General features: G+C 49.1%; 47 protein-coding genes (1 of these 47 running past the window's edge). 27 read left to right on the top strand and 20 right to left on the bottom strand.

The window, feature by feature from the left end; genetic code table 11:
* Positions 1 to 170, top strand: partial view of an HNH endonuclease gene (locus P9L94_18065; GenBank protein MDP8245994.1) — the final stretch only. Its footprint begins 619 nt before the window's first position; 170 of the gene's 789 nt are visible here — the last part of the coding sequence; its start codon lies beyond the left edge, outside the window; the stop codon is at positions 168 to 170.
* Positions 171 to 769: 599 nt separating this feature from the next.
* The gene (locus P9L94_18060) at positions 770 to 2,980 is read left to right on the top strand and encodes a hypothetical protein (protein ID MDP8245993.1); all 2,211 of its coding nucleotides are present in this window, start codon (positions 770 to 772) and stop codon (positions 2,978 to 2,980) included.
* A gap of 137 nt (positions 2,981 to 3,117) precedes the next feature.
* Here P9L94_18060 and P9L94_18055 read toward each other — a convergent pair whose 3' ends face one another.
* Together P9L94_18055 and P9L94_18050 are read right to left on the bottom strand one after the other, a co-directional pair.
* Positions 3,118 to 4,485, bottom strand: coding sequence for a dipeptidase (locus tag P9L94_18055; protein MDP8245992.1), 1,368 nt, complete (start codon positions 4,483 to 4,485; stop codon positions 3,118 to 3,120).
* An 18-nt stretch (positions 4,486 to 4,503) separates the two neighbouring features.
* Positions 4,504 to 5,520, bottom strand: a complete 1,017-nt coding sequence (locus tag P9L94_18050) for an ABC transporter permease (GenBank protein MDP8245991.1) — start codon at positions 5,518 to 5,520, stop codon at positions 4,504 to 4,506.
* A 159-nt stretch (positions 5,521 to 5,679) separates the two neighbouring features.
* Here P9L94_18050 and mltG point away from each other — a divergent pair, with 159 nt between their 5' ends.
* Positions 5,680 to 6,738: an endolytic transglycosylase MltG gene (gene mltG, locus P9L94_18045; protein MDP8245990.1), complete on the top strand. Its 1,059-nt coding sequence runs from the start codon at positions 5,680 to 5,682 to the stop codon at positions 6,736 to 6,738.
* Positions 6,739 to 6,840: 102 nt separating this feature from the next.
* Positions 6,841 to 7,410, top strand: a complete 570-nt coding sequence (locus P9L94_18040) for a prepilin-type N-terminal cleavage/methylation domain-containing protein (GenBank protein MDP8245989.1) — start codon at positions 6,841 to 6,843, stop codon at positions 7,408 to 7,410.
* Positions 7,411 to 7,419: 9 nt separating this feature from the next.
* Here P9L94_18040 and rlmN read toward each other — a convergent pair whose 3' ends face one another.
* The gene (gene rlmN, locus P9L94_18035; GenBank protein ID MDP8245988.1) at positions 7,420 to 8,547 is read right to left on the bottom strand and encodes a 23S rRNA (adenine(2503)-C(2))-methyltransferase RlmN; all 1,128 of its coding nucleotides are present in this window, start codon (positions 8,545 to 8,547) and stop codon (positions 7,420 to 7,422) included.
* A gap of 129 nt (positions 8,548 to 8,676) precedes the next feature.
* On the opposite strand from rlmN, the gene epsC reads away from it, so the two are divergent.
* Genes epsC through galU form a run of 4 tightly spaced genes read left to right on the top strand, consistent with a single transcriptional unit; the run spans position 8,677 to position 11,786 of the window.
* Entirely contained in the window at positions 8,677 to 9,399 is a 723-nt protein-coding gene (gene epsC, locus P9L94_18030; protein MDP8245987.1) for a serine O-acetyltransferase EpsC, read from the top strand.
* On the top strand, positions 9,392 to 9,988 hold the full coding sequence (locus P9L94_18025; protein MDP8245986.1) for a hypothetical protein: 597 nt from the start codon (positions 9,392 to 9,394) through the stop codon (positions 9,986 to 9,988). The genes epsC and P9L94_18025 overlap by 8 nt, the downstream gene beginning before the upstream one ends.
* A gap of 24 nt (positions 9,989 to 10,012) precedes the next feature.
* A complete protein-coding gene (locus P9L94_18020; protein ID MDP8245985.1) occupies positions 10,013 to 10,777 on the top strand; it encodes an ATP-binding protein in 765 nt (254 codons plus the stop codon).
* A 40-nt stretch (positions 10,778 to 10,817) separates the two neighbouring features.
* Positions 10,818 to 11,786, top strand: a complete 969-nt coding sequence (gene galU, locus P9L94_18015) for a UTP--glucose-1-phosphate uridylyltransferase GalU (GenBank protein ID MDP8245984.1) — start codon at positions 10,818 to 10,820, stop codon at positions 11,784 to 11,786.
* A 55-nt stretch (positions 11,787 to 11,841) separates the two neighbouring features.
* On the opposite strand, the gene P9L94_18010 is transcribed toward galU, so the two are convergent.
* On the bottom strand, positions 11,842 to 13,569 hold the full coding sequence (locus P9L94_18010) for a hypothetical protein (GenBank protein MDP8245983.1): 1,728 nt from the start codon (positions 13,567 to 13,569) through the stop codon (positions 11,842 to 11,844).
* Between the two features lie 115 nt (positions 13,570 to 13,684).
* On the opposite strand from P9L94_18010, the gene P9L94_18005 reads away from it, so the two are divergent.
* From P9L94_18005 to P9L94_17965, 9 genes are all read left to right on the top strand, one after another.
* A complete protein-coding gene (locus P9L94_18005; protein ID MDP8245982.1) occupies positions 13,685 to 14,395 on the top strand; it encodes a glycosyltransferase family 2 protein in 711 nt (236 codons plus the stop codon).
* 13 nt (positions 14,396 to 14,408) lie between these two features.
* The gene (locus P9L94_18000; GenBank protein ID MDP8245981.1) at positions 14,409 to 16,235 is read left to right on the top strand and encodes a hypothetical protein; all 1,827 of its coding nucleotides are present in this window, start codon (positions 14,409 to 14,411) and stop codon (positions 16,233 to 16,235) included.
* A gap of 352 nt (positions 16,236 to 16,587) precedes the next feature.
* Complete coding sequence (locus P9L94_17995; protein MDP8245980.1) at positions 16,588 to 17,763, top strand: methyltransferase domain-containing protein; 1,176 nt, start codon at positions 16,588 to 16,590, stop codon at positions 17,761 to 17,763.
* 78 nt (positions 17,764 to 17,841) lie between these two features.
* Positions 17,842 to 18,609 carry a glycosyltransferase family 2 protein gene (locus tag P9L94_17990; protein MDP8245979.1) on the top strand — a complete coding sequence of 256 codons (768 nt, stop codon included), beginning with the start codon at positions 17,842 to 17,844 and terminating at the stop codon, positions 18,607 to 18,609.
* Positions 18,606 to 20,000: an FAD-dependent oxidoreductase gene (locus P9L94_17985; GenBank protein ID MDP8245978.1), complete on the top strand. Its 1,395-nt coding sequence runs from the start codon at positions 18,606 to 18,608 to the stop codon at positions 19,998 to 20,000. The genes P9L94_17990 and P9L94_17985 overlap by 4 nt, the downstream gene beginning before the upstream one ends.
* A 140-nt stretch (positions 20,001 to 20,140) precedes the next feature.
* On the top strand, positions 20,141 to 21,559 hold the full coding sequence (locus P9L94_17980) for a radical SAM protein (protein MDP8245977.1): 1,419 nt from the start codon (positions 20,141 to 20,143) through the stop codon (positions 21,557 to 21,559).
* Between the two features lie 23 nt (positions 21,560 to 21,582).
* Positions 21,583 to 23,031 carry a radical SAM protein gene (locus P9L94_17975; protein MDP8245976.1) on the top strand — a complete coding sequence of 483 codons (1,449 nt, stop codon included), beginning with the start codon at positions 21,583 to 21,585 and terminating at the stop codon, positions 23,029 to 23,031.
* A 328-nt stretch (positions 23,032 to 23,359) separates the two neighbouring features.
* Positions 23,360 to 24,682 carry a hypothetical protein gene (locus tag P9L94_17970; GenBank protein ID MDP8245975.1) on the top strand — a complete coding sequence of 441 codons (1,323 nt, stop codon included), beginning with the start codon at positions 23,360 to 23,362 and terminating at the stop codon, positions 24,680 to 24,682.
* A 48-nt stretch (positions 24,683 to 24,730) separates the two neighbouring features.
* Positions 24,731 to 25,930, top strand: coding sequence for a glycosyltransferase family 4 protein (locus P9L94_17965; protein MDP8245974.1), 1,200 nt, complete (start codon positions 24,731 to 24,733; stop codon positions 25,928 to 25,930).
* Here P9L94_17965 and P9L94_17960 read toward each other — a convergent pair.
* Both P9L94_17960 and P9L94_17955 read right to left on the bottom strand, forming a co-directional pair.
* Entirely contained in the window at positions 25,898 to 27,958 is a 2,061-nt protein-coding gene (locus tag P9L94_17960; GenBank protein MDP8245973.1) for a hypothetical protein, read from the bottom strand. The genes P9L94_17965 and P9L94_17960 overlap by 33 nt on opposite strands.
* A 35-nt stretch (positions 27,959 to 27,993) precedes the next feature.
* Entirely contained in the window at positions 27,994 to 29,751 is a 1,758-nt protein-coding gene (locus P9L94_17955) for an AAA family ATPase (GenBank protein ID MDP8245972.1), read from the bottom strand.
* Positions 29,752 to 29,849: 98 nt separating this feature from the next.
* Between P9L94_17955 and P9L94_17950 the strand changes: the two genes are divergently transcribed.
* A complete protein-coding gene (locus P9L94_17950; GenBank protein MDP8245971.1) occupies positions 29,850 to 30,704 on the top strand; it encodes a fumarylacetoacetate hydrolase family protein in 855 nt (284 codons plus the stop codon).
* Here P9L94_17950 and P9L94_17945 read toward each other — a convergent pair.
* Positions 30,701 to 31,741: a DMT family transporter gene (locus P9L94_17945; protein MDP8245970.1), complete on the bottom strand. Its 1,041-nt coding sequence runs from the start codon at positions 31,739 to 31,741 to the stop codon at positions 30,701 to 30,703. The genes P9L94_17950 and P9L94_17945 overlap by 4 nt on opposite strands.
* Before the next feature lie 136 nt (positions 31,742 to 31,877).
* Here P9L94_17945 and P9L94_17940 point away from each other — a divergent pair, with 136 nt between their 5' ends.
* The gene (locus P9L94_17940; protein ID MDP8245969.1) at positions 31,878 to 33,131 is read left to right on the top strand and encodes an exonuclease SbcCD subunit D; all 1,254 of its coding nucleotides are present in this window, start codon (positions 31,878 to 31,880) and stop codon (positions 33,129 to 33,131) included.
* Here P9L94_17940 and ftsY read toward each other — a convergent pair.
* Positions 33,118 to 34,251, bottom strand: coding sequence for a signal recognition particle-docking protein FtsY (ftsY, locus tag P9L94_17935; GenBank protein MDP8245968.1), 1,134 nt, complete (start codon positions 34,249 to 34,251; stop codon positions 33,118 to 33,120). The two genes, P9L94_17940 and ftsY, sit on opposite strands and share 14 nt — an antisense overlap.
* A gap of 200 nt (positions 34,252 to 34,451) precedes the next feature.
* On the opposite strand from ftsY, the gene P9L94_17930 reads away from it, so the two are divergent.
* Together P9L94_17930 and P9L94_17925 are read left to right on the top strand one after the other, a co-directional pair.
* Positions 34,452 to 35,627, top strand: coding sequence for a Gfo/Idh/MocA family oxidoreductase (locus P9L94_17930; GenBank protein ID MDP8245967.1), 1,176 nt, complete (start codon positions 34,452 to 34,454; stop codon positions 35,625 to 35,627).
* A 79-nt stretch (positions 35,628 to 35,706) separates the two neighbouring features.
* A complete protein-coding gene (locus tag P9L94_17925) occupies positions 35,707 to 36,510 on the top strand; it encodes a hypothetical protein (GenBank protein MDP8245966.1) in 804 nt (267 codons plus the stop codon).
* A gap of 78 nt (positions 36,511 to 36,588) precedes the next feature.
* Here the strand turns inward: P9L94_17925 and P9L94_17920 are convergent, their stop codons facing one another.
* From P9L94_17920 to P9L94_17905, 4 genes are all read right to left on the bottom strand, one after another.
* The gene (locus tag P9L94_17920; GenBank protein ID MDP8245965.1) at positions 36,589 to 37,605 is read right to left on the bottom strand and encodes an endo-1,4-beta-xylanase; all 1,017 of its coding nucleotides are present in this window, start codon (positions 37,603 to 37,605) and stop codon (positions 36,589 to 36,591) included.
* A gap of 238 nt (positions 37,606 to 37,843) precedes the next feature.
* A complete protein-coding gene (locus tag P9L94_17915; protein MDP8245964.1) occupies positions 37,844 to 38,158 on the bottom strand; it encodes a DUF971 domain-containing protein in 315 nt (104 codons plus the stop codon).
* A gap of 4 nt (positions 38,159 to 38,162) precedes the next feature.
* Entirely contained in the window at positions 38,163 to 39,179 is a 1,017-nt protein-coding gene (locus tag P9L94_17910; protein MDP8245963.1) for a TIGR01212 family radical SAM protein, read from the bottom strand.
* The gene (locus P9L94_17905; protein MDP8245962.1) at positions 39,172 to 40,782 is read right to left on the bottom strand and encodes a hypothetical protein; all 1,611 of its coding nucleotides are present in this window, start codon (positions 40,780 to 40,782) and stop codon (positions 39,172 to 39,174) included. Before P9L94_17905 ends, P9L94_17910 begins: the two co-directional genes overlap by 8 nt.
* Before the next feature lie 147 nt (positions 40,783 to 40,929).
* Between P9L94_17905 and P9L94_17900 the strand changes: the two genes are divergently transcribed.
* A complete protein-coding gene (locus P9L94_17900) occupies positions 40,930 to 42,060 on the top strand; it encodes an LptF/LptG family permease (protein ID MDP8245961.1) in 1,131 nt (376 codons plus the stop codon).
* Positions 42,060 to 43,178, top strand: a complete 1,119-nt coding sequence (locus P9L94_17895) for an LptF/LptG family permease (protein MDP8245960.1) — start codon at positions 42,060 to 42,062, stop codon at positions 43,176 to 43,178. Before P9L94_17900 ends, P9L94_17895 begins: the two co-directional genes overlap by 1 nt.
* A gap of 3 nt (positions 43,179 to 43,181) precedes the next feature.
* On the opposite strand, the gene P9L94_17890 is transcribed toward P9L94_17895, so the two are convergent.
* From P9L94_17890 to P9L94_17880, 3 genes are all read right to left on the bottom strand, one after another.
* Positions 43,182 to 44,591, bottom strand: a complete 1,410-nt coding sequence (locus P9L94_17890; GenBank protein ID MDP8245959.1) for a hypothetical protein — start codon at positions 44,589 to 44,591, stop codon at positions 43,182 to 43,184.
* Positions 44,592 to 44,785: 194 nt separating this feature from the next.
* On the bottom strand, positions 44,786 to 45,220 hold the full coding sequence (locus P9L94_17885; protein ID MDP8245958.1) for a hypothetical protein: 435 nt from the start codon (positions 45,218 to 45,220) through the stop codon (positions 44,786 to 44,788).
* Positions 45,210 to 46,187, bottom strand: coding sequence for a tetratricopeptide repeat protein (locus P9L94_17880; protein MDP8245957.1), 978 nt, complete (start codon positions 46,185 to 46,187; stop codon positions 45,210 to 45,212). The genes P9L94_17885 and P9L94_17880 overlap by 11 nt, the downstream gene beginning before the upstream one ends.
* Before the next feature lie 157 nt (positions 46,188 to 46,344).
* Between P9L94_17880 and P9L94_17875 the strand changes: the two genes are divergently transcribed.
* From P9L94_17875 to P9L94_17860, 4 genes are all read left to right on the top strand, one after another.
* Positions 46,345 to 46,980, top strand: coding sequence for a hypothetical protein (locus P9L94_17875; GenBank protein ID MDP8245956.1), 636 nt, complete (start codon positions 46,345 to 46,347; stop codon positions 46,978 to 46,980).
* Between the two features lie 45 nt (positions 46,981 to 47,025).
* A complete protein-coding gene (gene dtd, locus P9L94_17870) occupies positions 47,026 to 47,472 on the top strand; it encodes a D-aminoacyl-tRNA deacylase (GenBank protein MDP8245955.1) in 447 nt (148 codons plus the stop codon).
* A gap of 1,001 nt (positions 47,473 to 48,473) precedes the next feature.
* Positions 48,474 to 48,812, top strand: a complete 339-nt coding sequence (locus P9L94_17865; protein ID MDP8245954.1) for a PadR family transcriptional regulator — start codon at positions 48,474 to 48,476, stop codon at positions 48,810 to 48,812.
* 178 nt (positions 48,813 to 48,990) lie between these two features.
* Positions 48,991 to 50,529: a hypothetical protein gene (locus P9L94_17860; protein ID MDP8245953.1), complete on the top strand. Its 1,539-nt coding sequence runs from the start codon at positions 48,991 to 48,993 to the stop codon at positions 50,527 to 50,529.
* A gap of 14 nt (positions 50,530 to 50,543) precedes the next feature.
* On the opposite strand, the gene glnE is transcribed toward P9L94_17860, so the two are convergent.
* The 5 genes from glnE to P9L94_17835 all read right to left on the bottom strand — a co-directional run bounded on the left by glnE (position 50,544) and on the right by P9L94_17835 (position 57,511).
* The gene (gene glnE / locus P9L94_17855; GenBank protein MDP8245952.1) at positions 50,544 to 53,423 is read right to left on the bottom strand and encodes a bifunctional [glutamate--ammonia ligase]-adenylyl-L-tyrosine phosphorylase/[glutamate--ammonia-ligase] adenylyltransferase; all 2,880 of its coding nucleotides are present in this window, start codon (positions 53,421 to 53,423) and stop codon (positions 50,544 to 50,546) included.
* A gap of 23 nt (positions 53,424 to 53,446) precedes the next feature.
* Positions 53,447 to 54,514: a thiamine phosphate synthase gene (gene thiE, locus P9L94_17850; protein ID MDP8245951.1), complete on the bottom strand. Its 1,068-nt coding sequence runs from the start codon at positions 54,512 to 54,514 to the stop codon at positions 53,447 to 53,449.
* Entirely contained in the window at positions 54,514 to 55,302 is a 789-nt protein-coding gene (locus P9L94_17845; protein MDP8245950.1) for a thiazole synthase, read from the bottom strand. Before P9L94_17845 ends, thiE begins: the two co-directional genes overlap by 1 nt.
* A 21-nt stretch (positions 55,303 to 55,323) precedes the next feature.
* Complete coding sequence (gene thiS / locus P9L94_17840; protein ID MDP8245949.1) at positions 55,324 to 55,530, bottom strand: sulfur carrier protein ThiS; 207 nt, start codon at positions 55,528 to 55,530, stop codon at positions 55,324 to 55,326.
* Between the two features lie 73 nt (positions 55,531 to 55,603).
* Positions 55,604 to 57,511, bottom strand: coding sequence for a cation-translocating P-type ATPase (locus tag P9L94_17835; protein MDP8245948.1), 1,908 nt, complete (start codon positions 57,509 to 57,511; stop codon positions 55,604 to 55,606).
* Positions 57,512 to 57,671 lie beyond the last annotated feature (160 nt).

Raw genomic sequence — 57,671 nt, 5'->3', positions numbered from 1 at the left:
CGATTGGGGATGAATATATTATTGCCCACCATTTAAATCCAATTTCAATGGGTGAACAATTAACAACCTTGGATGACATAGCCTTGGTTTGCGCCAATTGTCATGCAATGGTTCATACAAAAAATCCACCGATTCCTATTGATGAATTGAGAAAAATACTAAAGAACTAAACTGCTTTCTTTGCAGTGTATCTTCTTAACCCACCAATTCTCAATCTCGAAAACATTGCTTGGTGGGCTGTTCGCCTTCGTCGAACGAGCCCACCCTACTGGGTCACAGTGACTACGTATGGTCCGTGTCATCGCGAGCGCAGCGAAGCGATCTCGCTTTTCGATTTGTGAGATTGCCGCGTCGGCCTTCGGCCTCCTCGCAATGACACTGACCTTGAATTTCAAGACAGTCGCTACCTCGGAATTCTCACAACGTTTCAAGTAGGGTGGCGTTGAGTGAAACGAAACCCACCAATGAAATTTTTTCAAATTTAATAATCAAAAGTAAACGGTGGAATTCATTTTATTCATTCCACCCTACATTAGGCTGGGGTGGCAAAGGCAAGAACGAGCATCGCCTACCGCACCTCCTGCATGGGGCGGACGGCAGGTGAGGGCAGTGGGAGGGCGAGGCTCCCGCCGAGCCGCGCAAATGAGATAACTGTTTGTAAAAATCTGGCTCACCAGGAGGTTCGCCCTCCCAATAATACCCCCTCACATCTTCATCCAGAATTTCTTTTGGGCTATAAATAAATCATCTTATACGTTGGAGAATTTGGATGAACAATTGCCGCCGCTTTATATCCATCGCATGTTTTATACTTACCATCACCTTTCAACTGTCCGCTTTCGCTGAGCGTGATTGGCTGGTCGAAGGCTTGAATGAACCCGTTACCATTGACGTGCTCGACTCAGGCAAAACCCTCAGCATCTCGAATGGCCTGATCGAACGCACGTTTCGTTTGCATCCCAATCTCGCGACCATCAGTTTTCGCCATCAAGTCACCGAAGACGAATTCGTGCGCGGCGTGAAGCCCGAAGCCCAAGTGGTCATCAACGGCGCGACCTACGAAATCGGCGGGCTCAAAGGCCAACCCAATTACGCCTATCTTGAGCAAGATTGGATCGACGATCTGACCGCCTCGCCCGATGCGTTTCAGTTCAAGGGATACTCCACCGGCGATTGCGTCCCGCCGCTCGAATGGAAACAAAAGCGATACGCAGGCGATACCAACTGGCCTGCCAAGGGCAAGCATTTGACGTTGAATTTTCAATCGCCAGAAAATCAGCTATCGCTGGCTGGCATCGAACTATCCGTCCATTATGAACTATATGAAGGCATCCCCGTTTTAAACAAATGGGTGGAGATTCAAAACAACACCGACGCCGACATCACCATCGACTCGCTCACGGTCGAAATTCTCGCCGTCGTCGAACGCATTAGCGAGGTCAACCTGGCGCGATCCACCAAGCCGCGCCAATTCCAGAACCATATTGACCCGAACGACCTGGCGTTAATCACAAACTCCCGCTTCCACGCGCAAAGCGATTACATGTTTTGCGGGATGAGTTACCTCTCCGCCGACCAAACCAATTACTGGGAACCCGATCCCGATTATGCAACTCAAGTTAATTACGACCGCACTTGGCCTCACTTATTTACTAGCCGTTATCCGTACGGCCCCGGCGCACACGTCGCGCCCGGCGAATCGTTCACCTCATTTCGCGTGATTGAATTGCTGCATGACAGCGACGACAAAGAGCGGCGCGGACTTGCCATCCGCAAGTTGCACCGCGTCCTCACGCCTTGGGTGACCGAGAACCCCATCATGCTGCACCTGCGCTATTCCGACTCGGAATCGATCCGCAACGCAGTCGATCAATGCGCTGAAACCGGGTTCGAAATGATCGTGCTAAGTTTCGGCAGCGGCATCAGTATGGAAAATATCGACCCTGAATACATCGCCCGCTTCAAAGCCGACTTTGATTATGCGCATAGCAAGGGTATCGAAATCGGCGCGTATTCGCTGCTTTCGTCGCGCAGCGCCGGGCCGGAACATGACGTGATTGACCCCAAGACAGGCAAACCCGGCGCCTACTTCGGCAACGCGCCTTGCCTGATGAGCGAATGGGGCGACCGCTATTTTCACAACCTGAAGACGTTTATTAAAGAAACAGGCTGCGACCTGTTAGAGCATGACGGCTCCTACCCCGGCGACCCCTGCGCGTCGACAGTGCATCCAGGCCACAAGGGTCTCGCCGATTCACAATGGGCGCAACACAAGCGCATAGTGGACTTCTATGAATGGTGCCGGGCGGAGGGCGTCTATTTGAACGTGCCTGATTTGTACGTCTTCAACGGTTCTAACAAAATCGCGATGGGCTACCGCGAAACAAACTGGAGCCTGCCGCGCGAACAGCAGGTCATCCACAGCCGCCAGCACATCTATGACGGGACCTTTCTCAAACCGCCCAGCATGGGTTGGATGTTCGTCCCGCTGGTGGAATATCACGGCGGCGGCGCAGCGGCGACTATTGAGCCGCTCAAAGACCACCTCGATACTTACGAAACGTTCTTGATGCAAAACTTCGGGGCTGGCGTACAGGCCTGTTATCGCGGCCCGCGCATCTATGACGCGCCGGAAACCAAAGAGATGGTTATTCGCAGTGTTCAGTTTTATAAGAAATACCGCGACATTCTTGATTCAGATATCATCCATTTACATCGCCCCGACGGACGCAACATCGACGGTATATTGCATGTGAATCCTGAATTGAAGAACAAGGGATTTGCGATGTTGTTTAACCCGACCACTGAAACTGTCAAGCGCACATACACCCTGCCGTTGTATTACGCAGGCATTGAGAGCAAAGCCAAAGTCAGTGAAAAAGAAGGGAAGTGGAAAACGTATTCACTGAATCAAAAACAAGAAATCGAAATTCCAATCGAGATCGAGCCGCGCGGCATGACTTGGTTTGTGATTCAATAGGCACAACTCATTGCTCATTCTTGATCCCCCCTAGCCCCCCTTAAAAAGGGGGGCTAGGGGGGATTCAGCAACACGCCAAATAATGTTTCAACATTCAATTTGATTGGTTATGAATCCACTCTACATTTTATGGCGCCTTACTTCGCTTCGCCGCAGAGATGCAGCAGCCACGCCGACGTCTTTATGCCTTTGATAAAATCATCCAGGCTGAATTTTTCGTTCGGGCCGTGCATGTTGTCGTCGGGCAATCCAAACCCAAGCAACAACACATGAACGCCAAGTTCTTCTGAAAGCGTCAATACAATCGGAATTGAACCGCCCTCGCGGATAAATACAGGCTCCGCGCCAAAACCGCGCTTGACTGCTTCTATCGCTTGATCCATAAAACGGGCGTCGCGCGGGACCATGACCGCGCCGCACCCACCGCCGTCTTTGAAGGTCACTTGAACCGAAGGCGGCGCGATTGATTTCACATAATCTACGAATTGTTGGTGAATTTTCTCCGGGTCTTGATTGGGAACCATGCGCATGGTGATCTTGGCGCCCGCCCAACTGGGAACAATCGTTTTGGAGCCTTCGCCCTGATAACCGCCGAAGATGCCGTTCACGTCTAATGTGGGGCGCGCCCAGCGTTGCTCATAGACATTGTAGCCTTGCTCGCCGGACGCCTCAGGAACTCCGATTGAATCGTTAAACGCTTTTGCGTCAAACGGCAATTTCGCGAACGCCTCGCGCTCCCAAGGTTCGAGTTCGAGCACGTCGTCGTAAAATCCAGGGATCGCAACTCGACCTGCCTGATCTTTTAATTTAGAAATAATGTCTGCAATCACGTTGCAGGGGTTCGCCACCGCACCACCATATACGCCTGAATGCAAATCCTGCTTCGGCCCGGTGACGCGAATTTCCTCGCCGACAATGCCGCGCAGCCCATACGTCACAGCGGGCATTCCAGGGCCGAATTGGCTGCTGTCGCTGATGACGCCGACGTCGCATTTAAGTTCATCTTTATTCTTAAGAATGAAGTCATACAAATTAGCGCTGTGAATTTCTTCTTCGCCTTCAATGAGGAAGGTAATGTTGACCGGCAATTCGCCGTTTGATTGAATCAGCGCTTCGACGGCTTTGATATGCGCAAAACATTGCCCCTTATTATCGGTCGCGCCGCGCGCATACAGATTGCCGTCGCGCACCTGCGGATCAAACGGCGGAGTCTGCCATAAATCAACCGGGTCTTCTGGCTGCACGTCATAATGGCCATAAATTAACACCGTGGGTTTTCCAGGCGCTTTATGATGCTTGCCTAAGACGACGGGGTTGCCAGCCGTCGGGCAGAGTCTGGTCTCGAACCCAATCGAATTCAGTTGAGACTCAACATACTGCGCTGCGCGTCCGCAATCGGCTTTGCGGGCGCTTTGCGCGCTTACGCTGGGAATCTTCACCCATTCAACCAGCTCATCCACAAACCGCTGGCGGTTCTGCTCAATATAATCAAGTATGGCTTGCATGAAATGTCTCCTGATGAATCACGAGGCGCCTTGTTGATAACGCTCACGAATACGGGGATCAAAAAAGGCTGCGATGAGATCAACCATCAGATTTGCCGCAACGAATATCACAGCGGAAAGCATGACCAACGTTTGCACTGACGGGATATCCCGCGCAAATACCGCTTGCACCAGAAAAGAGCCCAATCCCGGCCAAGAATAGACATGCTCGGTCAAAACCGCGCCGCCAAGCAACATGCCCAGTTGCAAGCCAAACACCGTCAAAATCGGCACAAAGCCCGCACGGAACGCATGGCGCCATATTTTGATGCGTCCGACGCCTTTGGATCGGGCGGTGCGAATAAAATCCTGTTCGAGAATTTCGATCAGCGTGGTGCGCGTCATTCGCGCAATTAATGCAGACGCGAGCAACCCGAGCGTCAATGAGGGTAAAAACAAATGTTGGAACGCTTGGAAAAATCCAGGAATATTCTTCGCCAACAGCGCGTCGATGGTATAAAGCCCTGTGATCGAAGAATCAATCGGCGACGGCCCACGCCCTGAGGTCGGGAACCAATACAGTTTGTAGGCAAAATAATAAATGAATTCCAACCCCAACCAGAAAATAGGAATCGAAACGCCAATCAGCGAAACAATAATCGCGCCCGTATCCGCCCAGCGGTGTTTGTACGCCGCAGCGAACGTCCCTAACGAAATGCCAATGAGTCCAGCGATAACCATCGAATAGAATGAAAGTTCTAACGTCGCGGGAAAGCGCTCGCGCACTTCCGTCAGGACGGGGCGCTCGGTCAACAGTGAGCGTCCCAAGTCAAATTGGGCCAGGCTCCAGACATAACGTCCAAATTGAACGGGCAGGGGATCGTTCAGCCCCAGTTCATTGCGAATGCGTTCCACTTGTTCCGGCGTCGCCCTCTCGCCCGCCAGCACAACGGCGGGATCGCCGGGAATCATCTGAAGCAATAAAAAAGTCAATACCAAGACGCCCAGCAAAATGGGTACAGCGCCCAACAACCTTCGTATGATATAATCAGTCATCTACATCTTTCCTCATTTGGATTGAGTACATCATATCGGTACACTGGTTGAGAATCCACGGAAATTGCGCATGATTATCTTCGCCGTTGGCTTTCAATCGTCTAGAATGCCATTCGGTAAGAAAATCGCACAAAATAAATGGCCTGGAGTTGTTGTACGATGAAGAAAAAAGTGATTTGGGGACTACTCATCGTCGTACTGATCGCCGTTGCTGCGGCGGGCATTATGATTTATCAAGAATATTCGGTATGGAATACGCCTTGGGGAACAGCAAGCGACCGCCACCTGATTGATATTCCAGAAGGGTGGAGCGCCCGCCAAATCGGAACGCTGCTTGAAGAAAAAGGCATCATTGATAACGTCACCGTGTTTTTAGTCATTGCCGACTTACGCGGCATCGGCGACTCGCTCAAAGCAGGCGAGTATGAATTCACCGGCGACCAGACGCCATACCAAGCGCTTGATCTACTCGCAACCGGTTGGAACTATCGCCGCTCGTTGGTGATTCCCGAAGGCTTTACTCAGCTCCAAATCGCTCAGCGTTGCGAAGAGATGGAAATTTGTACGGCGGAAGCGTTTATTGCAGAAAGCAACACCTCTCAAACATTTGCGATTGTTGTTGCGGCGCCGGATGGAACCAACGCAGCCAATGAAGGCGTATTTTTTCCTGATACCTATTTTCTGATTCGCAATACGCCGCCAATTAAAGTCGTCGAGCGCATGGTAAGAAAATTTGAAAAAGTGTTTAACCCTCTCTTTACAGCAGCGCAAAATGACCAGGAAAAATCGTATTGGTGGAAAGAAGCAAGTTTGGTCGCAAACGATTCTTCGCATTCTGTCATAATTTTGGCCTCTATCATTGAAAAAGAAGCCAAGAACGATGAAGACCGCGCTAAGATCGCAGCCGTTTTTGTCAACCGTCTCAGAAAAGGGATGCCGCTACAATCGGACAGCACAGTTCACTACTCCATCCAGGACTGGTCTCGCGCATTAACACTGACTGACTTAGAATTTGATTCGCCCTATAACACCTACCAGCGCAAAGGGCTGCCGCCAGCGGCAATCTGTAATCCCGGCGAAGCATCGCTACGAGCCGCAATGGAGCCTACTGATATCGACGCCTTATACTTCATCGCGATGAATAGCGGCGAAACCAAATTCACTGCGGATTACAACGAATTTCTGAAATGGAAGCGCGAATACAAAAACGGGCAATAGACGAAACATTTCTCGTTTCTTTTGACCTGATAACGGCGGCTTTATAAGCGCCGTTTTTTGTTTTATGAATCAATTTTCACCATTGGGATGGAGAGGTTTCAAATGATAAAAGGCAGAGCCACTCAAACAGGTTTTACGCTGATTGAATTATTGATCGTTGTCGCCATCATCGGAATTCTCGCAGCCATTGCCGTCCCCAATTTCATCAACGCGCAAGTACGCGCCAAAGCCGCGCGCAGCCAAAGCGATATGCGCAGCCTCTCGCTCGCGTTAGAAACCTATCGGCTCGACAATAATATGTATCCGCCGACTCCCAATACAGACGGCAGCCTTCGCTTTGCGCGGCTCGCCCGCTTGACCTCTCCCGTCGCGTATATGAGTTCCGTTCCACTTGATCCATTTCGGGACGGGATAGACCCATCAGGCGAAGGCGTATTTCAAATGGAAGACAGCGCGTATCCCTTATGGGATCCCGAATATGCAAATGCAGCCCGATTGAATGGCAATACATTTCGCTGGATTCCATCACAGAATAATAAAAAGGGCGGATTCGTCTTACATGGCGCAATGCCGGATACAGATTATGAAGCAGCGGAGGGAATGCCGTTACACCTATACGATCAAAGCAACGGCGTTATTAGCAGCGGCGATCATTATGTATTTGGAACATAAACGGGCCGCTTAGTTTTCTGTCTTTTCATAGCGCTGCCTGAGTTGTCCGCAGGCGGCGTCGATGTTGCGGCCCCGGCTGTATCGCACCGTAGCGTCAATGCCGCTCTTGCGTAATTGCCGACGGAAATTTTCGACTGTCTTCGCATTCGATGATTTAAAGGGAGAGCGGGGAACCGCATTAAACGGAATCAGATTGACATGTGAAAGCAAATCTTCACAGATTCCCTTGAGTCGAACGGCGTCTGCTGCGGCGTCATTCAGCCCTGAAATCATCAAATATTCAAACGTCAATCGCCTTTTTTGCACCCGTTGATAATGTACTAACGCATCCTTGAGTTGACTCAGCGAGTAACTCCTCGCCAATGGAATCAATTGCTCGCGGTCGGCGTCGCGGGTCGCATGTAATGACACCGCCAGTTTAACCTTCCATTCTTCTTGGGCCATCCGGTAAATCTCAGGCACAAGCCCGACGGTAGAAACGGTAATCCGGCGCGGAGAAAGGTTCAGCCCTTGTTCACAGGTGAGGATATCAATGGCCTTGCTGAGGTTGTCAAAATTATGCAGAGGCTCGCCTGATCCCATAAAAACGATGCGCGAAACGTCATATCCCTCACAGACGAACCCCATCACTTGTGAAACGATTTCACCCGGCGTCAGGTTGCGCTTGAGGCCGCTTTGCCCCGATGCACAAAATTTACAGGCGAATTGGCACCCGGCCTGCGTGGACAAACAGGCGGTGTACCCTTCAATTTTTTGCTTGTCTTGCTCGCGAACTTTCCCTGTTGTTTCATCGGTCTTCGCCCGTTCCGCAAAACGCGGCATACGGACAGTCTCCACCCGTTCGCCGTCGGGAAATTCGAGCAGCAGTTTGGTGGTTTCATCCGCCGAGTCGTTCTGTTGCGCCACGATGCGGGGCGTCTGCATATCAAGTTGCCGCGACAAGTTGACGCGCATCTCTTTTGATAAATCGGTCATATCCTCAAAAGTCGCGGCGCCGCGTTCATACAACCAACGCATGATCTGGTCGGCGTGAAATCGCTTATGGCCTTTGGCAACCAGGTACTCTTGTAAGTCCCGGCGGGTAAAATCCCACACAGACGGACAATTGGGTTTATTTTGAGAAATGATTTGGTTCATTGATTAGAGCCGAGTTGGACGTACGCCCGCTTCATGTTAAAATGATTTGATCGAGAAAATTATGGCGCCTCGTTTTGTTTGCGCCAACAACAGCATAATCGGTTTTCTAATTTGCGAGGAGCCTTTTGCATGATCTTCCGGGCAATTCATTCAGACTTTAAGGCTTGCATGGACAATGATCCCGCCGCCAGAGGGTTTTGGGGCGGAATGGAAGTCTTATTTACCTACGCGGGTTTTCATGCGCTGCTGTTGCATCGCATTGCGCATGTTCTTCATACAAATATCCACTTGCCGTTTCTTCCAAGAGTGATTTCTCAAGTGAACCGCTTTTTCACTGGTATTGAAATCCACCCCGGCGCGAAAATCGCCCACGGCGTTTTCATCGATCACGGCATGGGCGTCGTCATTGGCGAAACGGCTGAAATTGGCGAAGGCTGCGTTTTGTTCCAGGGCGTCACCTTGGGCGGGACAGGCAAAGAAACCGGCAAGCGCCACCCGACCCTTGACCAGAACGTCATGGTCAGCGCGGGCGCAAAAGTTCTAGGCAACATTCATCTCGGTGAAAACGTAAAAATCGGTGCGCAAGCGGTGGTCTTAAAAGACGTTCCGCCAAACTGCACAGTGGTCGGCGTCCCGGGGCGCATCGTCATTCGCGATGGACAACGCGTCGTCTCAGCGACCGGCAAACGCGGCGTGGATTTAGACCATACGCATCTCCCCGATCCAATCATGGAACGCCTGGAACAATTAACCAAGGAAATCGAGAAGGTACAACACGAAATAGAAAACCATCACAAAACGTTGCCTGAAATTGTTCCTACTCACTCCGCCTCTGACAATGCCGATGAATGATCCACTCTGGACGCGCATTCCGCGCTGGATCGAATCGAGCGGTCTCCCAAAAGTGATGCGCAATCAATTGGGGCTTGAGTGCTGGACGCTGTTTCGTAAATTAATCGCAATGGAATGCGACGCGAACCTGACGCCGGATTGGTTTGAATGCGACCTCCCCTCGCTTTCTCAACAAACGGGACTAACACAGGACGAAATTCGAGACGCGCTCATCCGTCTTGAAAAGGCGGACTATATCGCCCGCCATGAGGCGGAGGCTACCGTCCAACAGGTGCGCATACTCTCGCCGCTGCCGTTGCCGTATGGGCTGGACGCGCTTCGCGCACAGACTGCCGGGCCGCACGGCGGGCGCTTTGCCTTGCGCTATGCGGAACCGATCGACCAACTCGACAAAGCGCAACGCGTCGTGTTTTTATACCAAATGGTTTTTGGCCCCCGATTCACGCCGCGTATTGTCGAAGACCTTGAAGAAATTTCCAATTGCTATGATATGGCAGTAATCTATGATGTATTTTCAGAAGCGCACCGACGCAACGCCAAGCACTTCAGCTGGATCAAATCAAAATTGAGCGCTTCGATTGAGGCCTAACCAGCCGATCAGGAGTTGAGAGCGATGAAATCATTTTCTATGATTGGCGGCAACGTCAAAAAAATACTGGGGCAACTCCCGTCTATGGACAATCTGCCTGACGCGGACCCGGACCAACGCTGTCCCTTATGCGACGGCTACGGGCACATTATTGATGAAAAAGGCGCGCGCCCGTGTGAGTGCGTCAAAAAGGATGTCATTCTCAATACGCTCGAAGACTCCCGCGTCCCAAAACGCTTTTTGAATGAATCACTGGAAACCTTTTCGCATTCCAACACCAAACTACGCGCCTGCCTGAGCGACGCAAAAAAGTATGTCGAAAATTATTCACGCGAAAACGCTCAAGGGCTATATATCTACGGCCCCACCGGCGTTGGCAAAACTCACATTGCCATTGGAATTTTGAAAGCGTTAGTTGAAAAAGGGCATAGCGGCGTTTTTTATAACATTGTTGATTTGCTTGACGCCATCCGCGCAACCTATGACCCTCAAAACAACACAGCGCCCAAAGGGCAAATCGAAGAACGCTTGCAACGGCAAATTTTGGTCTTGGACGACTTTGGCGTTCAAAAAACCTCATCGTGGGTCGCCGACCGTTTGTATGCGCTCATCAACCGCCGCTACCAAGATTGCAAAACGCTCATCATCACCTCAAATTTAGAATACGATAATCTCAAAATGCGCGTTGACCCCGCTTTATCCTCCCGTATTATTTCCATGTGCCGGGTGATTGAAGTGCGCGGCGCCGATTTTCGCAACAGCCGAGCGGCCGTCAAACGCCCGGGCTGATTATTGCTTGAACGCTTCACAACGCTGAATGGAGTCCAGTATGAAGAATCCAGCCAACGCAGTTGGTATTGGCGAAGTCCGTAAGGCCGTGATTCCCGCCGCAGGGTTGGGTACGCGCTTTTTGCCTGCCACTAAAGTTCAACCCAAAGAAATGCTGCCGATCATTGATAAACCGACGATCCAGTTTGTTATTGAAGAAGTGGTTGAATCGGGCATCACAGATGTTTTGATTATTACGGGTAAGGGCAAGCGCGCCATCGAAGACCATTTCGACCGTTCCTGGGAACTCGAAAATTCCCTGGAAAGTTCGGGCAAGTGGGACATCCATCAGAGCATTACCGAGTTGTCGAATCTCGCGAACATCCACTACATCCGCCAGAAAGACGCCAAGGGCTTAGGCGACGCCATCTATTACGCCAAGCAGCACGTCGCGGGAGAACCCTTCGTCGTCTTGTTGGGCGATACCATCGTTGGTTCTAAAACGCCATGCACCAAACAACTGATGGACTTCTATCGCACATGGCGCTGTCCAGTGATCGGCGTGGAGAAAGTCCCGCGCGAAAAAGTGGTCAACTACGGCATTATCAAGGGCAAGCCCATCGAAGACCGCACCATTATGGTCGATGATTTAATTGAAAAACCCGATGTGGAATCGGCCCCGTCTGATTACGCCGTTGGTGGACGCTACATTCTGACGGCGGATATTTTTGATTACATCGAAAAAACGCCGCCGGGTAAATTGGGCGAAATTCAATTGACGGACGCACTGAGGCTGATGTGCAAAGACCAAAAGATGTACGCCTATCAGTTCGAAGGCAAACGCCACGACATCGGCAACCGCTTGGACTATTTAAAAACAACCATCGAATTCGCTTTGCAGCGTGAAGACCTACGCGAGGATTTCATTAAGTTCATTCAAAATGACTTGCCCCGCATGGTTGAAACGGGCGCCTTTGAAGAAGCGCCCATTGAATTACGAAAACCCAAGGGCAACCGGGCCGAAGACTAGAGACGAAATAAAAACGGGAGCGCATTTCGCTCTCGTTTTTATTGTTTTAAGATGCCTATTCTACATCCGCAGGCAATTGAATCATCCGCCCATTGCTTTCAAGTGAATATAAGCGCCCCTCAAGCCCGTCAAGCAATGCAACGCCGCGATGTTCGTTTTTAGACGCAGGCCGGTACGTCTCCCGAAATGGCTTTTGGGCAATGGTGAACAACTCGCCTTCTCGCGTATAGATATTTAGCCCGCGCGCCTGCGCGTCCACTTCGAGATCAACCGCCATGCGCTGCCCCGCCCAATAGGGAACGAGTCCATCAGAGATCGGCGGCGACCGATACGCCAAATTCGTTTGACCGTCCGCATGGTTGCCATGTACGGCGCCATAAGCATCCAGCAGGTAATAACCGCGCTCATCTACGTCGAGTTCTAAATCAACAATAACGTCTTCTTGAAAGTAGAGTTCGCCCCAAGAGGGAAAACCGGGGGGCGTTTGACCGAATGAAGCGATTTCACCTTTTGACGAGACAATCAATGCGCCGTCTATCTGTTTGAATAATTCGATATCCACCACATCTCCGCCAAACAGAAACGGCGATAACTCGCCCTGCAACCAAGGGACGGGCGCAGAAGAAACAATTGTCCGGTTGGCGCGCAAAATCACAAAAACGCCATTGTGAATTTCCAGATCAACTGCGTCATCAAAAAAAGCATCAGGACGCCAGAGGTTGTTGAAGCCGCCATTCATCAACTGAGACACTCCACCCCAACGGTCGAGAAAATAAATCAGATTGTCTAAATCGTTATATTCCGCATCCAGGAATAATCTTTGTGATGCGCCATGGTTTGGCGACTGATTTTTATACTGCTGAAAAAACGCATCATCTGAAATTCGTGAAATGAGAGAAATACGCTTTAAATCCGAATCCGCAGACTCGTTCAATATTATATTTAACAAACGCAAATCGCATGTTCTTCGGACTTGCGTTTCCAGTTGGGAATGTATGCGCTCATCCCACCCCATTCGTTTTGGAATGCGCCCTTTTTTTTCAACGGCGTCCATCACTCGAAAATATTGCACAAACGCCGCATAGGACGCTTGCTTGTCTAGGCGGATATTGTGTTCTTGTTCATTTTGCAACGGCGCCCAAGCGCGCGCCGATTCGCTCGCGTCATACCACGTGCGCCAGAGTTGATAGTTCGCCGACCATGACATCGCGCACACAAAAGCAAACGCCGCAAAGAATGGAATCATTTGACATCTTTTTTGCATCCAATTCTTGTGCATTGCCAATGCGCATGCGATTCCTGCGACTACGATCCCGATCAAAGCAGCCCCATAAAATTCTGCGCGGAAGTATGATTTGGGCATATACAATGACGGAACAAAATACACAATCGTGCTATATAAAATGAACAGCCATGCCAGACACAGCCATGCCAGAATGATGGAATTAGGGAGTTTTTTATCAGCCGTCCGTTCTTTAATTTGTAAAAAATATGCAGCGCTTAAACAAGCGGGATACCCTAAAACGCTCCATCCAAGAACCCCATATCCGCGCCAAAGCCCCATCCAGCCGATTTCATAAAGAATGATAAGAAAAATGGATGCTAGGCTGGTTTCCAGCCATTGCGGCAAGACGCGCCGAAACGGGTTTGCAGCGCGCAGCATCAAATAGACGCCGCAAACCGAAACCATAACGTCTTCTTCAAATGTTGTCTGAAAACTTGGCAGCGCATAAACCGCCAACGGCAGCAACAGAAATACCCACGATAAAAGTGCTCTAACCACTCGCGTTCCAATCGCTGGTTTTCGTTCGTCTAATTCAATGGATTAAGAATACGCCGCCGGACAATTGCGCCCAAGGGTTGATTCACACCACCAATCCGGGCGTATACTATCCAGTATGAATGATCAGGTTGTTCCATATCCAAATTTGACCATCGTGGCGCCATGCTATAACTGCGGCGAAGCCGTGGTCGGCGTGATTGAGAGCTGCCGCAAATTCACATCAAATATACTCGTCGTGAATGACGGCAGCGTAGACGAAACCCTCAAGTATATTCAATCCAGCGGCGTCGATTCAATCGGCTGGGAAGCCAACCAGGGCAAGGGCGCCGCTTTGAAAGCGGGGTTCGCCTATTGGCTTGAACGCCCGGGCTGGGATTGTCTGATAACGCTCGATAGCGACGGCCAGCACGACCCGGCGGACATTCCCCGCATGATGCAATGCCGCGATGCCAGCGGGGCGGATTTCGTTGTCGGGAGAAGACGGTTTGATTCGGAAAGCACCCCGATGGTTCGCCGCTTAGCGAATAAAACCAGTTCAACGTTGATCCGTCAGCTGACGGGATGCCCGCTCCATGATATTCAAAGCGGCTTTCGGTTATTCAACCGCCCGCTTCTCGAAGCCATGCTGCCGCATATTCAGAGCAGCGAATACGCCATTGAAACCGAGATGGCGCTGTGGGCGACGCGCAACCAAAGTCAATTCGCCGAATGCGACATTGAGTGCATCTATACGCCGGAGGCGACGACGCGCTCCGCCTGGAGACCATTCTTGGATTCGTATCGAATTGCAAAAGTTACATGTAGGCATCTATTTAAACAGAAATGACTGAGGCATCGAAATGAAACGCTTACCAACTTTCTTTTTCCTGTTGCTTCTGACCGGACCTCTTACATGGGCGCTGGAGATTGCCTACCAGGTCTCCATGCCCAATCCCAATAGCCACTTCATCCTCATTCAAATTGATATTGATGCAAATACAAACGACAGCCTTGCGATGCAAATGCCGTCCTGGTCGCCAGGCCGATATCAAATTATGGATTTCGCCCGTAACGTCAGTCAATTTTCCGCGTCATCAAATAATACGCCGCTCCCATTTCAAAAAATTGATAAAGCAACCTGGCGCATCGAAACCAATGGCGCCGCGAAAATCCGAGTGCAATATAGAATTTACGCAGACAATCTGTCCGGTGAATATTCACAATTGAATGATCGACATGCTTTTCTCGACGGCGCGGCATTGTACATGTACATTGTCGGCGCGAAAGATAATCCCGTCTCGCTCAAGATCATTCCGCCCGATCAATGGATGGTTCTATCCAGCGCGGGGAAGTTAGGCGATTCAGAGTTTCAGTTTTCACACTATGACCGCATGGTGGATGAACTGGTGCAACTGGGGCGCTTTTTTGTCTATGAATTTAACGCTGGCGAAACCCAAATTACCACAAGCATATTGAATAACGGCGACCGCGAGCCGGTCAATTCATTTCTCGACCAGGTCATGCCCATTTCGCGAACCGCAGTTGATATGTTTGGTGAACTCGATACCGACCGCTTTACATTCTTCTTCCATTTTCTACCCGACACTCGCAATACAACCGGGATGGAACACCTGAATTGCTTTCAACTGACGCGCGGCCATGATCTCGACGAAGACAATTGGAAATCCGACCTGACGCCATGGATCACCGCGCACGAGTTTGTTCACGCCTGGAACGTCAAGCGCCTGCGCCCCAAAGGCCTCGGCCCGTTTGACTACACGCAAGAGGTCTACACGCCGCTGCTGTGGCTGGCGGAAGGATGCACCAATTATCTCGCCGATCTTATCATGGTGCGCTCCGGCGTGTGGAACGAGGAAGAGTTTTATGACTGGCTGCAAGAACGCATCACCCTCTACCGCTCATTGCCCGGTGCATTTGAACGCAGCGCAGAACAATCCAGCATGGACGCCTGGCTCGACTCGCCCAAGGACATCATCGAATGGGCGCCGCAATACGTCTGGATCGATTACTATCTGAAAGGCGAATTGATCGGCCTGTGCATCGACATGGAAATTCGCAAACGCACCAACAATGAAAAGCGATTTGAAGATTTTATCCGCCTGCTGTATCAACGCTTTTATCATGACGCCGATGCGGAATCGTATTATTTGAAAGGGGAAGGTTACACAACCGACGACGTCATCCAGGCGCTTGAAGACACAACCCAAAGCGAATGGGACGACCAATACCGCCAATGGATCCAAACGCCCGGCGACCTACCGCTCGAAGACGCCCTGCGAACAATGGGGATATTTTTGCAGCGTAGCGATATTAAACCGCCGACACCCTATACAGGACTAAACCTCGTTACGGCTCCAGGCGGTTATCCAAAAATTGATTGGATCGAACTGAATTCACCCGCCTATATCGCAGGCTTGTCGCGCCACGACATTATCATTGCACTCGACAAAGAACGCGCATACCGCAGCGAATTTGACGCCGTCCTTCGTCGCCAGGGCCGCGACCAGATAGTCACCGCAACCATACTTCGCGAGGACCGCATGATAGAAAAACACTTGCGCCTTGTCGAAAATTGGAACCAACAACAATACACCGTTATTGATAATGAAAGAGCGACTGCAAGACAAAAACGCTGGCGTGAAGATTGGCTGCAACGCGCCAAATGAAATTAAATTTAGGTTCATCCGATACGTGAGTATTACATTGATGGATGGCCATGATTTTGGTTACGAGAGCGTTTGTCAAAAACATGCGCGGAAAGCGCGCCCGTGGGACTTAGCGATAAATACAGTTATGGAAACTCAAACCGCACATAATTCTGGCAAACACTATAAAACGTATTTCGGCCTATCAAAAAATGACAAACCGATTCAGGCATGGGTACAACTCTGGGAGCGCCTGTGCATAAGGGCCTGAAAGCCCGCACTGAAGCAAGCAGAGTTGCACCCATGCCATATACAGCGAAACCTCAATTCAATTGATATAAAAAGTATCCAATTTACGGAAGAACCAAAATTTATGACAAACCAGAATATCCAATCAATTCTTGAGCAAGCGCAGCAATATGCTGATGAGGGGAACCTTCAACTCGTTGAACAAACGCTGAATGACGGACTCGCGCACAATCCCGCTTCGGCGGAACTGATGGGGCATCTAGGATATTTTTACTATCAACAAAAGCGCTGGCGCCGCGCAGAAGTTTTGCTCAAAGCAATGACCAAAACAGGCGACGCCGATGAGAATGCTCAACAGTTGCTCCATGAAATACAAAAACATATTTTATCTTGCCCAAGAGTGAATTTCACTACACACACTTCAGCGCACAACACGTATTACGCTCTCGCATTTCCATTTTTAATTCTAAGTTTAAAACTCTGTGAATTGTTTACGAAGCAATCATATTTTTCTTTGAGTCGCTTTATCAATACGCTCAAACCAGCGCCCGCAAAAACCCAACAAGCCTGCCTTGCCTATCACAAAGCGCGTGAAATATTGATTGCCTCCAATGCAATGCCGTTTCAGCAACGCGGCGCCCGCATCCTAGACCTTGGCGCGGGAAACAACAGCCTGCCCGTCTACTGGTCTCGATTCGGGGCTGAGGTCATTGCGCTGGATGGCTCGATGTATGGATTTCCCTCGTTGCGCGGTATTCAACATCGCGACGGCGGCAGCGCGCAATTTATATGCGGGGACGTCACACGCTTGCCATTTTGCGATTCATCGTTCAATGGAGTTTCGGCCTTGTGTATGATCGAACATCTTCCTTATGATGCAGACAAAACCGCAATGCGTGAAATCTACCGCATTCTCAAACCCGGCGGCGTTGCAGCGATTACCGTCGAAGGCAACCGCGAGCATTTTGAAGAATGGATTGAACTGCCCTATGAAATCGGCTTCCAGATCGGCAATGAACATCAGCAGATCGAAGAACTGTTCTGCCGCAATTATTCAGAGAAAACTCTGAACGAACGTCTCATTCAGTCGGCGGAATGGGAAACGCTTTCTTCCGGCTTTTATGATGATTGCTGCATTCCATTTCGCAACTATTTCAATCGGCTGCAACCCTCAATTTCCCGGGCGGTAATGCGCCCCTTTCAACCGCTGCTTAGCCTGATGTTCTACCGACTGGCGCAAAAAACCGATACACTATCGCCTTCCAGCATCGGCTTTGCTGTTCTGCGCAAGCCTTTGTAAAATCTTGTAATAAAAAGTGCTCCCGCTACGATGGCGGTCGTTTGTTCTTGTTGAAAGTAAGATAATAAGAATAGACTAATGAACGAGGCCGATTGCGTGCAAGAGACAAAGCCGCCCAAATTGTCGATTATCATTCCCATTTATAATGAGGAAGAGTCGCTTCCCGAAGTATTGAAGCGGGTGCGTTCGATTGATTGGTCTAATAAGGAAATCATCCTGGTAAACGACTGCTCCACAGACCGCACCGAAGCCATTCTGGAACCGGAAAAAAACCAGCCGAACACGATTGTTTTAAAACACGAAACCAACATGGGCAAAGGCGCCGCCATTCGCAGCGGGCTTCGCTACTTCACCGGCGACATCGTCATCATTCAAGATGCGGATTTAGAGTATGAACCGGGCGAGATCATCAACGTCGTCCAACCCATCGCCGATGGTAAAACCCAAGTCTGTTTTGGGTCCCGTTTTATGGGAACAGTCAAAGGGATGCGGGTAGCGAACCGGGTGGCGAACTGGCTGCTTGCCCGGATGGTCTCGATACTTTTTGGTCAACGCATCACCGACGAAGCGACGGCGTACAAAGCGTTTCACCGAAACGCCATCGAACGCATTTCGCTTGAATGCCGGGGCTTTGAATTTTGCCCGGAAGTGACCAGCAAGATGATGAAACTGGGCGTTCCCATCCTCGAAGTGCCCGTCACCTTCAAAGCGCGCACCGTGGCGGAAGGCAAAAAAATTGGCTGGCCCGACTTTGTGGTCGCGGTCTGGACCATTCTGAAAGTGCGTCTCTTTTGGAGCGTGAAAAAAGCCAATCCGCCTATCATTGACCGAAGGCAGGCGCTATGAGCCGACGCACCGTAATCTTAGGGGCGGGAATCGCCGGACTCGCAACCGCCTGGAAACTCTTGCAACTGCGCCCGGATGAAGACGTGGTCATCATTGAACGCGAAAACGTCATTGGCGGGCTGGCGAAAAGCATCGACTGGAACGGCTACCGGCTCGACCTCGGCCCCCACCGCTTTCATACCGAAATCCCTGAGATCAAAGAATTCGTCCGCGCATTTTGTGAAGAGAAAATGGTAAAGGTCAAGCGTTCCAGCCGCATGTGGATCAATGGGCGCTACATCCCCTATCCCATCAAGGCGCTGCCGACCTTCCAAGCGTTAGGGCCGCTGAATTCCATCCTGTTTGGCCTCTCAGCGTTAAGCGTATTCTTTCATAGCGGCGCCGAGGCAAAATCCTATCAGGAGTATGTTTCACGTTATTACGGCGCACGGCTATACGAAGCCATCTTCGCCCCGTTTGCGCGTAAAGTGTGGGGAATCGACCCCAGCCAAATTGCCGCAGACACCGCGCGCGTCCGCCTGCGCGGCGAATCGATCTGGCATTCGTTGCTGGACGGGTTCTTCTCCAAACAGGAAACTTATGTCGCGCAGTTTCTCTATCCGCAAAACGGCATCGGCGAAATCGCTGAAAAGTTCGCTGCAGAAATCACCCAGCGCGGCGGAAAGTTTTATTTAAATCAAGATGTCTTACGGCTAAATCAAAATGAAAACGGCGTATCCGAAGTCATTACATCCAGCCCGGACGGTGAATTAAGCCACGCTTGTGATGTGGTCGTTTCTACGGTCCCGCTGCCAAACCTCGTCGATTTGATTGACGCAGATGAAAATGTAATTACCGCCGCCCAAGCGCTGAAATTCCGAGCGATTGTTTTGCTATACTTGATGTACGGCGAGACATTACCCATTGAAGATACCTGGCTCTATTACCCCGAAGAGCATGTACGGTTTACACGAGCTAGCGTCCCGGATAATTTTAATCCACATAAAACGTATGAGAACAAAACTTGTATCTGCGTTGAATTTACCTGTGAATACAATGACGAAACCTGGAACGCCGCGCCAGAACTCTTATCCAATCACGCATCTGAGGTGTTATACGCCAGCGGTCTGACTCCGCGTGAGCCAACGGAAATCAAGACAGTCCACATTAAAGAGGGATACCCTGTTTATCAAACAGAATACGAAGATAATCTTCATACTGTCCTGAACGCCGTCGCAGAACAGAAGAATATTTTGACAACGGGAAGACAGGGATTGTTCCGCCATAACAATATTGACCAGTCTATTCAGATGGGGTTGTTGGCGGCGGAACAACTCGTAGGTGAATCAATCAACCTCGATAGTTGGTATCAAAAAACTGACCAGTTTAAGGATTATCGGATCGTGGATTAAATAAGCGTTTATATAAGCAATGACAAGATTTCACAAAAGTTTACCGAAACGGTCTTGATTGAACCCAAAATAGATTCAAACTTAAGAAATGCTAGATACCTGGAAACAGGTATAAGGGCCTGGAAGGACTTTCGTCTCAAATGAACGCCTGGAAAAAAGCCTATTTAGCCGTCCCTCCGACGGGAAAATATATTCGCGAAGACCGCTGTCAGACGCCGCTGGACGAGCTGCACACGGTCGCGTTGCGGCCTCCAATTGACTTACTATACGTCGCTGGTGCACTCGAAAAAGCCGGGGTGGAATGCCTCGTTCAGGATTACCCGGCTAAAGACCTGAACTGGGATTCTTTTCGACGCAATCTACAAGAATTTCAACCCGATGCGCTAATCTTATCAATTACGACCCCCACTCTGGCGGATGACGTGAAAGCCGCCGCCATTGCCAAAGAGATCAACCCAAACATCATCACGATTTGCAAAGGCGCCCACTTCAAACATCTCGATCACGAAGCGATGAAGTTGTATCCGCAAATTGACATCGTTGTGCGCGGTGAATATGAAGAAACTCTGGGCGATTTGTCAAGCGGAAAACCTTGGCATGAAGTGGCTGGAATTACTCACAGAACAACGGAAGGCCCCGTACGAAACGCCGAACGGGCATTTATTCAAGATATTGATGATATTTCATTTCCAGCGCGTCACTTAATAGACAACTCGATCTATATCCGCCCCGATACCGAAGAACTTCAAACTACCATCGTCACCAGCCGCGGTTGCCCGTTTTCCTGTATCTACTGCTTGGCGCCAAAGGTATCCGGCAACAAAGTGCGAACGCGCTCGCCCCAAAATGTGCTAGCGGAAATCAAAGAATGCGTCGAGAAACACGGCATTCGCAATTTTCTGTTCCGTTCCGATTTATTCACCGCTAAAAAAACCTGGGTCAAAGAACTCTGCCAGGCCATTCAAGCAGAAAAACTTGACATCAAATGGTCATGCAATAGCCGCATCGACACCCTCGAAGAAGACATGCTGGTCGAGATGCGTAAGTCTGGCTGCTGGCTGATCGCCTTCGGCGTCGAACACGGCGACCCGGAAATGCTCGAATTGATGCGTAAGCAACTCGATTACGACAAAATCGAACCGGCGATCCAACTTTGTAAAAAAGTCGGCATTAAAACCAGCGTTTATTTCTTAATTGGCTTGCCTTGGGAAAGCCGCTCAACCTTCGAAAAAACCAAAGCGTTTGCCCGCCAACTCGATCCTGATTTCGTTGAATTTTTCTATACTTATCCATTCTACGGGACCGAATTTTACGAAATCGCGGTCAAAGAAGGTTTGCTGGAAGAAGGAACCTTGCCTCACGCCGCCTATAACAGCCCGGCGATTGCAACCAAGCACCTGACTCTGGACGAACTCAAGCCGCTACGCAAAGAAGCGTTGCGTTCTTTCTATCTGCGTCCCGGCTATATTTTCCGAACCCTGACTAGCAATCCATCGCCGACCGTGTTCAAAAATTACATGATCTACGGCTTGCGCCAGTTAAAAGATTTAGTGGCGTAAGCCGGTTCAGGATACAATAATATATGAAGATTCTGCTTCTCAACCCGCCCGCCGATAAGCCGTATTTGCGCGATTATTATTGCAGCCATACGGCAAAAGGGTACTACTATTGGCACCCCTACGACCTCGTCGTGCAGAGCGGCGTACTGGCGCGGCATTTTGAAGTGGAGTATCTCGATGCAAACGTATTGAAACTCTCGAATGAGGCCGCCGCAGAACGCATCTGGCGCATCAAACCAGACGGCATCGTCTTTTTAACGGGCGGCGTTTGCTACAAAGAAGACCTCGCCTTTCTTGAGAGCCTACGCATCCCGAAATCCGTCGCGGTGGTTGGGACCGGCGACGTGATGGTCAGTAAGGGCAGGGAACTAATGACCCGCCACCGCTGGCTGGCAGGCGTGTTGCTCAATTTCACTTCGCACAGCCTCGATCCATTTTTCAAAGCCTGGAACGCCGACAAAGGCGAAATTGAAACCAGCGACCCGATTCCAAATATTCTGTTCCGCAAAGGCGACGAATTTATTCGCGGCGTTGATCCCGGCAACCGTTATTACACGTTCCCCTTGCCGCGATATGACCTGATCCCAAACTCGAAATATCGAATCCCCCACGGCAGGCGGCGCGTATTTGCCTCCTTTCTGACCGACTTCGGCTGTCCCTATCGTTGCAATTTCTGCTTCAATGGAAAGTGGACGCACAAACTGCGCGACATTGATAACGCCATTCAGGAACTTCATTACCTCAAGACGCTCGGCATCCATGAACTGTGGATTAAAGACCTGACCTTTGGCGTCACCCGCACCCATACCGTCGAATTCCTGGAACGCATGTTGGCGGAAAATCTGAAATTCGACTGGGTCACGCTTTCGCGCGTTGACGTGATGGATGAAGAACTGCTGACGCTGATGGCGCGGGCGGGCTGCCATACCATTCAATTTGGGGTTGAATCCGCTGACCAGGGCATATTGAATTCGATTGAAAAAGATATCGAGCCGGAACGCGTACGTCAGACATTTGCCTTATGCCGCAAGTTGGGCATCCGTACTTTGGCGCATTTCATTTTGGGATTGCCCGGCGAAACCGAAGACACCGCCAAGGGCACCATCGAATTCACACAGCAACTCGATCCCGATTTTCTTTCCATCAACGTCGCGGCGCCGCGCATGGGGACCGACTTGCGAGCGGAGGCAATCAAAAAAGGCTGGGTGGATAAAAACGTAGATAGCGTTGATAACTCCAGCGCGAGCGCGTTTCCGCAAATGCAGATTGGTTCGATTGCCGGCGAGCGAGTGATTGAATTACGCAACCAGGCGATTCGCGACTTCCACCTGCGCCCATCGTACCTGTGGCGCAAAGCCGCTGACGTACGCACCCCGCGCGAAGCCTGGCGCGCCATGCAAAACGGCTACACCTTGCTCAAATCCACTCTCCATAAACCTACGCTGCAAGAAATCATGGACGGCGAAGGGTAAATTTTCACAAAAATATCAACCAGAAAACACAACTCCCCCGACTTCTGCCTCGAGTGATTCAGCAAAAATTCGGCTTGGCAGGGTAGCAAGGGCAAGGCGGCGCGCAGCGACGACAGCCCTTGAAGTAAAATACAACGTATCTATTTTTCTAATCCCCCCTGGCGCTTTCAGCGCCGTCTCCCCTTAATAAGGGGGGGATAACTCATAACACACACTGCACCAGCGTCCAGTATTCCTCCGCAATTGCGATTCCCTCCGCTTAACAGAATGCGCCGCTCTTTTTATACTGATCTGTTAACAGAAAACGAAGCGGAAAACGAACCAAGCAATGAGCCAGGAACCCAAGCGCAGCAAATCACGTAAGTATCTCTTCACGGCGATTTTACTCTGCCTGCTTTATCTCGGTATTGAATCCATCGCCTACATCGCAGGCGCAATCCATTTTGGCGAATTCAATCTCTTTCAACACTTCAGCAAAATCAAACAGCGCGTCGAAACCGACGCCGATTTTCGCACTGACGTTCAATATTACGATCCCGAACCTGAGAACCTGATCCCGCGCGTCTACGTACTGCATCCTTACTTTGGCATGGTGCGCGACTCGCTCAGCCTGCCCAAAATGCTGCGTGCGCCCAGAAAAGGCGAAGTCAATTACTTCGACCTGTTTGAAATGCAAAATTACGTCCCCAAAAAAGAAGAGGGCGCATTCAACATCCTACTGACCGGCGGCTCGGTTGCAGAACATTTCGGCGATTTCGGCGAACCAGAATTTACCAAGACGCTCAAAGAATTCCCCGCGTTCGCTGACAAAGAGATTCGTATCTGGCGGGGATGCAGCGGCGGCTACAAACAACCGCAGCAACTTCTCATTCTTAACATGCTTCTCGCGATGGGCGCGGAATTTGATCTCGTCATGAACCTGGACGGCTTCAACGATCTGGTGCTTCCCGTTGCAGAAAATTGGCCGAGCAGCATCAGCCCTTACTACCCTCGCCGCTGGGACATGCTAATGGCAGGCGTGTTAAATAAAGAGCTGCTAACCATGATCGGCGAAAAAGAATTCCTCAGCAAACAACGGGTGCACTGGCTGAATTGGTTTAACCTGCCCGTGTTAAAATTAAGCCCAACTTTGAATTGGATTTGGCATCTTCGCGACCGCAATTTTTCAGCGCATAGGGGAGAATTAACCATCCAAATTGAGACCTATGAATTAAAAGACGTTGCCTATTTAGCCAAAGGCCCGAAACCACGATTTGAAACAATGGATGACGGCTTGGATGAAATGGCGCGTTTCTGGAAAACGTGCTCACTTCAAATGGACGCTTTATGCAAACAGCGCGGCGTTGCGTATTATCATTTTTTACAGCCGAACCAATACCTGCCAAACTCGAAGCCATTGTCTGATGATGAAAAAGAACGCTTCATCAACAATTTTGTCTTCAAAGACCCAGCGACGGCGGGCTACCCGATGCTGGTCAAGTTGGGGCAAGAATTACAAGAATCCGGCGTCGACTTTTTTGACCTCACCTTGTTATTTCATGAAGAAACTGAAACCGTTTACGTCGATGATTGTTGTCATTTTAATGAATTAGGCCAAACACGATTGGCTCAACAAATCGCTGAAATTGTCGGTCAGCAATGGCAACGCTAATCATCGTCTCAATCTCGACGCATTGATAATGCAAGGACTGCCTAATTAATGAAAATACTCTATGTCACGCCGGTGATCCCCACTCAAACCGATGGTCGGCGGCCCTATAATTTTTTGAAATACATCAGCCAGCGACATGAAACCCATCTCATCTGCATGAAGTTGAAAAACCAATCTCAAGCCGACATCGACCACCTCGCCTCGATGGGAGTCACGGTAAAATACGTTCACCCCATTCAACCGCTGAATTCAGTTCTGCAATGCGCACTTGGGCTGTTTCTTCGCCGACCGTTGCGCGCATCCTGGTGTTGCTCGAATCACTTTCGTCGCGTCATTCGTCAAGCGGCAAAAGAAGAACAATACGATGTCGTTCATTTTGATCGCTTGCGGATGGGGCAATACATGAACGAAGCCCATGCCCCTGCGATGTTAGACTTTACTGATTCATTGCCTCTATATCTCAAACGCTCCTTTCGTTTCAGACGATCAATCAAAGAACGATTGATTGATGCCTGGGAACTGTTTTCGATCCCAAACTATGAACGAAAATTGGTACGCGAATCTTCCGCCGCTTTGGTTTGCTCATCCATCGACGCCGAAGTATTTCGACAGAACACCCCGGGAATTTCCATCGACGTCATCGCCAACGGCGTAGACTCCGAACAGTTTCAACCACGCCGCCACGCAAGCGATCACAATGCCCGCTGCATTATAACCGGGACGCTATTCTATTTTCCTAACATTGATTCCGTCCGCTTTTATTGGGAAGACATTCTCCCCGAAGTAAGGCGGCGCTTCCCTTGGATGGAAACCATATTGGTTGGGACGCGCCCGCAAGATGAAATCTGCAAACTTGACGGTCAACAGGGAATCCTCTTGGTCGCAAACGCGCCGCAGATGGAAGAACAACTATTCGCCGACGATATTTATCTATGCCCGTTGCGGGTGGCGGCGGGCGTACGCAATAAGCTGTTAGAGGCAATGGCGGCGGGAATGCCCATAATAACAACCAAACTTGGCGCAGAGGGAATTAATGTAGAACACGACAAACATGTATTGTTCGCCGATACGCCTAATGAATTTGTCGACTGTATTCAACGGCTGCAAGAGTCGCCCGCTTTACAAAAAAGTCTTGGGCAAGCGGCCCGGAATTATGTTATACAAAATCACAATTACACATCATTGGGCCAAAAACTGGAAGAACGCTACCAATGCTTACGGAGCGAACGTCACGGTAGCCATGTGTAAGGCGTCTGAACCTGACCGCGCAAATGAAGGGATCAATGTGCTGGTTTCGTTGGCCAAAGCGTCATAACGGGCGATGTTCATCCTTAAGCCGTTGGCGCCGCCAGCGATTTCACTGATGGGGATTTTTATTTCCGCTTCCCATGCGTCAGTCGCAAGCACGGCGGCGGCGTCCCACTCAACATTCCATGACGTATCGCCGTTCTTGCTTTCAAGCGTTTCGCCGTTGGATGAAAGCAAGAAGGTAAAAACATCCTGACCATTTCGCAGCGAAAAACGGAGATGTTCGTTCCCAAATAATACGGAAGAGTCTAGGCCGTTATAGGCGGAAGAGCGGGGAACAAAGGACGGGTCTTGAAGCATTTTCGCATAAATATAAATAAATGCGCCGTCATGCAAAAAACCAACTCGCGTAGTATGTTTTGGCGCGGCGCCCGTTTTATTAATAAAAAGTTCATCGACGTATAACGCCTTTGCCCAGCTGGGTTCAACAGACCCGGCGCGATCAATTCGGCCCGACGCTTTAGGAATTTCGTACGCAGTTGGCTTCACCACCTGCAACGGCGAAAGCGAAATCTTATGATTGCGAAATCCCCGCAAAGGATTGCGATAATCTTGAAGGTACGCATCATATTCCAATTGAAAATGCAGTTGTGGAAGTGGAAAGATTTGTTCGAGACGCGTGTAGGCTGCCGTGAAATTAAATGTGAAGTCAGACTGCGGCGCAATGCGAAGATTTTGTTGGCTTCGTGGTTGAATGGTCCAATCAGCGCCGCCCTCCCAAGTAAGCGTACCACGCAAGGGAATCTGAAACGCCGTTGGCATTTTAGCTTCACCGTGAAACTCAATTGTACTCCAGTTATAAAATGTTTTGTCCGCCCAGTTTTGCAAATCCCGTTGCAATTCCATCATTTCAAATGAGACGAATTCATTGGCGCTCGAACCGCCGTTTTTGTCTCGGACAAATGAATCAAACCCCCGACCGTTTTCGTCAATGGCGCGCACCAACAACCGGTCGCCTTGCGTTTCGATGGTTAAAAAGTGATATCGACTCTCGCGAAACGCGGTGTAATCGTACAAAACCGACGGCTCAAGGGCCGCTCCGCCGCCCGCGTTAATGTGACAAACGCCGTATTGCGGATAGCCTTCAACATATCCAATTGGATAGCTCCGATGATAAAAATGGTCGGCGCTGCTGATTGCCAGGTCCACCCGATATTTTTGTAAGATGGGCTGCCATTGCCAACGGTTTGATGAAATACTTCGAGTGGGTTTTGCAGAGAATAACGGGTCTTGAAAAAACACAATGGCCCATTTTTGTTGCGTTGTACGAAGCGTCTCTTCTAACCACTGAATCTGAGTTTGCGCCGATTCGCCAGTGAGTGAATCATCCAACCGAACGACTAAAATGTTTCCATATTCAAATGAATTATACGTTTTGTCGACGCCTAAATAGGCGAACGGAATCGGGCGTTGATTGAAATTTGTAAGTAGACATTCAAACGGCGTCATCGAAATCAGATTGCCGAATGGTTTAAGAAATTCATTTTTCCATGCCATTGCGCTGGTTGGTTGCGAGACCATGCCGCCAGCATGAAAGATCAGGTCCGATTGCGTCTTGCTCAATTGAGCGACCAGACGAGTAGTCGTTTCTAAATTTCCAGACGTCCCGCCGATTACGGCTAATTTGACGCCGTCTCCACCGCGCGGAGGCGCAGTTTTAATGGTAAAGGTATCGGTGATCTGGTCATTCCAGCGACAGCGGTACGAATACAGCGTACTGGCTTTCAGCCCGTTCAACCGAATCCGGTGAATTTTTGTCGGCTTGGCGTCGCTGGCTGAGCGCTCAAATTCATTCTGCCCAATTTGAACGGTTCCGATTACTTCTTCCTGCGTTTCCCAAACAACGGTAACGCCGTCAGGCGCCATCTCTTGAAGAAACGGCCCGACAACAAGAGCGCTCCATCCATAAGGGGCGACGAAGGACGTAATGAATGCGACAAACGCCATCCAGACTATGCGGTTTTTCATATTTTATCTTCCCGTTGAAATCGGGTATAAAAAATTCAGGAGATCAACAAACGGTTCAGCCTTTGTTTAAGCGCAGTATACCGCCTTCGTATCTTATTATTCCGCACGGCAATCTCAAGGGCGCTTGGGTCGCCGACTAACACAACCAATGCTTTCCCGCGACTCACGGCGGTGTAGAGCAAATTGCGTTGCAGCATCGGGTAATGCGCCCGCAAGATCGGGATAATCACAGCAGGGAACTCGCTGCCCTGCGATTTATGCACCGTCATCGCGTAAGCCAAGGTGGTGTTGATTAACTCAGACCAATGGTACAGCACATCCCGCCCTTCGTAATCAATCGTGACCATCTTTTTTGTTGTATTAATGTCAGTCACGAAACCGATGTCTCCGTTAAACACATCTTTCGTGTAATCATTTTTGGTTTGCATCAACTTTTCGCCAACAGCCACCCCAAACGAAGACAGGTCGATTCGAGACGACGACGGGTTAATCTGTTCTTGCAACATCTGGTTCATCATCTCAACGCCGACTGCTTTTTTAATCATTGGACAAAGAATCTGGATATCTGTTTTGGGATTCAATCCAAATTGGTTTGGGATGCGTTGCGTCGCCATTTCAACGACCGTATCCTGGGCGCGCTGCGGCTGCGGCCGGGGAATAAAGAAAAAATCTTGTCCAGAATCTAAGCCCAACCCATCCAGTTCAGGCATCTCTCCCCGGTTAATTTTTTGAGCATTGACCGAAATCAGGCTACCTTCTTGCTGGCGAAAAATCTCCTTCAAGCAAATCGTGCGAAAACATTCGCTTTCAATCAGGTCATGCAAAACCAGCCCCGGCCCAACCGCAGGCAATTGGTCCACATCACCGACGAAAATCAAATGCGTATGCAGAGGGAGCGCTTCGAGCAAGTTTGACATTAATTCAATATCAATCATCGAGGCTTCATCAATGACGAGCAAGTCGCACTTTAATGGCCGCGCCCGGTTACGATTAAAACGCTGCGCATCATGGGTATATTCCAACATCCGGTGAATGGTGGAGGCCGATTGTCCTGTGCTTTCCGCCAGGCGTTTGGCTGCGCGTCCGGTCGGCGCTGCGAGCAGTATTCGAGCGCCGCGATGGCTCCATAGATGTAAGGCGCCCCGGATGATTGTGGTCTTACCGGTACCAGGGCCGCCGGTGATAATCACAATTTTGTCTTCTACCGAAGCCGCGACGGCTTCACGTTGCGCGGGCGCCAATTCAATCTCTAAATCATTTTCGACGATATCCAATTCGCCGTCATCCGGCCCCGACAGCCCCACTCGCGAAGGCGCTTTGAGAGTTTTCGCTAAGAGTTCAGCCGTTTGCGCTTCCGCCTGATGCAGCGTCTTGGAGTAAACCGGGTCGCCGATCTCGCTCATGTCGCTGGGACGCTCAATTTCTCCTAAATCGCTGAGTTCATCTAAGACAGAAAAAAAATCGCTTTCATCGCCAAAACCTATGAGCCGCATCAACCGCGTCTGTAATTCTTCCATGGGTAAAAAAATATGCCCATCATTGGCAGCCATCGAAAATAAACGGCGAATCGCGCCCGCAACGCGGAACGGGTTCTCTTCTTCCATCCCGTTTTTATACGCCAACTTCTCAGCGGTTTCCCAAGCCGATCGCTCATTGACGCGCAGCAGTTGATACGGATCATTTTGAATTTGAATGATTGCCTGATCGCCAAAATACGCATACGCCTGATACGCAAGAGATGGGCTAGCGCCTAAGTCAATTAATCCTTGTATGATTTTTTTCTTGCTTGCCATTCGGTTTCGCCTAGATTTGATTAAATTCATTGTCCGTCAAGACTCGTAGGATTCAATCCCGAAGCGCTATGATAGTAGCCAAATCGAGGAGAAGCCGAATGAAATTAGTTCGCGTTGGAGACAAAGGCGCAGAATGTCCGGGTGTTTATCTTGCTGATGGCGAGATTGTTGATACGTCAGCGGTGACGAATAATTATGACGAGCCATTTTTTGCGAGTGACGGTATTGAACGGTTGCGTGTATGGCTCGATGAAAATAAAAGCACAGCGCCGCGCATCCAGCCGGGCGTCCGCCTAGGCGCGCCAATTTCACGCCCATCAAAAATCCTTTGCATAGGCCGCAATTACCACGAACACGCCGCTGAAATGAAATCCGAAGCGCCGAGTGAGCCGCTGGTTTTCAACAAAGCCTCGTCCGCTTTGACCGGGCCGTATGATTCAATAGAAATACCGCGAGATTCAGAGAAAACCGATTGGGAAATTGAACTGGCCATCATCATTGGCAAAAAAGCCAAATACATTAATGAAGAAGATGCGTTGGATTACGTCGCAGGCTATTCAATCTTGAACGACGTCAGTGAACGCGCCTTTCAAAAAGAACACAGCGGCCAATGGTGCAAAGGCAAGAGCCACGACACCTTTGCTCCATTGGGGCCGTATTTACTCACAACAGATGAGGTCGCGGATCCGCAAAATTTAGATTTGCTGCTGAAACGGAACGGAGAAGTGATGCAACGCGGAAACACGCGGGACATGGTTTTCTCCGTCCGATATCTCGTCGCCTACTTAAGCCGCTTTATGACGCTACTGCCGGGCGACGTGATTGGAACCGGTACGCCGTCGGGCGTGGGGGCGGGAAGAACGCCGCCGCGATTTCTCCAGCCGGGCGACTCATTGCGTCTTTCGATTGAAGGATTCAGCGAACAGCGCCTGCAAGTGGTTGCGTCGTCTTAGTGTTTGCTTGAATCCGGCCCGAATTCGGCGGAGGCGATTTCTTCGATCTCCGGCGTATTGCTATTGATCGGCGCCGGCGAATGCCGTTTGCCAAGATGACGCTGTGCGCTCAGTAGACACACCGCACCAGCAAATATGAACACGCCGGAAATCCATTGACCCATTGATAAAATTTCCTGAAAAATAAAATACGACCCTATTGCGGTTAGGAAGGGCGTCACCAACGAAACCCCCGAGCAAATCGAAACCCCGATGTGCTCCAGTGCGTAATAATAAAATGTATGCCCCAACGCTATGCCCAGCACCGCAGAAATCGCCAACACGCTCACGCGCCCAGGCGTCATTTCCAATAGCCGGGACGGCTCACCGAACATCCACATCAGCGCAAACAAACCAATTGACGTGTAAATACAAATCACCGGAAACGAAATCCACGGATCAATTCCTTGCATCCAATAGCGGACCGAGACGCCGTACATCGCCATAAAAAAAGCGAAGCACAACAGTACCAACAGCCCTTTCGTCGTGACGCTGGAAGACAATGATTCCGACAAGACATTCATTCCGATAAAGCCGCTCAAACAAATGGCGGCGCCGATCCAGAATATCTTCGAGCGAATCAGCGGCGCTTCATCCGCAAACAGAAATAACGAAAGCCCGATGGCAAACAATATCGAAATTCGCCCCAGAAACATCATGATGGCGGGTTCGAGATAATAGGGCGTCATTGCGAAAAATGTCTGCCCAAATAAATTGATAAAGGATGGAACCAACGCACGACGCCAGACGTCTTTTGGAACGCGCTTGCGTGAATAGAAAAATAAAAGCGGCCCAAGCCATAACATCATCGAAAACGGATAGCGAACGCCGTTCGCCGTCCAAACGTCGATTTCATGACGAAATGAACGCAGAAATAGCGGAATCGTCGACCAACAAACCACAGCGACGAGCAACGACAATGAGGCTTGGATGCGTACTTTGGCGATCACTTCGGTTTGTCCTTCGTACAAATAGGTTCGGCGCCATAATGTCGGCATACATGATGAAATCAAGTGATTCAATACGTATAAATAATAGATCAGTGCGTGGGCGCCTCTCTGGGAACGCCTGTGAAGCAGGGCAATCAGCCCGCACTGAAGCGAGCAAAGAGGCGCCCACGCTTCTATAACAACAATGAAAAATTCTATTTCAATTCTTCATATCGCCGACTTGCACTTTGGTATGGAGAACTACGGACATACGAACCCCAGTACAGGGCTGCATACCCGCCTGGAGGATTTCTCTAACAGCCTGAAACAGGCAATTGACTACGCCGTTGACCTCCCGGTTGATCTCGCCGTATTTGCGGGTGACGCTTACAAACGAAACTCCCCCTCGCCGACCGAACAGCGCGAACTGGTCAAACATTTCCAACGTCTGGCGGACGCGGGCATTCCTGTGGTTATGATCTCAGGCAATCACGATATCCCGGTCATGCACGGCAAAGCCTCTTCCATCGACATATTCCGCTCGCTGCGTCCTGACATGATCCACGTCTTCGTGAACCGCCCAACTTTAGGCGACGCGCCGCCGCCGATCATTGAAACAAAAAACGGTCCGATTGCGGTATGTTGTTTGCCGTATATCAGTCCCAGTTTTTTGTTAAATATTCCACAATACCAGGATTTGAAAGGCGACGACCTGACTCACGCATTCGAAGAATTTTACGCAAGCGTGATTCGCGATATGCAAGAAGGCTTACCAGATGACATGCCGCGCATTCTTGTTTCCCACCTGACCGTGCATGGCGCGCAACTCGGCGGTTACCACGGTGCGCCGCTGCTTTCGGACGACATCCAGATCATGCCGTCAAACCTGGCGTATTCCGGCTATGACTACGTCGCGCTTGGGCACATTCATCTTCATCAGAATCTCAGCCCGCGCGAGGAAGTTCCCGTCGTTTATTGCGGCAGCATTGACCGCGTGGATTTTGGCGAAGCGGAAGAAGCCAAAGGCTTCGTCGTCGCCCATGTTCGACGGGGAAGAAGTGAATTTGAATATATTCCGGTGAACGTCCGCGAATTTGTTGACATCCGCATCAAGCATCAAGAGGGAAGTGACATTACGCAGCGAATTCTGGAAGAGATCAACCTCGAACCAATCGAAGGCGCCGTCGTACGAATTCGCTACGAGGCTTCTGAAGAAGAAGTCCAACAAATGGATATGAAAGCCATCCATGAAGCGCTGCGTCCCGCGCACCACAAAGCGGGCATGATCCGCATTCCGTTAGAAAAAAGTTCCGACCGCCGGGGGTCGCAACTATCCGAAGACGCAGCGTTGGCTGACGCTTTGGCGGCCTACCTCAACGAACACGAAGAATTCAAACCCGAAGCCCAAGCCTTACTTGAAAAAGCCAAAGACATCGAACAGAGCATCAAGCCTCAGTAGTTTCCGCTTCGCTTTCTTCGACTGGTTCCGTTTCAATATTAAATAAGGCTTTAGTGAATGCGTCTGGATCGAACGGCTCCAAATCATCAATGCCTTCGCCGACGCCAATCCATTTCACCGGAAGTTTCAATTGTTTGTGGACGGATAAAATCACGCCGCCTTTCGCCGTCCCGTCTAATTTTGTCAGGACCAATCCGCTAATCTGGCACGCTTCCGTAAACGTCTTCGCTTGCGAAAGCGCGTTTTGTCCCGTCGAAGCGTCCAATACCAACAGAGTCTCATGCGGCGCCTCTGGGACTTCGCGCGAAATCACCCGCGCCATTTTGGCGAGTTCTTGCATCAAGTTTGATTTGGTGTGCAAGCGCCCGGCGGTATCAATGATGACGATATCCGCCGTTTCCGTCTTAAGCCGTTCCATCGCTTGATAAACGACGGACGACGGGTCAGCGCCTTCCTTACCCATCACAATAGGAACGTCAGCGCGTTTCGACCAGATGGCAAGTTGCTCAATCGCCGCCGCGCGGAAGGTGTCCGCCGCCACTAACAAAACCGACTTGCCTTCTGCCTTGAACCGACTGGCGAGTTTGCCAATCGCAGTCGTCTTTCCGACGCCATTAACGCCGATCACCAGATAAACGCTGGGGCCGGAGGCCGCCGTCTTCATTGTGCGATCGCCCTGCTCCAACATTTCGCGCGAAAGTTCTTGCAAGGTACGGGTCAGCCAATTCAAATCGTCGGATTCTTTTTTCTTTTCAACGCGAATCCGGTTGCGCAATTCGCCCATCAACTCCATTGTGGTATTAACGCCCACGTCCGCCAGAATGAGGACCTCTTCCAATTCTTCCAGCAGGTCATCGTCAATCTTGCCGTGCAACCGAAAAATCTTGACCGCCTGGGTGACAATGGATTCACGCGTTTTACGGAGGCGGTCGCGAAGTTTAGCGAACAACCCCTTTCGGGGTGCTGAAGATGCGGGGTCTTCTTCAATTGCTTCCGCAGTTTCAATCGTTTCCGTAGCCGGAACTTCGATCTTCGCCTCTTGCACTTCGACTGGAGCCTCGATAGGAGATTCAGCCAACGGCTCTATTGGGTCTTGTTTTTCTTTACGTTTCCAAAACATATAATCGGAACCTATTCAGGATTTCGTCAAATTTCACGTCTCTACACAGAAGACATCTTAAAAGCGGGGAATTTAACTGCAAGGCGGGCTGGTTCGTGCATAAAAGGCTATATTTCATTTCCAGTATTGGTACTATAAGTAAGCCTTTTTCAAAGGGGAGACCATTCCAAAATCATTTTGGTTGAAAGGAGAACAGCATCATGTCAAATCGTCCATTAAATGTGGGGCTTGTTGGTGGAGGCGGAGGCGCTTTCATCGTGAATCCTCATCAAAAAGCCATCTTTTTTGACGGAACCCGCCGCGTCACTGCGGGCGCATTGCATCCCGATCCAGAGGTGGCAATGAAGGAAGCCGAAAACTGGGCGTACCCGATCAAGGGATACACCAGTTACGATGAAATGCTCGATGAAGAGAGCAAGAAACCAAAAGGCGAAGGACTCGATTATATTCTGATCGTCACGCCAAACTTCGTTCACTTTGATCCTGCAAAAAAAGCCCTTGAAAAAGGGATTCCTGTTTTTTGTGAAAAACCCCTTACCGTAAAATTAGAGGAATCAGACGAACTGGTCAAAATCGTCAAAGAAAAAAACATTCCGTTTTGCGTCGCGCATACTTACCTCGGTCATTGGACCAGCCGCCTCTCTCGCCATATTGTCCAAAGCGGCTTACTGGGTGATGTCCGCTGGGTTGACTCTTATTACACCCAAGGCTGGCTGGCGGACCGTACGGAAGACCAGGGCGTCCAACAGGCTGAATGGCGGGTTGATCCCAAGCGCGCTGGTTTGTCCGGCTGCGGCGGCGACATCGGCACCCACGCCATGATGCAACTGCGCTACGTCACTGGGCTTGAACCCGTCAAAGTGATGGGACACCTGGAAACATTCGTCAAAGGCCGCCAGTTAGACGACCATTTCACTGTCTATTGCGAATTAAATAATGGCGCGAAAGCCTTATGCCGCGCATCGCAAATCAGTATCGGCCACCTCAATGATCTCGGCCTCGAAGTCTGCGGAACGAAAGGTTCACTGATCTGGCGCCAGGAAGAACCCGAAAAGGTTGAAATCCGTCTGCCGAACCAACCGGATCGCGTTTATTGGCGCGGCGCCGTTGCAGCGAATGACGGCTTTTTGGGCGACCTGCCCGAAGACCTCATGGCGGAACCCACCATTCCTCCAGGACACCCGGAAGCGTTCCACGATGCGTTTGCCCGCTTGCACCGCTGCTTTGAGAGCGATGTCCGCGCTTATCAAGCCGGAACGTACAAGGGCGCCGATGGTTCAAAATACGCCACGGTTGATGACGGTCGACATGGAATCTACTTTATTACCAAAGCCGTTGAAAGCAGCCAAAAGGGCGGCGTTTGGGTCGACCTATAGAACTTAAATAACTCATGTTGTAGAATAAGGGCGGCGCAAGCCGCCCTTTTATTTTCTTGATTGCCGAGGCCTGGTTGGAATGAATGAACGATTAGTCACTTATAATAATGTGCGGAGAATTTTAATCCGCTTTATTGAACAACGCCTACCCGAAAAATATAGAAATAAGGCTGATTTTATCGCAGATCAGTTAATGATAGACGGCGAAGAACGCCGCGAGTCTAGCCAATCCTCGATCACTCGCGCAAAAATGTATTTAGATTGGCTAGTCCAACAAAAAAAAGGCCCTCAAATTCAAGAACAATGCAACCTGCAGAGGTCATTTTTAGACGCAAAGCAATCTTTATTGCATGAAAAAATTGATGCATTTTTAAAAACGCAATTACATCTCACCAAGACCGTTTCGGATGATTCATTCGATCCCTCCGTCCATCGGGCCATGATAATTGATTATATCAAACAATGTTTAACGGTTATGATTCTCCAGAAAACAATTTTTCAACGAGAAATAGAAATCAGCGCAGAATTGTCAACCAACGTCAAAGAATTTATGCGGACATTATTGAAACAACTGCAAGTAAAAGACCCGGAAAAGATGATGTTTGTCGCACAAACCATGAAAGTATTAAATGATGGCCAGATTAATGTTAATGAAATTAAGAAATTAAATTACCAACAGATGAATCACGGTCTCAGTCAATTTCAGACGCGGCTTGAATCGAGGCAGGGAGAACTCGACCATGTCGCAAAATCCGTGAAAGAATTGCAGGAATTCGTCAAACAAAACCAACAAGAATTTCAACCGGAACCAGAAGAACCAAAACTTCAAGATAATGAGTCGTCCTCATCCCGCCGTATGACTCAAGCGAAACGCAAAGAGTAGAGAGCATCCCGTAACAAGTGTGTCATCGTGAGGAGACCGCAGACCGACGCGGCAATCTCAGCAACCAAAGATGTCACTTCAATTTTTATTCGCGAATACGCTTTTCAATGTGTGATACGCTGGTTTCGGTTTATATTCCCGGTCAAAAATCAACGCATCATTAAATCCAGTGAAAAACCGGGGAATCCAAGATGAGCGGTCAGTGAATCCCCACATGACGAATACTTTACACGCAGGCTGTTTCAAACACGCGCGTAAAATATCCCCATATAATGTTGCCTGTTGTTGTAATTTTTCAGGCGTTACCGGTTCTTTGATGCGAACATCCAGTTCAGTGATGTGTATTTCCAAACCCAAGTCAGCGAAGCGTTGTAAGTTTGCTAAAAACTCAACTTCATCAAAATCATAATTAAATGGGACGTGCATCTGAAACCCGACGCCATCGACGGGAACGCCGCGCTGCTTGGCGTCTTTCACCCATTCATACAAGGCGTCAGATTTTTTGTTTATTTTTGCAATATCAAAATCATTGACAATTAATCTTGCTGTGGGATCGAACTCACGCGCGGTTCGATGCGCGATTTCCATATAGTCGGCGCCGATGGTCTCTGACCAGACTGATTTACGTACGCTGCCGTCTTGTTCGAAATATTCATTGACGACGTCCCACGCGTATAATTTCCCGCTATATCTTCCTGCCACTGTTTGAATATGTTCGCGCATAAGGTCTAACAAACTCTCTCGCGTCCATTCGGCTTCTGTCACCCATTTGGGCGTCGCCTGGTGCCATAAGAGCGCGTGACCACGTACTTGCATATTGTGTTTTTCTGCAAATTGGATATACGCATCGCCGCTCTCAAATGTATAGCGCCCGTTTTCAGGATGCGTCTTATGAAATTTAAAATCGTTCTCCGGCGTCATCATGCTAAACTCACGCCCCAAGACATCGGCGTATTGCTTATCAGTCTGAAGCCGCAAGTTCGACGCAGAGCCAATATAGATTCCACGCGTTTCGGCAAGTTCCCGTAGCGTCTCACCATTTGAATTCATGAGTGAGAAAGTGATGAGAAGTAGAAAGAAGGCATTTCGTTTCATTGCGTCCCCCAACGATGAGATGAGCCATTGTTTCAAAAAATGAAGAATTCAGCAAGAACCAAGAAGGCATCTCAAGCATATTTAGTTTGATATAAGCTAACGCCTTCTTGGGTTTTGACCACCTATTTAGGCATGGGTGCGACTCTGCGAGCGCCTGTGAAGCAGGGCAATTAGCCCGCACTGAAGCGAGCAGAGTTGTACCCGTGCCATTTGATAGGTATTTTGAGATGGCTTTAAGTCAAACTTTTTGGCCAAGTTCTTTGAGATAGGGCAGGGAGTACGTCCCGGTGTTATGACCATCGCTGAAATAGATCAGATAACCGTAATGGCCTTGAGGAACCAACTGCTCAACGCAAATCGGCTCGGTCTCTTTCTTTGATAAGACCGGCAGCGACATTGGGTCTCGCGGCTCTTCTTCTTTCATACACAATGCGCAGGGACATTTGCGGCGTAATTCTTTCGCGCTATATGATCGCGTTTCGCCGTCGCTCCATTCGATAATGAGCACATCATCGCCCTGGCGTTTGATTGAGAGAGGTTGAATTTTTTCCATAGTTTTATGCCGTTTGCAAGATGGGTAAGGTATGGTCGGGTTCGGCGACGGGTTCTGCCGAACCGTTACTGACAAGTTTACGCCATGATTGGTCTTTCAACCAAGCGGGATCAACCGCCGATCCTTGGCGGCTGCTGCGGCGCTCGAGTTCCGCCTCAACGCTGTTGATGACATGCTTACGTTCCAGGCACCATTCCGGCGCGACCAATACGCTGGGCGGCGCGTCTGCCGTCAAGCGCTGAATGCTCACTTCGGGCCGGATGCGCTCGACGAAATCGCAACACACTTGGACGTACTCCTCAAGGGTAAACATCTTCACCAACCCGCGTCGGTACTCGTCTTCCATCTGGGTATTTTTCATCACGTGCAGCAGGTGAATTTTCAGACTATCGTAAGGAACCGAGGCCAAGCGCTCGGCGGTCAGCATCATGTCTTCATGCGACTCGCCCGGCAAACCAAGAATCACATGGACGCAGATTTTCAGATTGCGCCCTTCGGCTTGCTCAATCGCCCACAGAAATCGCTCGTAGGTATCTTTTCGATTCACCCGCTTCAATGTTTCGTTATGCGTCGTTTGCAGGCCGTATTCCACCCACACTTCGCGCTGATCGCTGTAGGATTCTAACAAATCGAGAACTTTGTTTGAAATGCAATCCGGGCGCGTCCCGACCGATAATGCAACCAGTTCTTCATACGGAAGAATCTGGTCATACACCGCTTTGAGTTGCGACACGGGCGCGTAGGTATTGGTATGCGCCTGAAAATACGCAATGTATTTTTTCGCCTTAAAACGTTTACGCATAAATGCGACGCCCGTTTCAATCTGCTCCGGGATGGGGCGGATCATGCGACGGGAGTTATAGCTAAAGCCCTCGTTGTTGCAATAGGTGCAACCGCCCTCCGCTTTGAGGCCGTCGATGTTGGGGCATGTGAAACCAGCGTCAATCGATACTTTATGAACGCGTTCGCCGAAGCGTTCTTTCAAGTAGGCGCTGAATGGAAAGTAGCGCGCCTCAGTCATAAAAATCCTTCCGCTCGAAAATAGAGATGAACCCGTGTTCGGTTTCCAAAGTTTTAAACGCGTATTGTTCTTGAAACGCTGAATGGTTCCACAAATCAATCTGCGCGTGAAATGTTAACATTGATTCAAGCCATTCCCGCCGCGCATCTTCGCTGTGATAGGCTCCTGCAAAAGGATATTCACGCGAGGAAAAGAACAGAAGGGGAAATAGCTGAATAAACGCAGGCTTTCGCCCGAATACATAGTCCGGGTTGCTTTTTTCATGCCCGGCGTAGAGACGTTCCCGGTCAGAGACCGGCGTATGAGCAATCTCTCGTGTGTTGAGTCCAAAAATGTCAATGCAGAGCAACTCACTCGAATACGGGATCGCTCCCGCAGTCGTCACAGCAATTACAGTATTTTCGGGATAGCGTCGCTTAAGCCATTCTCCTATTAAGAGCCAATTTTTTGTCCATTCGACTTCGCTTAAATATCGCCGGGCGCCGGTCGAAAACCGATAGGCGTCGCGATCTTCATAATGGAATAATTGCCATGAATACGCATACAAACTGAGCCCAGCCAACACAACGCATACGACGTTTAATTTTTGATGTTTGCTGGAAGCGACGTATTGCAATAATTTTTGATAGCCCATTTGAATCACTCGAACGGCAGCCATCGTCCATAGCGGTAAAATCGGAACAAAAAATCGGTGCAGGGCAAAATGGTCGCCGCCTTCAGCAACGACGCCAATCACATAGACTCCAATCCACCCCCACCAGCGCAAGGCCGTCTTTCGGTCTTCCCATGAAAACAGCAGCCACAAAGTCGCGATCCATAACAATGGGCGCGGAACCAGAAAGGTGTATAAATAACTGAAACCACGATGCAATAATTGCAACCCGCCAAAGTCGTGTTTTGCATAAAATGTATTGGGAAGCCAGACGCCGAAATAGAGATAACGCCCCACTTCAAATATAACGAGAGGGAGCAACCAAAAGATCAGCCCTGAAACCAGCGCCTTCTTGCAGTTCCCGCGCAGCAACAATCCAATGCTGATTGGAACAATAAAAAGTACCGCTTCGGGGCGAGACAACGAAGCCGCCAGCAGGCATAAAAAAATAGCCCAGGCAGGACGCTTTGTTTCATACAACCAAAATAACCAAAGAAGAACAAGCGCGAACAGGGAAGTCTCCAGCCCTGACGAAGACCATGCAGCAAAACCAACATCTGACGCCAAAGCCGCAGCAGCCAGCATGGGCCATAGATTGAATTGAGAATTTTCGCAAAACAAATCGCGATAGATATAGAAAACTGAAAGCAACGAGAGAAAACCACAAATCAAACTAACCACATTCGCCGCGCTTGGCAGTGGGGCGCCAAACAAACCCATCAGCGCCATTAACAAAAACCAGAATGGGCTTGTGAACCCTTCCACTTCCTCGCCGCCGGGGTAAAACACAATGCCGTGTCCCGCCAGAAAATTGCGCGCATAAACCAGCGGGATATACGCATCATCAACCAGGCCAAAAGAAAATGAATAGAACCATGCTGCAAACGCCAGACAGGGAACTGCCGCTAAGAGAATCAATTTGGGTTGAATCGCTGGGATTTGTCTACTCACAACAGTAGGATACCGTATTGAAGTTATTGCGGAAAGCGAACCCGAATGAAGAAGATTCCCATCTACCAAGTGGACGCATTTACCGGGCCGTCCAACTGAGCGGGCAGGCGGTTACAGTCTTACAGGGATTCTTGATCTAGAGCGACTATGTTGAAACTCATCCATCGCATCACGTTTATAGAATTACTCGGCGCCGTTGGTGAAGGCGTGGTGCTATTCACGTTTGTCTTTCTTCTCCGGCGCTTGTTCAACCTGACCGAACTTCTGGTTGCGGGCCGGGCGTCGATGACGACCACAATCGAACTGGTTTCCTCTTTACTGCCATCCATAATACTGTTGACGCTGCCGATGGCGGTCTTGTTGGCAACCATGATGGTCTATGGGCGCCTGGTTCAAGAAAATGAATTCACTGCATTACGCTCAGTTGGGTATTCTCCCTTTCAATTGTTGGTTCCGGCGATCATCTTAGGATTAATATTGACCATGATGTTGCTTTGGTGGGGCCACCGCATCGCTCCCAAAGGCTTGCGTATTGTCCGCGAAACAGCGGCGGACGTGCTCAAAAACGCCGCCACCGCCGGCATACGTCCCAGCCAATTTTCTCATCTCGGCGACATGATTATCTCCGCGCGCGGCGTCAATGGCGGCAAAATGAGCCACCTCAAACTATTTGAAGAGCGCGACGGACGCATCGCCGGAGTGATTTCATCACCAAGCGCATCCATCGGATACTCTCCCGAAAACAGCAGTATCTCATTCACGCTGGATGACGGGCGTCTGCACCAAATGCCGCATCCAGAGCGCGACGTTTTGATCGACTTCGACCGCATGACCTTTTCGATCGGCATCCCGGCCTTACTCAACAAGTTCGCCCGAACCGGGCCGGAAGAACAACGCTATAGCGGGGCGGAACTCAAACACAAAACAGCCGAACTCTGGCAGGGATATGACCAAGAAACAAACGAAAAAACCAAACGCTGGTTCTTCAAAAAAGCCAAACAAATGCAAATGGAGCAATCCCGGCGCTACTCATTGCCCGCTGCGGCCTTGATTATGGCAGTGATCGGTTCCTTGCTGGGAATGCTGTCCGGCTATGGAAAACGCTCATCCTGTTATGGTCTCACCATTTTAGTGATTTTTCTCTATTACAACCTGTTGAATTTCGGCAAAACGATGGTCGAAGATGGAGCGATTTCTCCCTGGCTCGGCCTGTGGACTCCGAATTTCATCGCGGCAATTTTTGCATTATATTTACTAAACCGATTTAGGCGGTTGTGATGATCCGAAGCCGTACATGGGGCATAAAAACAGTAGATCGCTTGATCTTGTTTGAATTATTGCAGTCGCTCGCATTTATGGCGGCGCTGTTTTTTTCGTTGTCCTTCGTCTTGCTTTTGTTCGATGAATTGGGAGAAATCATTGAAAACGATCTCTCTTTTTTTGCGGGACTCACCTACGTTCTGCTTTGTATTCCTCATGAAATCGCCAAAGCGTCTCCCATTATCGTCACTCTGTCCGTCGTACTTGCGATAGGCCGCATGGTACACCGCAATGAAATGCTGATGCTATTCGTCGGCGGTTATCATCCTTATCGCCTGGCGGCGCCGTTAATCGGCCTCTTGTTGGTCATTATGGCCGGACTTTATTTCGTGAACGAATTTGTCAGCAGCCGGTTCTCTGCAAAAGCGGAAATGTTGATCCAGATGAACCGTGACACCGGAAGCCTGGATACCATGCAGGGATTCTGGCTCTACGGGGAAGAGGGACGGGTTTTTCACATCCAAGAATACCGACCCCACAGCCAAGTCGTATACGGCCTGACCATCTTTGAGTTCCGTGGAGAGCAAGAAACTGTTTCGGCCCGATTAGACGCCGAGCAAGCCCGCTATAACGCTGAGGCGGGCGCCTGGAACCTGTATAACGTACAAGCCCATTATGTGCAAGAAGACGGCTCGATTCTCAGAGAGCAGTTTGAAGAACACCCCTACATGATTGGCCGCACTCCAAGCAAATTAGTGGAATTTTCGCAGGTCAGCAGCGACCCTGAAAAAATGTCCCGCTCAGATTTGTCTCGCACTGTGTCTGAAATCACAGCGATGGGAGAAAACCCGCGAGAATACCTAATTCACTTACGCATCAAAGACGCGTTTGCGTTTTCAGTTTTCTTTTTAGGTCTAATGGCCTATGGGTTTATCCTGACAACCAACCTTAAAAGCCAAGCCTCTGGCGTCGGGCTGGGGCTGCTCGCCGCTATTTCGTATTTTATGGTACTCATGTTGGGGAGCAGTATTGCGAAAACGGGGTTTATACAGCCCTGGGTCGGTTCTTGGGCAGCCAATTTTATCTGCATGTTTTTAACCGTCTATCTGTTCTGGCGGCTGAAAAAAACGATCTGACCTCTATTTAATCACTCCTGGGGCATAATCCTTCCAAGGGCCTTCGACCTCATCAATGATGCGGATCGGCTCATCAGTCTCCGGGTCTAAAATCACAAACCGCAATGATTTTGTAATCGACGGGGTTTCTTGCGTCGCAAATCCTCTTAATTCTGCTATTTGCGGTGCAGTTGCGGGCAGAACGATGCCAAAATTATAATTACTGGAAACCACCAGTGGGAGATTGGCTTCGACTTCCGTCGTTCCCATGCCAGGATTTAATGGGTTCAGTACAACGACTGTATCCGTTCGGAAGGGAAGTCCATCATCGCCAACGCATTGAAACGCCGCTGTACCTTTAGCGGGGTTGGTTGAAATCGAAAACAGCGCAAAGCCGTTCTCAACTTTATACGCTTCCAGGCGCCTGAAATAAGCAATCCCATTTTCTACAGTCGTTATCGGTAAAATGCTTGATCCCAACCCCCAAGTTTGTTTGTAGGAGATAGATTCACCCGCCGCTAACCGCACTTTTCCATGAACATAGGTGACATGAGTTGATAACGGTTTAATACCTCGAAGCACACCCTGCTTGTCTGTAGATATTTTATTATCCTTGCTAAAATTGCTTAAGAGGACTATCACGTTATCTTTAACATTTTCAAGAGGTTTATTGAATTTATAATCGACGCTACACACCATTCCTGTTTTTTTAACAATATCGCGAACGGTAGCCGCAGCAAGCCAGTTTTCATCTCTCGTAAACATGAATTCCGCTCCACGGCGTTCATGCTTCAATTCAAAAATCCCTTTATCTTTATCGAGTTTAAATTGCTTATCTCCAGGACTTCCAGATAGAAATTTCATATCCGTGACAGAAGAAATCTCATCAGAAACCGGTGCATATAAGCGAAAATAAGGATTTAACATCCCACTAACGCCGAATTCGGTGCTATAGACATTTTCTTCGCTGGGATAAAATTCAATCGTCTCGTCAGACTGATTGGTGATTTTGGATTCAATATAAAGCGTTGATTCGTTTTGCTTAAAGAGGTAAGAACTCTGAATTTGGAATACCGGTCCATCCTGGCCTTGGATATCAATCTTTGATTTTTCGCCATCCGAAACAACCTGCGCGGTATATTTATTTGGCAGGGCATACTCTTCGCGCGATTCCTTGGGATGCTTCTTATACAATTTGAGCCTTGAGCCTGTTGGAAAAGAAGCGCCATCAGGAACCCGCAGGAAGGGCTGGTTGCTATATGTAATTGACTGCAAGTGAATCTGGTTATCGTAGGAAAGAAACACCTGCAGATAGGGATTTTGCAAGACGATTAATTTCGTCTCAGCGTCATGCTGGGCTAAATCGGTGGTTGGTTCTGAAAAAGCAGGTGAAATCAAGAACCCAACTGCAAACAGGAAAACCCAAACTCTCATTATACGCTCCTCAACGGTATCTATCTGGATTTGCAATCCATAGTATTCGTTCTGTATTACGATTTTAAAGGGAGAAAGGAATGAAAAAAGACAGAAAGTTCATTGCAGAGGCGGATTAAAAAACCGCACCTCATATTCGCATAATATATATTATGTAAACTTAACTGGTGGATAAATCAATGAAACTGTGGATTCTAGATTTTCTCTAGAATCCGGTCCACTTGCTCTTTTAGGTATGAGATGTCTTTTTCAATCTGGTCTAATTTGGTGGAAGTATCATGCATGTAATTCATAATCATCGAAATCTTCTGCTCGACGTTCCCTTGCTCCTCAGGCTGCCCCGGTTGCTGATCTTTGGAGCCATTTTCCGGGTCTTCATCTTTCCCTTTGTTCTTGTAATCGTAAAATAGTTTCTGCGCCTGGTTTTTCGTGAGGCCTAACTTGTTCTTCAACATGAAATGGATCTCCTCGCCAAAATGCTTTCGCACTGACGCAATCGATAGCGCAACCCCATCTACGGCCTGGCTGATGCGCATCATTCGTCGCTCGAGAAGCCGCTGCGCTTCCAAAACAACGTCAAGTAAGCGTGATTGAGCAAGACTGCTGGTTGCAGCCATATCAGTAGGCATACCGCCTCAATTTCGTCATTTGGGCTTCAGCGCGATCTTTAAACTCGCCCGGTCTCTCAGACGCTATGAATTTCTCATACAACGAAATGGCTTCTTTAAACTCGCCCTGTTTTTCCATCAAGACGGCGAGATTGTAATAAGCGCTGTTCTCAGGCCCTTTTGCGATGGCGTTCTGATAAGCGCCAACCGCTTCACTAGAACGCCCCATCGACTCATAAACAATACCGAGATCGTTCCACGCAGAAGCAAAAGCGGGATTCAGTTCAACCGCTTTTTCGATGGCAGCGGCCGCGTCACTGGGCTTCCCTATTTGCTGATGAACAAATCCAAGCCTGTATTGAAACAGCGCATTATTGGGGTCGCTCTCCGCCAGCTGACTGTAAAGCGTCAACGCTTGTTGCCAATTTTTGTTTTGGAACGCTTGGCTCGCCTCTTGATTTGCATCAATCTGTGCTGCGGCTGGAGCCGTGTTTTCTTCTACTGAAGGCTCAGACACAACTGGAGTTTGAGGCGTGGGATTCACTTCAGTTTGAGGTGCATCCGCCGAAGCCGCGTCGCCTGCGCGCGGCCCCCAAGGAGAGGCGGGGTCTGTGTCTCCACTCGCCTTTTTCTCCTGCAGCATTTCAATGCGTTGCTGCGCCTCCGTGAAAGATGGGCTTAGCCGCACGGCCTCGCGCAAATAGGCTTCTCCTGACTGATAGTCGCCTTCGGCCATCGTAACCATTGCGAGCCGATAATACGCGCGCGGTCTGGCAGAAATCTCAATGGACTTTTTATACGCCTCTGCGGCGCCGTCAAAATCCCGCTGCCGTTCGAGGTTTTCGCCATCATAATAGTGCTCAAGCGAGTCATGGATATTCTGCTTAAATAGGTTCGTTTCCTGGGTTTGGCAGCCAACCATCAAAACGCCGCAGCAGGTCGCAGCCATGATTCCAGAAAGAGCTGAAGAAAAATAAGTGGATTTCATACGATTATCAAGTTACCCTAGATTTAATATTCAGCGATTGAGGCCGATTAATAAAGATGTGGAGAATATACATGCATTTAACCACAATCAACGGAATCGGACAATACATTGTCCAGGATTCGCGGCATCTTAGCCGAGATTACATGAGGGACGAACCATGAGCAAGTTTGTACGCCGAAAAATCCTCGAAGATAAATTGCAATCCGCAATCAAACGTGGAGAGCATATCGCTTGCCAGGACCCCGAAGTCAAAAAGATGATCGAAGGCTTCCGGCAGATGTATCAAGAGGATGACGGTGGAATGCTGTCCGCTCTTGGAATGCCCGGTCCCTCCGCGCTTCCCCCCAGTGGAGAGCCCAGTCCGATTCAACGACCGCCGGAATCACGCATCCCTCAGTTGATCTTTATGCTCGACCAATTGGTTAAAAAACAAGAAGCAAGCAAACCGTTAAAGAAAAGCGGATATACGCCCAGACCCAAAACCGTCAATGTCGTGCCATCTACGTCTTCGGTGCAAGGTTCACGCAAGCCTTTCTTGCCTTCAAAAGAGAAAGATGATTTTCTGACCGAATTTCAGACAAAATCGTCCGACCTCAAAGCGCTTGATTCAGAAATCGCCCAATCAAAGGAAATTCTCAATCGCGTTCGTCAGGATGAACAAGCCATCCATAACCAGCAAGGCACATATTCCAACACCGCAAACCGAATCAAAGCCGAACGGCTGCTGCGCGAACTGCCGGGAAAAATTATCTACCTGCAAGAAAAAAAACTCGAAATCGAAAAATCACGCTGACCGACTTCCCTGCCGCTGAATTCCCTATTTTGGAGATGAATTGCAATGAAAGCGATTTTACAGCGCGTATCGCGCGCGTCTGTCACAATTGATGGAGAGATGGTTGGTCAGATTGGTCAAGGACTGCTTGTACTACTTGGCGTTGCCAAAGACGACAGCGCTGATGACATGAAATGGCTGGTTGATAAATTTTGTAATCTGCGCATTTTCGCAAATCAAGACGGAAAATTCGACAAGTCGCTACTTGATATTCAGGGAGAGTTGCTCATCGTCTCTCAATTCACGCTGTTCGCTGATTGCCGCAAAGGAAGAAGGCCAAATTTTGACGCCGCCGCTCCACCCCAAAAAGCAGAGCAACTCTACAACCAGGCAGTAGACTATTGCCGCTCAAAAGGCGTCCGTACTGAAACAGGGCGCTTCGCCGCCATGATGGACGTTGAGTTAGTCAATGATGGCCCTGTCACGATTGAACTGAACTCCAAAACCATCTAATTAACATGCACTTAAGACTACACCCCTAACACATATTACGCTTTTTCAAACCAAAACATATAAAACACATGAACTTTTCTTAATAATTCACTTTAACTTCTATACCCCCTCAATCCCCTTGCCTCATCTACGCGATTTTTGTTTCTTCAAAGGAATGAATAATAAAATCTATCATGTTATTCGTTTATTATAATTACATAATATAAAAACGAGGCCACAACCAGCAACATAACCTTAGGTAATCAGGTATTCCGCAATTCATAATGTTTATAATCAATTCATTAATCTGCACTTATTATATCAAGTATTTTAACAAACCAGGATATGAAATCATTCAGAAGGATTCGCCGTGTCAATTTCAAGCATATCTATGTGGACCGTAAGCGATGTTTTCGAGAATAATTATTCATTATAATTTTATAAATCAGGCAAAAACCTGCCAATTAAAACAGCAGTATCCATCATAAAAATCCACTTAAATTAAAGTAAATTCTAGATAAGCATACTTAACCTTAAAAACAAACCATCTCGAGCCAGCAACACTTAAGCAGTATTACCACACAGTAATCATAACTCCATACAAAACAGATATATAAACAATATTAACCATGAAACGCGTAAATAACTCACCAATCCCCACCGAGGCGAAGACAAAACTCAACTTAACTAAGTCCACTACGAAAACAAAATACCACAGCAACACCAGCGAAGCAAGCGCCCACAAAGATAAACTAAACTCGACTAAGTCCAGTAGATAAAAGAATTCATATGAGCCTCAGCACTTCACCCCGCCCTCTACTCATAACAAACAAACCACCATACCTTTCAACACAATTACGCCTGAGCAAGAGCATATAAATCCCAGCCAATACCACCTCGTAGCCACCAAGGCAAGGCATGAGCGCACAAACCCATACTCTTTCAGCCCAAAGCTAAAATGCAAGAAAATCCCAGCAAAAACACACCTTGCATTACAACCCCTTTTATTGTAAGGTACATAAATGAAATTCAATCGCGAACTTTTAAAGGGCCACTTAAAACCAATTATCCTCAGCATTTTCAACGATGGGCCGTGCCATGCGTATGCGTTTAACCAACGACTTGAGGATAAGAGCCTTGGAGTCTTTAGCATCGCTGAGGGCACTGTCTACCCTTCTCTGCACAAATTCGAGAAAGAGGGCCTGATAGAATCAAAGTGGGAGGAGCGGGAAAATAAACCGAATGTAAAGGTTTACTCTATAACGACCAAGGGAAAAAAGTTTTTGGAAGAAAGCGCCCGAGAGTGGAGTTTTTTTTCACGCGCTATGAATATGCTACTTGAGAAATCTTCACCAGAATAACCAACCAATAGAGAGACTTTTTGCAAATAAGTTCAGAAAATACTTTTGGACTGTGAGGTTTGTGCTAAAATTGTTATAGGTGACATATAGCATTGAAAATAAGCAATACTCTTCCCTTTGTTCTTTGTGAATTGTGGGTCGATCACCATTAATTTAACCTAAATTAAAGATTTGATATATGAAAAAGAGACTACTTCAACAAGCAAAATCTAGCCCTGAAAAAAACCCGTTGGATTTAGAGGCGGGGGAACCGTCTAACCCTCTTGAAGTTGAAGAGTTAGACCTTGACTTCATTAATGATCTTTCGACTGATGCGAATATAGAAGAATCAGCACCAACCGAAGAACGAGCCATTGATGACGACGAGGACGAAGAGCCCCTCGAAGATCTAAAAGAGAAAAAATCTAAACACTACTTAGAAGAATTAACCGCAACCCAAAACGTACATGAAACAGTTAGAGACTTAATTTTTAAAGACTTAAGTTTCGACAATGCAGAAGATCTCGACCCCGAAACCGGCGAAAAAGTAGATGGACTTCGCCTGGTCAAAGAAAAACGGAAAGAATTATACGAATTATTAGACAATATAGATGAGCAAATCCAAGGTAAAAGCATTAAAGAAGTATCCGCTGTCTTTACCTCAATGCTTGATATCAATAATCAGCTTTGCCTGCAAAAAACCGACGGCGTTATTTCAATTCGCACCCGGCTGTTCCATTTTTTTGCCCCAACTCAATCAAAATCGAATGTACAACCTGCTCTACGGCAAGAAATCAGCCTGATTTTTAGCCCCGAAGAAATCAAATCCATCCGTTCCCGCTCCACAGACATGGATGATGAAGATCCAATAAAACCGTTTTTTACCATGATTTTGGACCAAGCATACGACGTGGTCCAATACAGCGAAACGACCGGCTATTTGTTGTTAGAAATGACCAATTACTTTCTGACTAAATTAGAGCGCGCAGGCTTTGGAGACACGCCGAAAGCGCTCGAATTTAAAGAAAGAAAAGACCGCGCAAAACTTTCGATGGAAAGATCAATTGACGACTTAAAACATGTGGAAGCGTTGGTACAAGGCCACATGAGAGACCGTCCGGTTCTCTTAGAACTGCCTAAATTGCTACGCTGTTTAATCCAAGTGAAAATTGGATTAATGGACCGAAAAGCGATTCCGCAAATTCTTCAGAAAATTCAATCCCGCCTCGGTGATTACGCTCGAGCGAGAAGCGCCGTGGCATTTGATTTCAACCGCGTACCGGGATTTCAACATAGCGTTCGCTTAAAGCAAAGCATTATTCTTAACCTACATGGAGACATGTTGAAATATATGGGAGAGGTTTTCGAGCAAGAATTTCGTGCGGTTCAAGGCGAATTAGAGCAAATGGCAAAAGATATCGCGGCGGCAACAGAAACCATGGACCCCAATTCTCCTGAATATCAAGAAATGCTTAAAGCAAAAGCACGCTTGCAACAAAAAATTGAACAACAGCGTCGCAAAATGGATGTCGTACGTTCACAACAATCACTGGTTGACGTTCAACACAACATGATTGGACAAGCGATTCAGCGCTATAAAGACCAAGAAGCAATCCACCAAAAAGTAGATGAACAGCTGCAAAACCGAACCTCGATTGACACCAATACGCCGACCAATATCACCCCCACGAAGAAAAAGAAAATTAGCCGGATGGTTATGGGATCAAAACGCCGTTAAAGCGCACAATCACTCTAGGCTTGGTTCATTTGCTCATTAAAAAACTGATTGAAAATTTTTCGCACTTGGTGCGTGTGCTCTGCGATCCACTGCAAGAATATTTCCGGAGTAGGCTTCTCCGTATCGAGGCGCAGCGCATAACGACGCGTTAGCTCTTCAAGTTCATCCTGCTGCTTTGGGATGCCGTCCATTGAAACATTGTTAACAATTCGCAGCCTATTCTCAATTTCCCGCAGAAACAAATATGATTCGATCAGTGGACTCGCCGCTTGCTCATCCAATAGGCCTTCCTTAGCGGCAAGCCGAATGACCTCGATGGTAGCCGTTGAGCGTATTGCCGGGTGAGTACAGCCATAGTGCAATAATAATGTCTGGGCGATAAATTCGACATCGACCAAACCTCCGGGGCCCGCTTTGAGAACTTCGGATTGTTTCTCTTGTTCAATTTTTCGCCGCATGTCTAAAATCGCTTCAAATTCGTCTCGTCGTAACGCCCGCTGAAACAATAGCTTTTGCTGAAAATCCGATAGCTTCGCTCGCAGAGAATCCGCCCCGCCAATCCAGCGCGCGCGAGACAGCGCCATCTTCTCCCATAACTGCGCATGGTTCTCGTAATAATCAGTAAAACTCTCCCAGTTGCAAGCCATTGGACTGTTGTGCCCGTGTGGACGCAAACGCGCGTCTGGTTTATACAAAAACCCCAATGCGCTTTTTGATTCGAGATAATTAACGTACTTTCCCGCCCAGCGATGAAAAAATTCACCTGCCCCGACTTCGCCGTCACAGTTCCCTTCTTCATACACAAACACAATATCGCAATCAGAGGCGATATTAAAATCACGGCCTCCCAACTTGCCATATCCAATCACCGCAACATTATCCGAACAGTTCCGGGTGAAAGTTGGAAAACGCTCTGTTAGCTGTTCTGTAACCGGTTGGAACGAATGGTTCAAAACAAAATCAGCGATTTGGGCGAGATCGCGCCCAGTTTGCTCGACGCCGGTTATTCCGAGAATAAAGCGCACGCCGCTGCGAAACATCGCCGCGTTTTGTACGCGCAATAAGTGATCGCGCAATGTTTCTGATTGGTGCGCTGATTGAATTAGCGTCAAATGGCGCTGCAACGTCTCTTCGACAATCGGCGTTTCAAGCAGTTCTTCCGAACCAAGCGTCTCCATCAAAGACGGGTCGCGTAAAATTAGGCGCGTTAAAAAATGGCTACAGCTAATAATCGAAACCAGCAGGTTAAACACCGAGCGCTGGTTATTCATTTCTTCGTACAACGCTGTCCGCGCCCGAAAGTTGGAAATCAGCTTTTCGAAGTTCGACAGCGCCATATCCGAATCAGGGCTTTCTTTTAGAATATGCAGCAATCGCGGTAAGATTGCTTTGAACAAGCGGGTTGTTTTGGGTTGAAGATGAGGCTCACTGGCTTTTTGCAACGCCTTTAAAAAGCTAAACGCCTGACGGGGATTTTCAAAATCATATTCCCCCAGCAGGGCTTCGATTTCAGGCGTAACCCGCTCCGCTTCTATTATCAGAGAGGAAGGGTCTTCCCACTCGGTACGTTGAAAAACGCCTTCGTATATTTTGCGTACGTTCGCTGTAATTTTTTGATAATCGGCTTCGAGAGCGGCGTAATTCTCATAGTCCATACTACGCGCCAGTCGGGCGCGTTCTTCTTCGTCAGCGGGCAGTTCATAGACTTGCTGCTCATTGACCATTTGCATCCGGTGCTCGATGCGCCGCAAGAACTGATACGCGCTTGTCAGCGTCTCATAGTCGCTTGAATGCAACAAATGGCTTTCAAACATGCGTTGCAACGATACCAAGGTGCCAGCAAGCTTCACTTCTGGATATTGGCGTCCATACAGCATCTGCACTGCTTGCACAAAAAATTCAACGTCGCGAATGCCGCCGTAGCCGTTCTTAAAATTAACTCGCTGCTTCTCTTCGCCGATTTCTTGCATGGAACGAATCCGCAAGCGGTCTACATCGCGCAATACATCGGCGATTTCAATATCATCAACCAAGCGCCGATAGGTAAACGGCGTAATTAGCGACATGAAGCGACGGCCCACTTCATCATCGCCCGCAATGGGGCGCGCTTTTATTAACGCTTGCCGCTCCCAATTTTGACCGTAGGTATGATAATAAATTTCGACAGCCATTAGCGGCGTAGCCAACATGCCGCTACCGCCTTCAGGACGCAGTCGAGTATCAATGCGATATAAAAATCCGTCTGGCGTCGGTCGCGTCAGTATGTCGCAAAACTCTTGCGCAAAATTGGTAAAAAAAATGCGGTTCTCTAATTTGCCCTGAGGCCCACCCGCCGTCTCACCATCTTCTTCGTAAGCAAACATCACATCAATATCAGAACTAAAATTCAGCTCATAGCCGCCTTGCTTTCCCATGCCAATGACGCACATCCGCGACGATTCGCCCGAAGATTCTCCAATCGGCTCACCGTGCTTCAATACGTGCTCATTCCACAGACGGTCATAGACATCCGACACGACAACGTCTGCGAGCAAAGCGAGTTCGTTTGTAATAACTTGAATGCCAGCGATTCCGCATAGGTCGCGGATAGCGATACGGATCAGCTCCGAGCGATGAAAACGGCGCAGAGACAACTCAGCGTCGTCGATACGCTCCCGCCACGCCGATAGTATCGAGACGTATGATTTGCGGCGCCGCCTTTTTGAGAGGCCGGAAGTAAACAGAGAAGCGATTAACTCCGGGTGAAGGTTCACGCTGTTCGCGGATTTCGGCGCAAACTCAACAAGCGCACTCAGGAAGCGTTGCAGATCATCTTCTTGTTCGCCGTGCGCAGCACCGAGTTCCGACAAAACTTGAAGGACTTTGTTTTGAAGCGTAATGACAAAATCATTCACAATGGGTTGGCCTGTTATACAATCTAAGATTTGACATGCTGCGCAATTTCATCACAAAATGCGCGCGCAGCTGCTTCAATATCATCAACGCCAACGACCGCAGTCACAACGGCAATTCTTCTCGCGCCGCATTCGATCAACGACCCAACGTGCTCCAGTTTAATTCCCCCCATCACAGTGAAAGGAAACTCAAACTGTGAGGATATCTCGCGCACAAGCTCAAGCCCGACGGGAGTGATGGTTAATTTTTTGGTTTGCGTCGAAAAAACCGGCCCAACATTGAAATAGCTGCATCCCTCATCAATGGCCTGTTTTGCCTGGTCAACCGAGTGAGTCGATGCGCCAATAATAAAGCGCGGCCCCATGATGCGGCGCGCTTCAGCAATTGGGAAATCGCCCTGACCTAAGTGGATTCCGTCCGCCTCAACCGTCAACGCAATGTCAATGTGATCGTTTATGATAAAAGTCGCGCCGTATTGCGCGGTAAGTTCTCTCAGCCGCTTCGCCCATTGCAGTAGTTCACGCTTGCCCATCTGCTTATCGCGCAGTTGGATCGCGCCCGCTCCGCCGCGCATCGCCTTTTCAGCGACTTCGAGAAAATCACGCCCATTCGAAAATTCGCTGCCTAATACGACATACAAACCGAAATCTAATTTCTGTTGTAATGACCAGCTGTCCATTGCTTGCATCATCGGTGGCTCAATGTCATAGCATTGATAACGAAAGGTCGAAATTTTTTGCGACGCTGCTTGGTCAATCGAACGAAACGCTTCTTCCAAAACCCGAAGCGACTCTTGTGCGCGGTGAATGTTTGATTTCAATACCTGACTAACATCTTGATGGGCGATGGAGGGAAATTCGCGTCCGACATCACCAACGCTGTCCCGGCTCGCCAGCCCTTTTTGTTGAAGCCCAGGGACTGACGCATAGACAGCCCAAAACTCGCTGCGGATCGCCTTACAACGACCAGCGATCTCCTGATCGTCTAAAATAAAACGGGCAATATCGCCGACGACGCGCAACGCCTCCGCTGTGCGGTCAGCATTGGCGTCAATCAAACGATATAATCCTGAATCGTGAGGAGTGTTCATTAAAAATCGAGATCAGGGCTGCTCGCGTTTGCGTACAGCTTTTTCGGAATGCGCCCCGATAGATACGCATCGCGCCCCGCCAATGCGGCAAGTTTCATCGCGCGCGCCATACGGATTGGGTCTTTAGCACCGGCAATGCCCGTGTTCAACAACACTGCTTCGCACCCAAGTTCAAACGCTTGCGAAACATCAGACGCCGTACCAACTCCCGCGTCCACTATGATGGGCACCTTGGCGCGTTCTAAAATAATGCGGATATTATTGCGGTTGAGAATTCCCTGCCCGGAGCCAATCGGAGCGCCCGCCGGCATCACCACCGCAGACCCGGCTTCCTCCAGCTGCTTGGCGACGACCGGGTCATCACTGGTGTAGGTCATTACAGTGAAGCCTTCTTTGACTAAAACCTCTAACGCTTTCAGCGTTTCAAACGGGTTCGGCAACAACGTATCGGGGTCGCCCAAAACTTCAAGTTTGACCAGATTGGAGTTACCAATTTCCCGGCCTAACCGCGAAACGCGAATGGCGTCTTCGGCGTTGTAACAACCGGCGGTATTCGGCAGAATGATATATTTTTTGGGATCAATATGGTTAAGCAAATGGTCGTCGGCGCCAAGATCGACCCGGCGCAGCGCCACGGTGACCATTTCGGTTCCCGACTCTTCGAGCGCCTGTTCGGTTTCTTCGAAGGTTTTGTATTTCCCCGTGCCGACAATCAAGCGCGAGCGTAAGGTGATGTCCCCAATTTTAAGAGGATCGTCTTGTGGTATGGTTGTATTCGTTTGCGTCATGATGGTTCCTCAAATGGTAAGTTATGATCCCCCGCCGACAAACTGGAGAACTTCAATCTCATCGCCGTCTTTAATGCGATGTTCTTCATACGCATCGCGTTTGAGAATTTCACGGTTAATTTCAACCGCAACTCGTTTGTGATGCAATGCAAGCTGTTCCAGCAACTGCATAACCGTACAGTCTTGTTGAATCTCTTTTGGTTTCCCGTTGAGTTGGATCGTTATCATGGTTTCAGCGTTTCATTGGATGATATATTGAAGCTATCGGCGACGCGAAGGCTTGTCAAGGCAATCTATAATCTTACGTTTCATTGTTCCAGCGCAATAATCTCATACTGTTTAAAATTACCAATAGAGCGGCGCCGACATCCGCCAAAACAGCGACCCATAATGCAGACGCTCCCATTACGGCCATCAATACAAAGCCGAACTTTATGCCAAGCGCAATTGCGATGTTACTATGGATCACCGAGCGCGTACGGCGGCTCAATCCAATCAGCCAAGGGATGCGGGTCAAATCGTCCGCCAACAGAGTTATCGGCGCGGACTCAATCGCAATATCTGATCCTCTTGCGCCAATCGCGACGCCAACGCTCGCCGACGCCAAAGCAGGCGCATCATTGATCCCATCGCCGACCATGATGGATGGGGGCGCTTTGAGCGTTTGCGATTGAATCAATTCTGCTTTATCTTGCGGAAGAAGCTGCGCGTGGACTTCTTCAATGCGTAGTTGTTCCGCAACGCCTAACGCGGCTTCGCGACGGTCGCCCGTCAACATGGCGATTTGATCAACGCCTAATTCCCGCAAGCGCTCTAAGGCCAAAACCGCATCGCTGCGCACCGGATCGCAAAGCGAAATCGCCCCAATGGCGCCCGCTTGTTTCGCAACCGCCACCAGCGTCTTACCGCCTGTTTCAGATTGCTGGAGTTGACTGGCTTGCTCTTCCGTACAAACGCCCTGCTCTTGCATAAGGCGCAAACTGCCGAGCCAATGGGGCATCCCGTTAATAGATGCGGCGGCCCCCCGGCCCGGTAAATTATTGAAGTCGCTCGTTGCAGGGAAAGTATGAATGCGCTCTCTGGAATACTCCCAGATGGAACGTGATAACGGATGAGTCGATCCCTGGCTCAATGCGCCCGCCGCGAGCAACACGTCATCGACTTGGTACCCATTCAGCGGAGAAACCGAACTCACCTGCGGACGCCCTTCGGTTAAAGCGCCCGTCTTATCGAACGAGATTGAGCGCGCCCGGCCAATTTCTTCGAGATAGCGTCCGCCTTTAATGATCACGCCATGCCGCGCCGCATTCGACAGCGCCGCTAACATCGCCACTGGAGTCGAAATCAAAAATGCACAGGGGCAGCCAACCACCAAGATAACCAACGCTCGGTAGAACCAGGTCGTCCAATCATAGGTCAGAAGGCTTCCTGCTAAAAAAACCGATAACGCGATCACCAAAATCAAAGGCGTATAATATTTTGCAAACGACTCAACCGTTGTTTCAATTTCGGTCGGTTGTCGTTTGGCTGAATCAACCAAGCGGGCGACGTTTGAAATAATCGAATCTTGAAACGGTTTTTCGGTTTGAATCACCAGCAGGCCGTCCTGGTTCATTGACCCAGCAAGAACAGAATCGCCCTTCTCTTTTGCCTGAGGGTTTGATTCGCCCGTCAACGGGCTTTCATCCAAGTAAGACTGGCCTTCAATAACGCGCCCATCGAGCGGGACCCGCTCTCCCGGTCGAATTAATACCTTTGAGCCAGGCGCGACATCTTCAATCCGTACGTTTGTTTCACGATCCTCTGCAAGAACCGTTGCCGTATCCGGCGTGAGTGAGAGCAGCGCGTGGATTGAATCTTGCGCGCGGTGTTGCGAATAGTGTTCAAGCCAGCCGGAAACAGAAAATAGCAACGACGCCAACGCCGCTTCAAACCATTCGCCTAAGAACAAAGCGCCGATCACCGCAACGATAATCAATACATAAATATCAAAACGAAATTTCTTGACGCTTTTGAATGCTTTTGGAACCAGCCGCCAACCCGACAAAACAACGGATAAAAATAGAACGGAGTGATATACCATGCCTGCGCCAACCGCAAAGTACATCCCTGCGGCGAGCAATAAGAGCATCGTAGACAAGGTAAGGAGAAGCGTTTCAGAGTTGCCTACGATAAAATGAAAGTGAGAGTGTCCGTCTTTTTGTGACATGTCTGGAAAAAATGGCTCCGATCACGTTTTTTGTGGTTCATCCGGTATTTGGATACTTTTTCACAAATAGAATTGAGATTTATAGAAGCCTCTTCATCAATACTTAATCTTTCGCTGTGTATGGCATGGGTACAACTCTGCTCGCTTCAGTGCGGGCTTT

It is taken from the genome of Candidatus Hinthialibacter antarcticus (assembly GCA_030765645.1).
Lineage (GTDB): Bacteria > Hinthialibacterota > Hinthialibacteria > Hinthialibacterales > Hinthialibacteraceae > Hinthialibacter > Hinthialibacter antarcticus.
The sequence above is the reverse complement of the archived record's forward strand: the minus strand, read 5'-3'. Positions and strand labels throughout refer to the sequence as shown.

Excerpts from the sequence above, each read along its gene's own strand:
- P9L94_17950 (MDP8245971.1), top strand. The coding sequence starts at position 29,850 with ATGAAATTAGTTCGCGTTGGAGACAAAGGCGCAGAATGTCCGGGTGTT.
- P9L94_17900 (MDP8245961.1), top strand. The coding sequence starts at position 40,930 with ATGTTGAAACTCATCCATCGCATCACGTTTATAGAATTACTCGGCGCC.
- P9L94_17945 (MDP8245970.1), bottom strand. The coding sequence starts at position 31,741 with ATGCCGACATTATGGCGCCGAACCTATTTGTACGAAGGACAAACCGAA.
- P9L94_17915 (MDP8245964.1), bottom strand. The coding sequence starts at position 38,158 with ATGGAAAAAATTCAACCTCTCTCAATCAAACGCCAGGGCGATGATGTG.
- P9L94_17970 (MDP8245975.1), top strand. The coding sequence starts at position 23,360 with ATGAGCCAGGAACCCAAGCGCAGCAAATCACGTAAGTATCTCTTCACG.
- P9L94_17865 (MDP8245954.1), top strand. The coding sequence starts at position 48,474 with ATGAAATTCAATCGCGAACTTTTAAAGGGCCACTTAAAACCAATTATC.
- P9L94_17835 (MDP8245948.1), bottom strand. The coding sequence starts at position 57,511 with ATGTCACAAAAAGACGGACACTCTCACTTTCATTTTATCGTAGGCAAC.
- P9L94_18020 (MDP8245985.1), top strand. The coding sequence starts at position 10,013 with ATGAAATCATTTTCTATGATTGGCGGCAACGTCAAAAAAATACTGGGG.
- P9L94_17860 (MDP8245953.1), top strand. The coding sequence starts at position 48,991 with ATGAAAAAGAGACTACTTCAACAAGCAAAATCTAGCCCTGAAAAAAAC.
- P9L94_18040 (MDP8245989.1), top strand. The coding sequence starts at position 6,841 with ATGATAAAAGGCAGAGCCACTCAAACAGGTTTTACGCTGATTGAATTA.
- P9L94_17885 (MDP8245958.1), bottom strand. The coding sequence starts at position 45,220 with ATGCCTACTGATATGGCTGCAACCAGCAGTCTTGCTCAATCACGCTTA.
- P9L94_17985 (MDP8245978.1), top strand. The coding sequence starts at position 18,606 with ATGAGCCGACGCACCGTAATCTTAGGGGCGGGAATCGCCGGACTCGCA.
- P9L94_17845 (MDP8245950.1), bottom strand. The coding sequence starts at position 55,302 with ATGACGCAAACGAATACAACCATACCACAAGACGATCCTCTTAAAATT.
- P9L94_18050 (MDP8245991.1), bottom strand. The coding sequence starts at position 5,520 with ATGACTGATTATATCATACGAAGGTTGTTGGGCGCTGTACCCATTTTG.
- thiS (MDP8245949.1), bottom strand. The coding sequence starts at position 55,530 with ATGATAACGATCCAACTCAACGGGAAACCAAAAGAGATTCAACAAGAC.
- P9L94_17975 (MDP8245976.1), top strand. The coding sequence starts at position 21,583 with ATGAAGATTCTGCTTCTCAACCCGCCCGCCGATAAGCCGTATTTGCGC.
- epsC (MDP8245987.1), top strand. The coding sequence starts at position 8,677 with ATGATCTTCCGGGCAATTCATTCAGACTTTAAGGCTTGCATGGACAAT.
- P9L94_17995 (MDP8245980.1), top strand. The coding sequence starts at position 16,588 with ATGACAAACCAGAATATCCAATCAATTCTTGAGCAAGCGCAGCAATAT.
- P9L94_17955 (MDP8245972.1), bottom strand. The coding sequence starts at position 29,751 with ATGGCAAGCAAGAAAAAAATCATACAAGGATTAATTGACTTAGGCGCT.
- ftsY (MDP8245968.1), bottom strand. The coding sequence starts at position 34,251 with ATGTTTTGGAAACGTAAAGAAAAACAAGACCCAATAGAGCCGTTGGCT.
- P9L94_18060 (MDP8245993.1), top strand. The coding sequence starts at position 770 with ATGAACAATTGCCGCCGCTTTATATCCATCGCATGTTTTATACTTACC.
- P9L94_17875 (MDP8245956.1), top strand. The coding sequence starts at position 46,345 with ATGAGCAAGTTTGTACGCCGAAAAATCCTCGAAGATAAATTGCAATCC.
- P9L94_18005 (MDP8245982.1), top strand. The coding sequence starts at position 13,685 with ATGAATGATCAGGTTGTTCCATATCCAAATTTGACCATCGTGGCGCCA.
- P9L94_17880 (MDP8245957.1), bottom strand. The coding sequence starts at position 46,187 with ATGAAATCCACTTATTTTTCTTCAGCTCTTTCTGGAATCATGGCTGCG.
- thiE (MDP8245951.1), bottom strand. The coding sequence starts at position 54,514 with ATGAACACTCCTCACGATTCAGGATTATATCGTTTGATTGACGCCAAT.
- P9L94_18055 (MDP8245992.1), bottom strand. The coding sequence starts at position 4,485 with ATGCAAGCCATACTTGATTATATTGAGCAGAACCGCCAGCGGTTTGTG.
- P9L94_18025 (MDP8245986.1), top strand. The coding sequence starts at position 9,392 with ATGAATGATCCACTCTGGACGCGCATTCCGCGCTGGATCGAATCGAGC.
- rlmN (MDP8245988.1), bottom strand. The coding sequence starts at position 8,547 with ATGAACCAAATCATTTCTCAAAATAAACCCAATTGTCCGTCTGTGTGG.
- P9L94_17920 (MDP8245965.1), bottom strand. The coding sequence starts at position 37,605 with ATGAAACGAAATGCCTTCTTTCTACTTCTCATCACTTTCTCACTCATG.
- mltG (MDP8245990.1), top strand. The coding sequence starts at position 5,680 with ATGAAGAAAAAAGTGATTTGGGGACTACTCATCGTCGTACTGATCGCC.
- P9L94_17960 (MDP8245973.1), bottom strand. The coding sequence starts at position 27,958 with ATGAAAAACCGCATAGTCTGGATGGCGTTTGTCGCATTCATTACGTCC.
- P9L94_17925 (MDP8245966.1), top strand. The coding sequence starts at position 35,707 with ATGAATGAACGATTAGTCACTTATAATAATGTGCGGAGAATTTTAATC.
- P9L94_17895 (MDP8245960.1), top strand. The coding sequence starts at position 42,060 with ATGATCCGAAGCCGTACATGGGGCATAAAAACAGTAGATCGCTTGATC.
- P9L94_17965 (MDP8245974.1), top strand. The coding sequence starts at position 24,731 with ATGAAAATACTCTATGTCACGCCGGTGATCCCCACTCAAACCGATGGT.
- P9L94_17930 (MDP8245967.1), top strand. The coding sequence starts at position 34,452 with ATGTCAAATCGTCCATTAAATGTGGGGCTTGTTGGTGGAGGCGGAGGC.
- P9L94_17910 (MDP8245963.1), bottom strand. The coding sequence starts at position 39,179 with ATGACTGAGGCGCGCTACTTTCCATTCAGCGCCTACTTGAAAGAACGC.
- P9L94_17990 (MDP8245979.1), top strand. The coding sequence starts at position 17,842 with ATGAACGAGGCCGATTGCGTGCAAGAGACAAAGCCGCCCAAATTGTCG.
- P9L94_18000 (MDP8245981.1), top strand. The coding sequence starts at position 14,409 with ATGAAACGCTTACCAACTTTCTTTTTCCTGTTGCTTCTGACCGGACCT.
- P9L94_17980 (MDP8245977.1), top strand. The coding sequence starts at position 20,141 with ATGAACGCCTGGAAAAAAGCCTATTTAGCCGTCCCTCCGACGGGAAAA.
- P9L94_17890 (MDP8245959.1), bottom strand. The coding sequence starts at position 44,591 with ATGAGAGTTTGGGTTTTCCTGTTTGCAGTTGGGTTCTTGATTTCACCT.
- dtd (MDP8245955.1), top strand. The coding sequence starts at position 47,026 with ATGAAAGCGATTTTACAGCGCGTATCGCGCGCGTCTGTCACAATTGAT.
- P9L94_17940 (MDP8245969.1), top strand. The coding sequence starts at position 31,878 with ATGAAAAATTCTATTTCAATTCTTCATATCGCCGACTTGCACTTTGGT.
- galU (MDP8245984.1), top strand. The coding sequence starts at position 10,818 with ATGAAGAATCCAGCCAACGCAGTTGGTATTGGCGAAGTCCGTAAGGCC.